Raw genomic sequence first — 57671 nt, 5'->3', positions numbered from 1 at the left:
TCGTGAAGGCCTTGCCGACACTTGACCTGCGTACGGTTGAACATCTCTCCAGCGTAGCCGCAGAGCTTCCGCGACCATGTACACGAACAGTGCGCGCAAGAACTCGATACGCACATTCTGCGCTTCGATTTCCTCATCGCGTTTTTCAATCGAATCCGCGCTCATCGCAAGAATTTTCGCGTATCGGAGCAATAAATCTACATAGAGTCCATAGTCACCTTCAATTTTCGCCAGTATCTCATCGGCCCGTGTACTGGCAAGTAACATGAACCGGGAGAAGTCGATGGGCTTGATACCGAAATCGACATTCTTCAAAACGTCGTCGATGGGAAATGGACGCCCGGTCTTTCGAGTCTCCAGCTGATTTCGAATGATAGACTTGGCTTCTTCAATGTTTCGCGTATGTTCCGCGAGGTCGGCCAGAAACTTTTCCAGATCGGAATTTTCGTTATCTGCCATCGCGTTGATCGCTGTAACGACGCTTTCCGCCAGCGATCCAAGGCCACTTTCCAGTGCTGCCCGTCCCATCGACACAAAATGATCGACGCAGATCTGTAGCCTGTTTGCATCGTTGAGACCTTCGAGATTCATGTGAGGCGCGAGTTGCTTGACCTCGAATCTGTCAAAGAAAACCCGCCACTGTTCGGTCGAACTGGACAGGGTAGCTTCCGGTGCCGGACTGGCCGAACGGGCTGCGTATTGCGTGGCTAGATACTCGCGCACCTGGTCGGGACTGTTTATGGCGGCGAGAAGGCAGACGCGAAGCCGATGGCGGGAATAACCTCTGGCCAACAGCCATTCTTCGTTCCACTCAAGGCACCTGCGCATCAGATAGGTCGAAATGTACAGGAAGCGTCGCTCGGCATTACGCGGCAGGTGCTTGTTGAGTTCTGGCGTGGTCGACACATGAACTCGATCCCGGAAGTCGATGCTTTGCATTCCATGCCAGATCGCTTGTACCAGCCTTCGATGACCGCCGATGGTATTAAGCAGGGCTGTATCTGAATTCCGCAGCCTGTCGGTCCACTGATCCAGAGCTTCTTCGGCCAGAATTTCATGGATGAGATGCCAGAGCTTGCGGTCCTCTCCTAACAATTCAGCGACGATCAGTTCTCGGATCTCTGGATAGCGGATATCGATTGATCGCTCACGTCCGGTCGCCTGCTTTTTTCCCAGTAGATGCTGATCCGAACGCAGGGGCGATTTACCGTGTGACGAGTCCCATAGGGATGCCGACGTCTGGTCCGTGGGCAGTATCTCGTCGTCGCCGATCACAAAGAGCATTGGATACGCAACAGCAAGCTCCGGCAACCGATCGCCCTCACCGTCGGCGTTTGAAGTGTGACCAGTCCTTTTTTGCAGACTGGCGAGTGTGCGCCTCAATGTGGAAATGCGCAGGCCGCCAGGACATAAAGCAACTAGATGACAGATCGGAATGATTGAAGGATCGCTTCGGTTGAGTTCTTTCCAGAGTAGCCGAAACAGCTCGTAACGCGCAGCCGCAGATGGCTTCGCGATCGCTTGCGTGACAATCGAGTCGAGAGGTTCGGTCGACAATATCTTGGGTGCGACCGTTCCCAAGGTATCGAGAAGCGCGATCTCAGTCTCGGCGCAATGCTCCCCGTTCACTACAGCAGATACCGCTCGATGGTTTTTCAGTCCCCGATCAACCAAGATCTTTTTGGCGTCCTTGGGCGAGGGCATGGGTAGTGAACTTCGATACCGAACCAGTCGATCGTACTGATTCCAAGGCGTTCCGCTCAAGAGCAAGATCGATGATGTCTGTCTCGCGGGAACAGTAGAGACCTCCACATCGGGGAATTCTTCCGAGGCCGGAACCAGTAGGTTCTGGATGAGTTCATGAAGTGGATTGTCATTTATCAAATCGAGTACGTCTTCGAAGGCACCCCGATCTGCTTCGATTCCGTCAATGATGAACACCAAGCGATGCTTGGCCATGTCACGACGAATTTGCGCGAGTCCTTCGTAGATTGCGCTGCGGGATTCGATCGGCGTGGCCTTGGAGACCTTTTCGTGCTTCAGCCACGCGAGGATCAATGCAACATAGTAGCCAAGCGATCGATGACAGTCGTCCGGCTCGAACCGGTTGGCGGCAAAATAGAACGCCGAAAGGCCTTGAAGTTCTGGCTCTTTCGTAAAAGCCTTTTTTAGCCGGGTTGCCAGCGCTGTCAAACCGCTCAGTGAGTTTGACGCTTCCACAATCAATAGCGGACGTGTCGAATGGGGACATGCGATGCAATTGATCAAGCCAGAGACAAAACCGTCGCGTGCTTCATTCCGGTAGAATTTTCGCCCTCGAAGCAGCGCAAAATTAGATTGCGGTGGCTTGGTCATGTATTCGTTCCAATGTGCCGATTGAGTATAGGCGCTCCAATCAGGATCAGGAAACGTAAATTGAACGAGTCAACCGGTGATAATTTGCGTGTCTGTCGGGTGGTTTACGGCTTGAAAATTGGTTCCTCGTTCAGGTGCAGACGTTTTCGACACGATGGCGGACAGAAGCTAGTTTCGCCGTTTTAATGCGACATCTTCTATATCGACTGCACCGATCTCGAGCGTACTATTTTGAATGAATTTTAATGTCTTTCAACGCATGTCATCGAAAGAAAGGTGGCTTCCGCCACAGCGCGTTCCCGCAAATGACGATGGAGGTTTGAGCGTGCCCCCGAAAAACGAATCCCTTGCTGAGCGTTTAAACTCAAGCAAGGAGAGTTAAGAAGATGAGCAAGTCGAAATGGGCACGCTACATGCTCGAATTCAAACTGGAAGCGGTTCGGCTGGTCAAAGCCGGTCTGAGCGTTGCGGCGGTGGCCACGAGGCTGGACGTGCCAACGCAGTCAATTTCCAATCGGGTCAAGGCTGAGCAGGAAGGCAAGCCTGGGGGAGCGGGCAGGCCGGTAAGCCCGGTGCAGATAGAGTTGTCGAGACTTCGTGCGGGAGTGGCGCGGGTGAAGATTGAGCGCGACATCAAAAAAAAAATGTACGGTCTGCCCCAGATTTGCAAGTCGCTGGTTTGCAGTTTCGACAGAACAACGTTTGCGTCAACGTATCCGGCCTGTTGTTGCAGTCAGAGACTGCTGGCCGTGATGGAATCCGCGCACACCAGGCCCAATAAAGCTTTCAGTCATTACGGACTGCTTTTTTAGCCGGGCTTTCGGCATGTCGGTCAATGGTTCTGCGTCATCAGCCATTCAGGGCTCGCAAAACAGGGGGGTAGCGCTGGGGGTTGCCCAAGAGACTACGGATGTTTCGACAAATGATCGATAGGGTCGCTGGCTGGTCAACACCTTCCAGCAGATACGGACGATCTTGTTGGCCAGCGCGATTAGGGCAACGTGTGGATGACTACGTCGCTCGACCTCTCGAAGCCATAAGCCCATGCGGGATTGGTCGCGCTTCATGTGGATCATCAAGGCGCGCGCGCCCTGGATCACCATCATTCTCAAATAAGCGTTGCCGCGCTGATGCCACCAAGATTTGACTTGCCGCCAGTTGAGTATTGCTTTGGCACAAGACCTAGCCACGCCGACATATCCCGGGCCCGTTTGAATGCGGTGCCGTTGCCGACAGCAGCAATGTGCGCTGTCGAAACAACCGGTCCGACGCCAGGTACCGTGCTGACACGTCGGCAGAGTTCCGATTCACGCGCGATATGGGTAATTTCGGCTGACGCCGTGTCGATCTCTTCGTCCAAGGCCAGCCATCGCTGACGCAACCGCGCAATGAGCTGGCCCAGTCGTGGCGACAAGCCGTTCTCGGTATCGGCCAATATTGCTGGCAGACGCCGCGCGAAGAGTGCACGCCCAACCGGTACGACGATGCCATGCTCGAGAAGCAGCGCTCTCATCTGATTGACGACGGCTGTTCGCTCGACAATGAATCGCTGGCGTGCTCGATGCAATGCTTGCAGCTCGATTTGATCCATTTGTTTTTAGTGGGACGCAGCGCATGCTTCCGCGGCTAGCCGCTTCCGCAATCGCCTGCGCATCATTGAAATCGTTTTTGTTCGACTTGACGTACGGCTTCACGAACTGAGCCGGAATGATGCGCAATTCATGGCCGGCCTCCTGGAACCGTCGCCCCCAGGATTGAGACCGAGGGCATCCGCTTGAGCCATGCGATGATCGACATCGGCAAGCAATATAACCGGTTCGAATAAGTAAGGATTGATCTTGTTTGCGTCTCCGCGAGAGGCGAAGGCGCGTATCCTAGCTAAGATTGTTTTATCCTGAGAGGTGCTTTCGGTCTCAGGCGACGGAATAACAGCTTCTAACTGACGGGCCACTTCGAGACACACGTTTGTGCCGCATCGACCCAGTCCAATTAAGGCGGCACCAGGCAAAGCTCGGTTATCTACATCGCTCTTATTAATCGAGGCTGCAAATAAAATCAGGCTTCTTTTAGTTAGATCTATCGACTTTGGGACTGCAATCTTCATAAGTTCTTTGAATACGAGATCGGCTACGTAAATCCGAGTGATTGCCATGTTCGCACCTATCGAAATATCTGCATCCTTTAGCCAAAAATTCGTTAGGCACATTTAACCGGTAGCCGCGCACTCTTTTATTTGTTATCTGCAAATTTTACTTGCCTGTGAAGACGATATTTTTTGCGGAATCCGCTCGAGTCCCGCCGTTATTAAGGTTCGCAAATGAGCTTGTCATGCGCGAGCGCTGGCATGCCACGCCGGATCCGCTTACTAGAGGCCTACGGCAGCACGCTCCCTTTTCAAAGATCGCATTGACGACCGCGCCGCTTTTCACCGACCGGTGTGCGTCAGCGATATATTACAGGCGGCACTCGGCGCCGCGACAGTTCCATGGACCTAGTCTGCAGCGCGGTGGCCCCGCGGTGTCCAAGGTCCGTTATTTGCAGCTTTGTCGCCTTTTCTCGCGAGTGGCCGAACGTCGCTTCCGGGGCGCGAGTGCTCGTCCGACTGCAGCGAGAGCTGATATCCGCGGACGCGGCGGTGCGAACGGCAAAAGAGCAACCCTAAGCTGCCTTACCAACTGCGACAGGTGAATGTCAGGTAAGGCCGACGACGAGACTGACATGATCCGCGCGCGAAGGTCCGTTGTCTGGGCGGAGCCGACATCCGAACGTCCGCGTGAAAGCGTGGGCCATCGCCCGTCGTCGGCCGAACCTTGTCGATCGTCCATCAATCGAACGGCACTTGCCATGAGCGGAATTAGGCCGACCCGCTGCCACCGTTCGGACCAACGCCGACGCCCCGTCCGCTTAAAGAAGTAAAGCAGCGCCAAATTTTCGCGGCCCCTCCCATGATGCTGGGCGCACGATTACAGGGTTCGGTCCGATCTGTCAAGATGGGGTCGCCCGATCGAACCGTTTGTGGCGAAAATGCACACCGCATTTTTTGCGCTGAATCCTCCCGCAAACGATTGCTTATACTCTGTGCACCTCTTTCTCCGAGGCGCTTCGTATGCGGCAGGAATGGCTTGAATATCTCCAGCGACTTAGCTGGAACGCTCCGATGACTTTGGCGCTAGCGTCAGCGGCGGTTGGCTCTGTCGTAACGCTAGCGTGGATTTCGGCGCGGGATGCCCGGGAGCGCAGGCGTCAGCGACGCGACACTGCACTGGAGTTGGCGTTATCGCTGGAAAGCTACGCTCGAACCTGTCGGACAATGATGCATAAGGCCGCTTGGGCGGCAGCGGAGCCGGGCGGCCCTATCAGCCGCGAAGCCAGCAAGGGCGTGTCCATCCCTGCTTTTGCTTATCCGGACAAGCTGCAGTGGCACGTCCTGAGCCGCCGAGTTATATCCGAGCTGCGTGAGTACCCGGCTTCAGTGCACGCTGCCCGAGAGTACGTGGAGGCATTTCGGGAGTTCGGCGAGCCGATAGACCTTTGCGGTCAGGTCGAATATGAATGTGCGAAGGCCGCGATGTCAGCACTAGCGCTGGCTAGAACCACGCGCCGCCGGCACGGTGCCGCGACGTGGAAACCGGGTGCCAAAGATTCAGCCATGGAGCGCGAGCTGTCCGACTTCATCTCGACCGCTGAAGAAAAGCGCAAGGCGTCGCTCGAGCGTCGAGCGGAATCCACGCTTGGTCGGCGAGCTGACGCACAGCCGTTCAAACAACCGCTGAGCGCCTGAAACTTAGACGAGACAAAGGGATCAATCTATCAGACGCCTCGCGCCCTCAACACCCTGTGGTACTCACGAGGGGTTATCGGCTGCTCCAGGGTGTCCGTGTCTTTCGGCATGACGACAAGTCGTTGCCCGTTGCCGACATTCAGGTAACGGCATCAGTGAGGTCGCTACAGGTTGCTTTCCTGACATTTGCCCCTTGGCAGCCGTGCGAATGTCAGGTCTCACTGCGCGTGGATGCGTGCTCTCGACCTACTGCGGACGTAGAACCCGGCGCCGCCTGTCTGACCGTTTTCGGCGTGCGATGGCTTTTGTTTCGTCACGTCCGACGACAAGTGATCGGCCATACCACTCACTCAGCTACCTGTGGAACCTCGCGGTCGTAAATGGTCGCCATCCCGCCGCTGAGCGTCAGCGTGTCACACTGCAGCCACTAGCACCAGTGTTTATACTTATTTCGTCTCCTCCATAAAATCGTCCCCGCGAAATATGGATTACGCCCGCCTCCCCAAGCTGGCTTTTTTATGGCGAAGGCAAACATGCGAACAACCGAACAACGACCGCGCCATTGGTGGAGAATACAGATGACTTGGCAGTGGCCGCCTGAGAACGTTGCCGCCCGCCAGCCGGACGCTGCGTCGTCGGAGGTGGCGGACGCGGTCATGTTGGCACCCGCCCGCCGGCCGCGCAACGGTTCTTTACAATTGATAAAGCGGCTATCAAGCAGAATGCGCCCGCACCCGAGGAGTCTCCATGGAATATCGCGTCAGCTACGAGCACAGTCTGGCCAGTGCCCCGGACGCGTTCATCGTCCACGGCCGGGCTAGGTGATCACCGGCGTGCCGGCCACCGTGCCGCTCGCGCTGCTGCCCGAGTTCATCGCCGACCTGATCCGCCAGCGCTCGTCGCGGATCGGCCGGATCCGCAACCTGCGGGTGCTGTAGGCGTCCGCGCGATGTGCGGGGTCGAATGTCGCTGATCGACCCCTGAGAGACATTCGAAATTTGGCTTGCAGCCGTCCTTTCCCGCGCGTGAAGCGGCCGTTCAGGCAATCGGTCCCACGGGCTGTATTTTCTGCGGAGTTCGTTGGCTCCCCCATGTCAGCACATCAGATCACGATCGGCCACCGGCTTGACGTCCTGCAAGGGTGCCTGAATGGCTTCCGACATTTCGCCAGTGCGGACGCGCTCCCATCCCGGCGCGACCGCATGAAGGTTGTCGACTGACTCGCCGCGCTCGTCCCCCGTTTATGCCGCACTTTTGCGGCCTGACGCGGCGGGGACCGGTCGCCCTCAGGGTTCGAGTTGCCAACGCAGTACCGGATGAGTCGCTCCCGCGGGCATCGCCCATACACCGTCCGGACCAAAGTCATATGACACGAACGAACTGGGTTGGGTCATCTGCTCGCTGGTCAGACCGTTCTCAGCCGGAAGACCCCAATTGCCGCCTAGACGGTGTTAGGAAATTCGAAGTACTGGGATTGCATGGACAAGCATAAGCATGGCGAAGACGACAAAATGCAGACCTGCGAGTGTTTCGGGCAAGCGTTCGTAGTCACGTGCGAGGCGTCGAAAGCGGTTGAGCCATCCGAAGCTGCGCTCGACTACCCATCGACGTGGCAACAGCACGAAACCCTTTTTCGCTTCATCGAGCTTGACCACCTGGAGATCAATTCCCTGAGCTCGCGCGGCCTGCGCAGGAGCTTCGCCCGTGTAACCCTGATCGGCAAAGGCCACTTTCACGGTTTCTCCCGTTGCCTGCTGCACCTGGCGCGCCAGCTCTGCCACCTGTGCCCGCTCCTGCTCGTTGGCCGGTGTCACGTGTACGGCGAGCAACTGACCCAGCGTGTCGACCGCCATATGCGCCTTGCTGCCACGCTTGCGCTTGTAGCCGTCATAGCCTCCGCGTGGACCGCTCTCACATGTCGATTGCATCGTACGGCCATCAAGGATCACCGCGCTGGGCTGCCCCTGCCGCCCCTGCGCGACACGGATGATCGAACGAAGATCACTCACCATGCACTCGAAACAGCCGGCCGCCAGCCATCGTTGCGTCTGCTGGTACACGAGTTCCCACGGCGGAAAGTTGGTCGGCAGCATTCGCCACGCAGCCCCAGCGCGAGCCATCCAGCGCAAAGCATTGAACATCTCGCGCAACTCGTATTTACACTGTGGTGCACTCTCATCCATCAACGTCAGATACGCTGCTACGAAGCTCCATTCTTCGTCTGACACGTCTGTCGGGGTAGGCTTTACGTTTCTCTCTTGTCATCCCTCCAGGGTACCAGGTTTTGACCGGAAGTTCCTAATACCGTCTAGTCGATCTTCCGCGATGAGGTGAGACGCCAGTACTGCAGCAACCTGCTAGCCTGCAAGTGCATTCCGAAAAAACGGCCGCCATTGCATGCAGCGTGATCGACGATCCTCGAAAGCCCAGCTCTGCTGGGCTTTTTACTTCAGGACGGCCCGTATCACGTCGCGCACGAGCGTCCAGACCGTAGCGCGCACTGCTGGGCGGGCGGCGAGCTCGCCCATGCCCATTCGCGAGCTTGCGCGGGCAGGTTGCGGTGCCGGCTCGCTCACGATGCCAAGACGCATTTTCTGTGCGGCCGGATTGGCGTGGTGTTCGTTGGCCAGCCTGTCGCGCTCATACTCGACGATCGCGAGATACTTCGCGCCCGCGCCGCGCTCGCCATCCTCGAGCCCCTTAGCATCCCGCACAATCATCTCGTTGAAGCGTTCCGTAAAGGCCAACGCCTTGGCCGGTTCCCGCCGGACAGTCAGGTCAAGGAACGTTATCCAGTAGCTCTCGGTCATGTCGCGCACGCTCTGATGGCTCTTAGCAGCCGCTGCCTGAAGATCCGGGCTCTGTTCGCGCATGGCGCGGATGTCCGCGTCGAGCAGGTCGCCGAGCGCGGTCGCGTAATCGTTGTAGGTTGCCTTCATGATTTGGTCCCCGTTGTAATGTGGTTTTCTTACTCAAATCAGAACGTCAAATTCTTCAATGCCTCCGGCATGCCCTGCGACCTCGCCGCCTGTTCGCGGGCAGCGTGGATTTTCGCATCCCACAGCTCGATATGGCTACCCATGCCGAGCAACATGACCTCTTTTTCCAACGATACCGCCCACCGCCTGGCGCAACTCCGGCGATATCTGCATCCGCTTCCGCCTGCTTGCTCTTGTGCAAGGTCAAAGCCGAGATGCCCTGTCGCGCGGCCGGCTGCCGCTCGGTGAGGCCCAAAGTCTCGCGAATGAGCTTCAGCCAGCCGCGCACCCGATCAAACCTTTACTCTCCTGTACGGTGAGCCGTTCCAGGAGACCATTCGAGATATCAATTGGTGAGCGGCACCCGGGTCCGGTCTTCACTCTCCATACGGTGAGTCGTCTCGGGAGGCCATGCGCGACTGTCAATCGGTGAGCGCGCCGCACCCGATCAAACCTTCCCCCGCCGGTACGGTGAGCCATTCCAGGAGGTCGTTCGCAAGAGGCAGTCGATGACTGCACGGGAATCAGGCGCAGCCGATAGGTATGGTGAGGAGTTCCAGGAGAATCTCTTAGCACAATCTGATAGAGCGAAGAATGCCGGGCTGAGCAATCCCAAGAAATGCTCCTCAGTTGGGAATGGTGAGCTGAACATAAAGCGCGTTTTCTCTCACCCATACGGTGAGAGAATCCAGGAGATGCTCATCATCTGCGAACTGTACGTTGTATCTGACACGGGCCTTCCCTCACACGCACGGTGAGCAATTCCAGGAGGTGCCCGGCAGCTGCGAATGGTGCGCTGGATCTGACACGGGCCTTCACTCACACGCACGGTGAGCACTTCCGGGAGGTGCCCGGCAGCTGCGAATGGTGCGCGGGATCTGACACGGGCCTTCACTCACACGCACGGTGAGCACTTCCGGGAGGTGCCCGGCAGCTGCGAACGGTGCGCGGGATCTGACACGGGCCTTCACTCACACGCACGGTGAGCACTTCCGGGAGGTGCCCGGCAGCTGCGAACGGTGCGCGGGATCTGACACGGGCCTTCACTCACACGCACGGTGAGCACTTCCGGGAGGTGCCCGGCAGCTGCGAACGGTGCGCGGGATCTGACACGGGCCTTCACTCACACGCACGGTGAGCAATTCCAGGAGGTGCCCGGCAGCTGCGAACGGTGCGCTGGATCTGACACGGGCCTTCACTCACACGCACGGTGAGCAATTCCAGGAGGTGCCCGGCAGCTGCGAACGGTGCGCTGGATCTGACACGGGCCTTCACTCACACGCACGGTGAGCAATTCCAGGAGGTGCCCGGCAGCTGCGAACGGTGTGCTGGATCTGACACGGGCCTTCACTCACACGCACGGTGAGCAATTCCAGGAGGCGCCCGGCAGCTCCGAACGGTGCGCTGGATCTGACACGGGCCTTCACTCACACGCACGGTGAGCAATTCCAGGAGGTGCCCGGCAGCTGCGAACGGTGTGCTGGATCTGACACGGGCCTTCACTCACACGCACGGTGAGCAATTCCAGGAGGCGCCCGGCAGCTCCGAACGGTGCGCTGGATCTGACACGGGCCTTCACTTAAATGTACGGTGAGCAATTCCAGGAGGTGCCCGGCAGCTCCGAACGGTGCGCTGGATCTGACACGGGCCTTCACTTACGTGTACGGTGAGCAATTCCAGGAGGTGCCCGGCAGCTCCGAACGGTGCGCTGGATCTGACACGGGCCTTCACTTACGTGTACGGTGAGCAATTCCAGGAGGTGCCCGGCAGCTCCGAACGGTGCGCTGGATCTGACACGGGCCTTCACTTACGTGTACGGTGAGCAATTCCAGAAGGTGCGGACGCCGGAAACTAAACGGAAAAATTAGTTTCAATTGTTTCAACAACGTTGGCCTAAGCCAAATGTTTGGTGGTAATCATGCTCGACTTCGCGCCTATTTGAGATCGCTGCTTTGATTCATAGGAGGCCAAAAATTCCGGCCGAATAAGGGAAGTCGCAACTGTCTTTCGGATAACCAGGTAAATGACGTGCACAAATCCGCTGTTCTTCAACACCACATGCCCGCCCAGCAAGGCAAGTCGCAACTTTATTGCCAAAAATATATGACTTCCCGCAAGTCGCAACTTTTTTGACAACGCTCACCGTCGCTCAGAACTTCAACTTCACCTGAAACCCGATCGTAAACGGCAGATTGTCCGAAGGAATCGGCGGAATTACGATGAAGTTCGCGCCGACGCGTTTGTATTCGACCATCACGATCGGTGCGACCACCGGTCCGATCGTGTGATTGCGGCCCAAGCCCCAATTGCCGTAGTTATAGCCGGAGATGATCCCCGCCATCGCCGCGAGCCGCACAATGCCCCAATGCGCGAACTCCGGCGCCCAGACGCCGCCACCATAGTACGAGGGCCGGCGCAGCGAGTTACGAAAGCCGCCGGCGGTCAGCGCCCATTGATTGTTGAGCCAGCATTCGACGCCGAGGCCCGGATTGAACTGTTCGAAATCGGTATTCGGATCGGGGTTGATGTGATACGAGCCGAGCATGGCGTCGACCCATATGCCGCCCTCGCACCAGTTGCCGGCCTGCGCGGCGGATGCCGCCGCCAGGCTCGCGATGAGCGCCACTGCAGTACGTCGGATGTTCTTCTTGATCTGCCGAAAATGCATGTCCTCTCCGCCACCGGTCGAGCGCCGGTGTCATCTATGTTCTGGCTATGAGTTTGCCGCCCGTCGCGCACTGTACCTCAACCCGCACACGCGATGTTGAGGCTGCGCTCGGACGTGCGGGCACAAGACCTGCCCACAGCCTGGAACCGCAACGATAACGGAGAACCGATGGCAAAGCGGTGAATGCGTGCCCACATCCACCGCCATTCTGGATGGCGGGTCTAGAGCCCGAGGTCCGACAAGCCCGGATGATCGTCAGGACGGCGCCCGAGCGGCCAGCGATACAGACGGTCGGCTTCGCGGATGGGCAGGTCGTTGATGCTGGCATGACGGCGCGCCATCAGTCCATGCTCGTCGAACTCCCAATTCTCGTTGCCGTACGAGCGGAACCAGTTGTTCGAATCGTCGTGCCATTCGTAGGCAAAGCGCACCGCGATACGGTTATCGGTGAATGCCCACAGTTCCTTGATCAGCCGGTAGTCGAGCTCCCTCGCCCATTTGCGGCGCAACAGGCCGACGATCTCCGCGCGGCCATGCGTGAACTCGGCGCGATTGCGCCAGATGCTGTCCGGCGTGTACGCGAGCGATACGCGCTCGGGATCGCGCGTATTCCAGCCGTCTTCCGCAGCGCGCACTTTCTGAATCGCGGTTTCGCGCGTGAACGGTGGCAGCGGCGGGCGGGTTTCGATGGAGTCGGCCATGATGTTTCCTCGGTCAGGTTGCAGCGCGCCGGGATGGCGGTCGCCGGTTCGCGCAAGGGCTTGTGGATTTGCCTGGCGAAGCGCCTGTGACGGTGCCAGTGGACGCGGCGGGTTCACTGGCGGATGGCTTGGCCTCGGCGTCGAGCAAGGTCTGGGCTGCGCTGCGCGCGTCGAGCGCGGCGCCGGCCTCGCCGCTCACCAGCGCCACGGCGATTGCACCATCGAGCAGAAGCAGCCACTGACGCGACAATCGCGCGGCGCGCCGCGCATCCATGTCTGACTCTGCGGCGAATTCATCACATTGGGTCCGCACGAAATCGAGCAGACGTTCCTTGTGTTTGCGCGCGACGACCCGGATCGGATCTTCCGCCGACGCAATCTCACCGGCCGCATTCAGAAACGCGCAGCCATGAAAATCGTCCGACGCAAACCATTCGCGCAGCACCTCGAACATACCGAGCAGACGTTTGCGCGCACTTTTGCCGCGCCGCTGTGTGCCAGCGATAAACCAGTTCATCCAGCGTTCGTCGCGCCGTTCGAGCGCGGCCGCGACGAGTGCATCTTTCGATTCGAAATGCGTGTAGAAGCTTTTGCGCGCCGTTCCGGACTGCTTGACGATCGCGTCCACGCCGGTTGCGTGGATGCCGCCGGCGTAGATCAACGCTTCGGCGGCATCCAGCAAACGCTCGCGCGCACTGCCGGGCACGGCTGCTTCAGTGAGAGTGTCGGTAGCCATGAACGAAGAGTAGAACGATCATTCTCCCTCGTCAAGTTTTTGCCGGTTCCGGCAGGTAGATACGCTAGCTGCTATCGTGATGACGATCGGTTACCCGGAACGAACTTCATGAACCCATCACCTGTCCGCACCATGCTGACGCGTGTGCTGCTGGCCGCCACGCTGTTGACGGCAGTCGCCTGCACGCCGGTGCAGGTCCTCACGCACTCGGTCAGCCAGAACGAGGCGCGCGTGCCGGCCGGCCGCTACGAGATCGACCCGGACCATACCAGCATCACGTTCGACATCGACCACTTCAAATACTCGCGCTTTACGATACGCTTCGATCGCAAGCAGGGGCAGCTCGACTGGAACGAGGGCGGGCTCGAACGGAGCACGGCGTCGGTGACGATCGACGCGGCGAGCATCGATACGAACGTGCCGCTGCTCGACAAGATGGTGAAGGGCCCCGACATGCTCGACGTCGCACGCAATCCGGCGATTCGCTTTGCGAGCACGCACTTCCAGCGCACCGGCGAATCGCGCGGCACACTGAGCGGCGATCTGACGATTCGCGGCGTCACGCAACCGGTCACGCTCGAGGTCACGTTCAACGGTTTTGCGCCCGATCCGTTGACGAAGAAAGACACACTCGGCTTCTCGGCAGAAGGCCGTTTCAGCCGCGCGAAGTTCGGTTTGTCGACGTGGTACCCGGCCGTCGGCGACGATATTCATGTGCGCATTCAGGCGGAGTTCGTGAAAACGCCCGCAGGCGGCTGAGCGCGATGCGGGCGTTGGGTTGGACGTTGTTTTGGCTGTTCGGCGGGTTTATTCGCACCTGGTCATATAGTTAAAGCATCAACTCACGCAGCCGTCCAGTCGAGTATCACCTTGCCGCTCTCGCCGGAAAGCATCGTGGCAAAGGCCTGCTGATAATCGTCCACCTTGAAACGGTGCGTGAGGATCGGCGACAGATCCAGGCCGCTTTGCAGCATCGCGACCATCTTGTACCAGGTCTCGAACATTTCACGCCCGTAAATGCCCTTGATTTCAAGGCCTTTGAAGATCACCTGAGTCCAGTCGATCGCGGTCTGCGCGGGCGGAATGCCGAGCAACGCGATCTTGCCGCCGTGATTCATCGCTTCGAGCATGCTGGTGAACGCGTTCGGCACGCCGGACATTTCCAGGCCGACGTCGAAACCTTCGGTCATATGCAGATCGGCCATCACGTCACGCAGCGATTCGCGCGACACGTTCACCGCGCGCGTCGCGCCCATCTTGCGGGCGAGTTCGAGGCGATAGTCGTTGATGTCGGTGATCACGACATTGCGCGCGCCGACGTGTTTCGCGATCGCCACCGCCATGATGCCGATCGGACCCGCCCCGGTAATCAGCACGTCTTCGCCGACCAGATTGAACGACAGCGCGGTGTGCGTCGCATTGCCGAACGGATCGAAAATCGCCGCGAGATCGTCGGAAATTTCAGGCGGAATCTTGAACGCGTTGAATGCCGGGATGACGAGGTATTCGGCGAACGCGCCTTCACGATTCACGCCGACGCCGACCGTATTGCGACACAAATGCCGACGCCCCGCGCGGCAGTTGCGGCAGAAACCGCATGTGATATGTCCTTCGCCCGACACGCGATCGCCGATCGCAAAGCCGCGCACTTCCTGTCCCATCTCGACGATTTCGCCGACATATTCGTGACCGACGTGCATCGGCACCGGAATGGTTTTTTGCGCCCAGTCGTCCCACTTCCAGATGTGAATATCGGTGCCGCAAATCGCGGTGCGCGTGATGCGGATCATGACGTCGTTGTGGCCGACTTCGGGTTTCTCGACGTCGGTGAGCGTGAGGCCGGGCGCGCGTTCGAGTTTTGCCAATGCTTTCATATGCGCCTCCGTTTCAGATCACACCCAGTTCACGGCCGACGCGCGCGAAGGCATCGACGGCCCGGTCGATCTGCTCGGGCGTGTGAGCGGCGCTCATCTGCGTGCGGATGCGCGCGCGCCCCTTGGGCACCACCGGGAACGAGAAGCCGATCACGTAGACGCCTTCCTTCAACAGCGCGTCGGCCATTTTCGAAGCGAGTTGCGCCTCGCCGAGCATCACGGGAATGATCGGATGTTCGCCCGGCACGAGCGTGAAGCCGAGCGCGCTCATTTTGCCGCGGAAGTGCGCGCCGTTTTCGCGCACACGTGCGCGCAATTGCGCGCCTTCGTCGCTCGCCAGCAGTTCGAGCACTTTCAGCGACGCGGCGGCGATGCTCGGCGTCAGCGTGTTCGAAAACAGATACGGACGCGAGCGCTGCCGCAGCAACTCCACGATTTCCTTGTGCGCGGCGACATAGCCGCCCGATGCGCCGCCCAATGCTTTGCCGAGTGTGCCGGTGATGATGTCGACACGCGAGAGCACGCCACAATGTTCGGGCGTGCCGCGCCCATGTTCGCCGACGAAACCCACCGCATGCGAATCGTCGACCATGACGAGCGCGCCGTAGCGGTCGGCCAGATCGCAGATGCCGGCGAGGTTGGCGATGATACCGTCCATCGAAAACACACCGTCGGTGGCGATCAGTTTGAAGCGCGCGCCGGCGGCGTCCGCCTCTTTGAGCCGGGCTTCGAGATCGGCGAGGTCGTTGTTTTTGTAGCGGAAACGCTTCGCCTTCGAGAGCCGCACGCCGTCGATGATGCTCGCGTGATTCAGCTCGTCGCTGATGATCGCGTCGTTCTCGTCGAGCAGGGTTTCGAACAGACCGCCGTTCGCGTCGAAACAGCTCGAATAGAGAATGCAGTCGTCGGTTTGCAGGAACGCGGCGAGCGCATGTTCCAGTTCCTTGTGCACGGTTTGCGTGCCGCAGATGAAGCGCACCGATGCCATGCCGAAACCGTCCTTGTCCAAACCTTGTTTGGCGGCATCGATCAGCCGGGTGTCGTCGGCGAGGCCGAGGTAGTTGTTCGCGCAGAAATTCAGCACGTCCGTACCGTCGGCAAGACGCACATCGGCCGATTGCGGGCTCGCGATCACGCGCTCGTTCTTGTAAAAGCCATCGGCGCGGATCTGCTCGAGGGTGCCGCGCAAGTGGGCGAGATATTGGTCACGCATGAACCCTTCTCCTGAATGGGATGGTGGCGCCTGCCCGCGTTCGCCTATCCGGCATGGGCGCGGCATGGGCGACGGCGGCGAGACGGCCTGCTATAGTCGGCTGTCAGTTTTATCGGATTTTTTCGTTTTTCCGAACTAAAATCCGGTATATCGAACAACTCTAAACGATGGGTCAGGAAATGGCAAGTTCGGGTAATCGCCGCGCCGCGGCCAGCGCGGCGCCTACGTCAGGCGTGACATCGGTGCCGGCGAGCGCCGCGCCGCCGCGCGTCGGCGAACAGATTCAGCGTCTGCGCGCCGAACGGCGCATGACGCTCGACGATCTGTCGCGCGCGGCCGGCGTGTCGAAATCGATGCTCTCGGAGATCGAGCGCGACAAGGCCAATCCGACGATCGCGGTTGCCTGGCGGCTGACCAATGCGCTCGGCGTCAGTCTCGATTCACTGTTCGCGCCGCCCAAAGCGCCGGAAGCGATCGCGGTCTCCGGTCCGCACGAGATTCCCACGTTGAGCGGGCACGAGGCCAGGTATCAGTTGCGGGTGTGGGGGCCGATCGAGCTGGCCGGCAAGTTCGAATGGTACGAATTGACGCTGCAGCCGGGCGGGGCGTTGGTGTCGAATGCACATGAACCCGGTACGCGCGAGCATTTGACCGTGCTGCACGGCTCGATCGAAATCGAGGCGGCCGGCGCGACGAAACGGCTCAAGGCCGCTGACACCGCGCGCTATGTCGCCGACGAACCGCATGCGATCCGCAATGCCGGCAAGGGCGAAGCGAAAGCATTGCTGGTGGTGATCCACGGCTGATTCAGGCTCACGGTCCGGGCGTCTTGCGGCTAGCAGTTGGCGGATGTGGCCATTCGGCCGAGGTTGCGTCTGACACTGTATATTTGTACAGTACAGGGTATCGACTGGAGCCGATAATGAACAATTTAAGAGCCGACCCTACCGATCAAGCTCTGGCCGCGCTGCGCTACCAAACCGCAGCGCGCGATCTCGAACACATTGTGCGCAATATCGCGGCGCGTTACATCGTCCAGCAGGTGCCGCTCACGTGGCGTTTGCTGCATGCGATCGAAGCCGAGGCGCTGGCCGACCTCGGGTTTGCCAGCCGGCACGACGCGCTCATGCTAGGCCTGTTCCAACGTCCGTCCGACCTGCCTTATCCGGAAACCGATGAGGCCGTGGATTTCGGCACGTCCACCGCGCTACCTGCGGTGTTCGCGTTCGCCGTCAGCGCTTATGAAGAAGCGGCTCGCCACGCAGCGAAGCCGGCGTCGGAAGGGTCCGCGCTGAAACGCTCGCGGCCGTGGGGCGGCTGAAGGCTGCATTTTCGTCGGTTGCCGCCTACAATATGCGCAACTAACGGAAGGATAGCCAATGTCCCCCCCTCATCTGTCCGACCCGGTCCCACGTCCTGCGCCGTCGACTGATCTGTTCGATCAGCAACGCGAAGACTGGCGCCGCGATCCGCAAATCGCCTTCGACGCCTGGCTTGCCAAGCAGCATTTCAGACGTTCCTCCGCAAGTGTCTACCAGGCGCAGTGGGGGCTTTTTCTTGACTGGCTCAGCGCGCGCCAGAAGAGTTTGGTCACGGTCGACACGCCTATGATTGCCGAATTCGTCGCCGGACTCGATGTCCGGAAACCTCAACGAATCCGGTATTTGCGACTGATCGAGCGGGTGCTGGATCACGTGCGCGAAATCGAATCCGCGTCGACCAACCCGGCGCGCTTCATTGCTCAGGATGGCGAGGCAGCGTGGCGAAATGCGCGCGATAACGAGCCGACCGGCTTTCTCACCCATGCCGAACGAACCGCGCTGATCGCGCAATTGTTTGCACCGCTGCCCGATTTATCGACCGCGCAGCGCTGGCGAGAGCGCCGCGATCGCGCGTTGATCGCCGTGTTTCTCGGCGGCGGCTTGAAGACGGGCGAAGCTGCGGTCCTCACGGTTAGTTGCGTGAATATCGGTTCGCCCTGGGTGACCATCGAGTCGGCCAATCCGATGCTCACGCGCCGCACCCGGCTCGCGCCCTTCGCGACCGCGATCCTCGACGCGTGGCTCGCCGAGCGACGTCATACGGAATTGGCCGGCAACCTGGTTTTCCCGGCGGCCCCTTCCGGGCGGCCGATGCATAAGGCCACCATGCTGCGCGCGGTCGACGCGTTGATCGACGGCGCCGGGATCGCCGCGTCGCGGCAGTCGCGCGCCAGTCCGCAAACCTTGCGCAACACTTTTGCGGCAGATCTATTCGAAAGTGGGGTTGAGGCCGAACTGGTCGGCCAATGGCTGGGATTTGTGCAGGCCGTGTCGGCCAACCGGCTGTATCGCGCGTGGCAAACGTGGGTTGACCAGCAGGATTTGCCTGCCGCCGAAGTTCCTGATCCGGCCGCGCCGCCTTTAGCCGCGCCTAGACGTGACGGGCGTTTGACGCGGAAATCGGGAGCCGGCGAGCCCTGAAAATCCTCACCTTTCCGGTCCCGAATTTCCTCACCTTTGGCGTTTTATCCGCTATCGCACCGCGTCGAATCGGCGTGCCGGCGCGGCAGCCGGGTCGCTCGACAAAAAGCGGCTGAGCGCCGCAAGCCTTGATTCGCCGAGTCCCGACGAGTGGTCACATTCCGGGCAAAGCAGCTCGAAGCGGTGATCGACTTGCGATAACTCCGGCTCACCTTCATCGCATTTCGGGCAGCGTTGCGGCAGCATGACATGGCCGTCCGCCGCCGTGCCGATCACGCGCAGCTCGTCGCTGGTGAGCCGGCCCGCTTCGACCAGCGAACAAATCAAGCCACCGATTGCCGCATCGATACCTTGTCGGCCGCGCAACACGGTGACCTCTTTCGTCAAAGCATCGACCTCATCCGATTGCTCGCGCAACTGAGCGTCGAGCCGATCGCCGCGCGCCTTGGCCGCCGCGATTTGCTGAATAAACTCGAATTCCTTGCGACTCGCGTCGCGAACGCCCGATTGATACGTCGCCGCCATGCTGCGGAGCGAATCGAGTTCGACCAGCATCGGCTTGACGCGCCGCTCCGCTTCGGCGACCGCGTCCTTGATCTGTTGCGCATAGTGCTCGGTGCTTTGGCGCAACTCGACATGCAATGCGTCGATCCGGTCACGCAACGTGGCGTTGGTCGCCAGTTCATTATCGAGACGCTGATGGAGCGCTTCGTTTTCCCGCTCGAGTCGACGCACCGTCGACTGCAAGCCTTCCTGGTGAACATTTCCGTGCGTGGTTGCACTGGATAGCTCGGCTTCGAGCGCACGAACACGCTCCCACGCCGCTTCAGCGCGGAGTTCGCTGCGCTTGATCGCCTCGTCCGCTGCATCCCGGCGAATTTCCGCGTCCCGAGCACGTTGCTCGGCGGCCGCGATTTCCGCACGAATTTCTTCGCGTTCGCTGACGAGCGTTGTCTGCGCGTGAGCAATCGCCTCTTCGAACAATGCCCCCAACAGCTCGCCAGCGCGATCTTCCAATGCTTTAGGAATTGCCCCTGCACCGACCTTCACTCGTGACACGTTCCGGATGCGTTCCCAGAAGTGGTCGATGTCCTTCGGGATGTCGCTTGCACTGCCGGTCTGCGTCAGATCGCGAACCGCCGCCATGGATGGGCGTACGCCAAGATCGAAAAAGAGGCGTTTGCATGCATGCAGAGACAAGTCTTGCCGTCGGACGCCTTGAGCACGCATCGTTTCAAGCTCGCCGCGAATAGCTTGTCGTTCCTGGTCCAGATTCATGTCAGCCCTCGATGTCGCTCGAATTGGATGGATCATAACAATTTACGTAACGTTTGCTACCTATTTGTTCAGGGCGTGGGGGTTTTGTTGAATTGACGCGCTTTTGAGCACTACGGAGACCAACTTACTGACGTCTGCTGGTTTTTTCCGTGAAACAAAACGAAGATTAACCAATAAGTCTTTGTATAGAAAGCTTTTTTGCTTACTTTTCGCCGATCGTGCACTGTTTCACGAACCTTTGATGAAGGACGGTGGGGTGAAGGCTTGATCCGGAGGACTCGCGGGTAGAAATTCTAGAGAGTAATAAAAGTAAACACCTTTGAACCCATGTTAAAAACGTTAACGCCACGGCAAAGCCTTAGCTGGCAAGGGTTCCAGCCCGGTAGGGTGAAGCTTTGCGGGAGACGTGGTGAGGTTTTGCGGGAACGTTGGGTGATGGGGTTCGGGGGGCTCGGTGAGCGGGTCCGGGACAGGACGTGAGCGGGTTCGGGAGACCCCGTCAACATGCGGCTGATCAAAGGTGAGATTTTGCAGGACCTGATTGCCGTTGGCAGCCCGATGGCGCTTGAAAAGTCTCTTCCGCGGTGTGTCGGGTCAAAGGTGAGCGCTTTCGGGAGTATCGGCGATGGTGGTTGACGGTCTTATTTGGAGGCCGTCAACCCCATCGGTGAGCGAAGTCAGGAGAAAACGAGAACCGAAGGTGAGACTTTACAGGGCCAAGGGGCATTTTTGCCATAATTTTGTGCATTCCGGGGCGTGAGGTGAGCTTTTGCGGGAGTTCGAAGGCGCTGAGGGCGAAATTTGTTGGCTGCGGCCTCGGGTTGCCGGGTGTTGGAATTGGAGAGGTGAGGAAATTCGGGAGCTAGTGTGCGGCCGGATTTGCTGCTGCCAGAATTGCCTGGTTTTCGCCAAAGGTGAGGCTTTTCGGGAGGAGTCTGAACAGGTTTTTACGGCTGAGGTGAGGAAATACGGGATCAAAATGGCGCCCGCGGCCTGAAAAAGCCCGATGGAAGCCGCGTTCGGCACTGCTGCTTTGCGGCGGTCGAATTTCATTGGTGAGGTTTTTCGGGACCTTTGAGGAGGTGTTTGAAAGGCACTCTTCTGGGCAAGAAATGGTTACAGGTGAGGATATACGGGAGCGCCCATTGGTTTTCTCGCTATTATGTCTAAGCTAAGTCATTGAAATTGTTGAGATATCGGTTGGACCTTTTTAAAGGTGAGGCTTTTCGGGAACATCTCATCGGGATGGGCGAAGCTGCCCGGAAAGCCCAAAGGTGAGGCTTTTCGGGATCATTTTAGAGTGGATTTTGGGCTCGATGCCGCGGGAGCCCGCATCATTCCGAGCGTTCGGGGTGTGCAAAGGTGAGCTTTTTCAGGGGCGCGGCGTGAGCAATGCGTCACGTCCGGACAACGGGCAGTCTTGTCCGTCAATTTCGCCCACCAGTGTTGACGTGATTCGGGTGTCGTCGGCATTGCCGAGAAGCTTTGGCATTTTGATTGGCGCGTCCTCATGGGAAGACAAGGCGATGGTGCGGCACCTCTCGTGCTCGGTGACACGTTGCCGACAGTGCCGCGCGGAAAGCCTGTTGCATTGTCCAACTCGGCTTCAGCGGCGGCAGGCGGTCTGCGAGCGAGATTCACACGGCTTTGTCCTAGGAAACGCTTCAAGCCGCGTCGCAACTCTGCTCGCCGGCTCCACTGAAATCTTCCCGCTGCTTCCCCTCCCCCGCCCACGACATGTTGTGAAGAACCCCGGAGCCTGGTTTCAACATAAGGCCAATTCGAACTGCGAGGCGACGTTGCCCGAAATTCGCGAAATTTTTTATGGTGAGGAGATTCGGGATCGAATGCTCCCCGTTCGTGCACGCTGCGAAAAAAGTGCGAATTTGCGAAGGCCGCGACCCGTAAGGATGGCCCGAACCTGGCGTCAAACGGTTGAGGTGAGGGTTTTCGGGAGCTGCTCGAGGTGAGTTGTGACTCGTAAACTCACTTCACCGGGAACGGTGAGATTCACGCTATAGACGCGCATCACCACAGCCGGTATGCTCTCGCCAAATCCCTCCTCGACCAGACGCATGGCCACGAAGCGCGCGAAGAAGACCGACGTAGTCAGCCCGAGCTCCGCGGAATTGCGCAAAGCCGTCGAGGCGATCGCTATTCAGCCGAAGAGCGGCAAAATCACGCTGCTCACCCGCAAGCTGTTCAACGTGCTCCTCGCCGTGGCTCAGCAAGCCGACGAATCGGGCGACACGTACCGGGCCTTGCTGTCCGACATCGTCGCTAATTCCGCATTCGATTCGAACGACACTGCACTCGTGAAGGAGCACCTGCGGCGCATGGTGTCCGTGCAGGTCGAATGGAGCACGGGCACGTCCAGCCAGAAACCCGGTCGCAAATGGGGCATTTCCACGTTGATCGCCGACGCGGAAATTCTCGAAGACCCCACCACCCGCCGCGTCTGGGTGGAATTCTCTTTCGCGCCGAAGATCAAGAAGAAGCTGCTCGACCCGGTTCAGTATGCGCGTCTAAGTCTGCAATTCCAGAGCCAACTGCGCAGCAGCGCGGGTCTTGCGCTTTATGAGATCTGCGTGCGTTATCTGACCAACCCGAGCCATCTGACGATGCGTGAGACGTGGGAATGGTGGCGCCCTATTCTGTCGGGCACGCCGGACACGGAAGCCGGCGACGAAGCGAAACGCGAATACAAGTACTTCAAGCGCGATTACCTGCGGCCGGCGATTGCTGAAGTCAACGCTGTCACCAATATCTTCGTCGAATTGATCGAGCATCGCGAAGGGCGGCGTGTGGCCGAAATCCAGTTTCGCGTGACCGAGCGCAAGCAGCCAATGCTCGCTCTCGACGAGCATCCGAATGTGTTCGACAGCACGCTGGTCGACCGGATGGTGAAGATCGGCATCCCGCTGAAAGAAGCGCAAACACTGTATGCCGACAGTGAAGAAAACCGTATTCGCGCCGCGTTGCAGATGACCGAGCAACGCATGCGCAGCACGTCGTTGCCGGCTGTGCGCAGCGCGCCCGCGCTGTTCAAGGACGCGTTGAAGAAGGGTTATGCGCCGCCCGTCGAAACATTGCCGTCAGGCAGTGGCGGGAAGGCTGCGGTCGCCGCGCCGGCAGATGATCTCAAAGCGCGATTGCTGGGCGAATATTCGGCGCATCGCCGCAAAGAAGCGTACGAGTTGTACAACGAGCAGGGCGAAGCGGAGCGGGAGATCGCACGGCAGTCGTTTGAGGAAGATGAATTGCCGGGACTCGGGACGCACATGCGTGACGACTGGCGTCGTCGCGGGTTGGATTCGAAGATTGTCGAAACGGCCTTTTTCGATTGGCTCGCACGCAAGACCTGGGGCGAACCGACCGACGGCGACTTGCTCGCCTTTACGCTGAGCCAATCGCGCGCAGCCTGATTCTTTGAAGAGGTAGGCGGCGACGATTGGACGCCGCCCTGCTCTCTTACTTCAGCATCTTTTCAATTTGCCGCAGGATGTCATCACGCTTCTCACGCGTGAGCCCCTTCAGGCGCAGTTCGATTCGATCATCCCCATACGATTTGAGATCGCCCACCGACACGCCCTCGAGTTTGATTTCCAGACGCTGCGCGTAGCGTTGTCGACCTGCCGGTTTGACGCTTTCCTGCGCGCTCACCCTGCCCTTCACGATATCCGCGACTTGCCGCGTGCTCAGGTCGTCGGAGAGGATCTTGTTGATCAACCGCAGTGTTGCGTCGGCACCCCGGGCGGTGTGGTATCGACCCACCTGATACGCCATGTTGGACCCGAAGCGGTCAGGACGCGCGACCATCTCATGCATGACGGGCTCAGGCAACTTGGCGATGGACAATGCGACCGCGACAGTCGATTCGTCCAGGCCGAGATGTTCTGCAAGCTCCTTTTGGCTCTGGAAATGACGATCGTCAAGAAAGCGTTTCCAGACCACTGCATTGTCGAAGACCGTCTGCGAATCGCGTTGGACGTTGAGGTCGTAGCCCAGCTTGTAGCTCTGAATCCCGATTGGCAGATCGATGACGATCGCCTTCACGGATTCCTTGTTCGCCTCTTTCAGTGCGCGCACACGTCGACCGCCATCGCTGACAAAGTAGGTGCCCGGACTGTCGTAATCGGGAATGACGTGAATCGCCTGCTGCTGGCCCTGCTTGGCGAGATTGACAGCAAGGTCCGCAATCGACGACTTAAGGTAGAAGTGCCGGGGATTGAACGGGCTAGGCTTGATGCTTTTCAGCGCAAGCTCGATGACCTGATTGGGTTTGTACCCGTGTTCGATTCTCCACGCCCGGTAGGCGGCCGATTCATTGGCAGTATCGACGGTATCGGTTTCCGGGACGTTTGGCGCCGCCGTGGTGGACACTAGGCGCGCCGCGGCTTCACTGTTCCCGGGGCTATTCTTGACGAGGCCGTCGATCGCATTCAGACGGTCGAGCGCGGTTCGCTTTTCGCTGCTGGTCGTATCAGGACGTGCTTGAAAGCCTTTGGCGAATTGGGAGGGTTTCATTCAGGGTCCTTTATGCGCATAAATTTCACGGGAGCAAGGCGGCGATCTCGTTCGCGCACGCCCGTACTTCCAGGGCGGCAAGCTTGGCGCCCCGGTCGTTCATCTGAAGTACCGTCTGCCCTAACGCCATGGCCTGCTTGTAGGCTTCACGTGTCGGAATCTGGGTCTTGAGCAGAGGAAAGCCGAGTTCTTCCAACGCACGCTTCAGTTCGCGCGTCAGCATCCGTTTCTCTTCGGTCTTGTTGAGTAGAAAGACTGCGCGCAGGTCCTCGTTCATTACCTGGGCTTGCTGGACAAGCTTGACCAATCCGATGCTCGACCAGTAGTCGGCGGGCGATGACGATGTGGGAATGACTGCAACGCTCGCTGCAAGCAGGACGACCCCAGAGACCTTTTCGGTAATGGACGGCGGGCAGTCGACGACGATGATGTCATAGTCAGCCACGAACTTCTTGATCTCACGATGGATCTGGCTACCTGCTTCCGAGAGGTTGACTACCGGGAAAGGGATGCCGGTGTCGCCGTCTGAAGATGCACTGGCCCAGTGAATCAGTGTGTTCTGACCATCTGCGTCTACGACGAGGACGCGTTTGCCTTTCTCGTGAAACGCGGCGCCGAGATGCATCGCGATTGTGCTCTTCCCGACCCCGCCCTTCTGCTGTGTTACCGCGATGATTTCTGCTGCCAAATTTCACCTCCTCTTTTTTTAGACGCAAATGGATTTTACCTGGATGGATTTCCATTTCAATCATTTTTATGAATTCAAGATAGAAATTGGCCATTGGATATAGGTTTATGCGCATAAAGAGCGTGAAGGCGGGAAAGGCTGTGGGTGCGGCGGTCCGCTGGGTAGACGGACGAGGGTTTGGGAGTGCTTGAACGAAAGAGGCGTGGAGCGTCGTCCGTATCGGCTTCTGAGCGGGGGCTTTGATTTGGTATCTCGCTGCACGCCTCGGGTTGGTGTGGGCATTCTCCCGAAGCCCTCATGGAAGAGTAAGCGCTCAGCAAAGGTGCCTCGCGCGTGACCCATGTTCAGTGGATGATGTGACAGGACTTTATGCGCATAAAGTCTACTGGCGCGAGCGGGCTGGAGGGGCCGGCTGGGGTCGTCCCGACAGCGATTGTGAGAGACAGGGGGCCGGCGGTCGCTTTTCGATCGCAGGAGCGTCCCTGCATGCGCGTGTTGACGGAGATAGAAGATGCATGGGCGATGCCGGCGATGTATGTGAATCTATGGACGGTTTTGGGCTTGCCGCCTCGTGTGAATTGACGGATGGCGTCAGTTCATCTCCTCTCGTAACTGAGAATCGCTGGCGTATTAGAAAAGGGGATGTGATTAAGCTCGAAACTGCGGAATAAAGCGTGCTGGCGATTAGACCGAATGTGAACCTGCCGGGAGATTTTTTCGTGGCTGGAACGGAGTTTTGGGCCGCTTCGGCTGCGTATCACTTGTACTAGCCGGCACTGGACCTATCAGACACCGTCAGCCGAGATGTCGTCTTTCCCAACCAGGTTATGACTCTCCGGGGGCGAGGCAAAGCTCAAGCCTGCGCCCATGGCGCACCGCTTCGCGGCTTCGGGCTTGACCTTTTCCTCTTCCCGGAAGGGCTGCTATCAAGTCGGAAATGACGAAATGAACTGACACTGTCTGTCGAGTCAAGTGCTGCGGTCTACATGTCATTGTCGGCGGCAACAGTTTATGCGCATAAACCACCCTCCCCTCTCATACCATCCCAATAGCTCCCATTCTCCGCCCTCCTGCTTGAACCCGAGCACAAAAGCGACATGAGTAAGACAGAAGAAAACAAACAGCCTCGAAACAATTTCACGCGACCCTACCCTTCCACCTCCAACAAGTAGACCGACTTCTGTAACTGCGAAATTCCTCCCCAACCGCGGCCACTCTCACTTCCCGCCAACCGGATAAGAAACAGATAGGAAGGTTGCCAACGCCCCGCCCTACTTCTACCCGCTAAAATCCCGCACACGCCATCCCAGACTACCAAGCCCTTACTCCCATGATCACGATCTACCACAACCCCCGCTGTTCGAAATCGCGCGCTACCTGCGAACTCATCACCAGCATCTACAACAGCACGAACGAAGTAACTGAAGTCATCGAGTATCTAAATCACCCGCTCACCGTCGCTCAGCTCAAACAACTCAACGCACAACTAGGCTGCACGGTCCGCGAGATGATCCGCGACACGGAAGCCCAATACAAAGAACTGCAACTCGCCGAGACCAACCTGACTGACGCTCAGTTATACGAAGCATTGGCGGCGCACCCCATCCTTTTGCAGCGACCGATCGTCGTGCGAAACGGGCGGGCTGTGATCGGTCGCCCGCCGGAAAACGTTGCCGCGCTATTCGCCTGAGCGTCGAAAGAAAGCCGGCTCGCGTGATACAACAGCGTCGAGCGTCACAAGCCGCAGCACATCAGCGCCCAACCCCGAAAGCAAATTAAGCTTTCCCCGGCAACGCTGCATCCTTCGTGACAATCTTCGTCGGAATGAGGCGCAGCTCGCTGAATGTGTCCGCGATGCGTTGCTGTTCCGCCAGCACGCTCGCATCGATGGGCTTGTAGATATGCGCGTAGTGGCGCAAGCCCGCTTCGATCACACTCGCGTCGAGCCCCTGAATCGGCGCGAGTCGAGCGGCGGCCTCTGCGTAGTGATCACGCACCCACGCTCCCTCTTTGGCGACCTCATCCATCATGATTGCGAGCACCGCGCTGTTTTGCTGCGCGAACGGCCGCGCGCTCAAGAAGAACTGATGGTGGCTCACGATACCGTCGGCATCCGCGAGCAGGCGCGCGTTCGTCTGCCGTTTCGCGGCTTCGAGGAATGGGTCCCAGATGGCCCATGCGTCGATGGCGCCACGTTCAAAGGCCGCCCGTGCATCGGCGGGCGCCAGGTAGACGGGCTGAATCTCGCTGTACTTCACGCCGTTCTTCTGCAACGCGGCGACCAGAAACCAGTGCACGTCCGAGCCTTTGTTCAGCGCGATCTTTTTGCCCTTCAAATCGGCCAATGTTTTGATCGGCGCATCCTGATGCACGAGGATGCCTTCGGCGTGTGGCGTCGGAATTTCATATGCGGTGTAGACGAAGTTCGCCCCCGCGGCCTGCGCGAACACCGGCGGCGCCTCACCGACATAGCCGAAGTCGATTGCGCCGACATTCAGCCCTTCGAGCAATTGCGGGCCAGCCGGAAACTCGGTCCATTTGACGGTGACGCCCTGCGGTGCGAGCCGCTTTTCCAGCGTGCCGTGCGACTTCAGCAACACCAGCGTGTTGGCGGCTTTCTGATAGCCGATGCGAAATTCCTTCGTTTGTGTATCGGCGGCGAAAGCGGAACTGCAAACGACTGGTAACGTGGCGGCGGCGAGCGAAGCGCCTGCGCCGGCAAGAAACGCGCGGCGCGTGAGATGCGAATGACCTGACATGGAAAGGCTCATTAAAAAGACGGCCGCAAAACGGGTCGATTGGCACCGACGATAATTCGTCTGCAAGCCTGGACGAACCGATAAATTCGCATAAGCAAATCACGCAAGCGAGCGAGGCACGTCGAGCGTGACCGCCGGCCTCGCTGCACCGGGCCGTCACCGGCCGCTACAATTTGCCACTCGCGCAAAACCGCGGCTGCGTCATCGACTAAAAGGACCATCGTGCATCTGACGGCAACACTTACTCCGTGGGCATCCCACGACACTCAACTCATTTTGGCGTGTGCGCTGGGGCTCGCACTCATCATCGTTTTCATTAGCGTGCTGAAGCTCGCGCCGTTTCTGTCGATTCTGGTTGGCACGTTTGCGGCGGGTTTTGCCGCCGGCTTGCCGCTCGAAGCGGTCGCGAGCGCATTCAGCAAAGGCGCGGGCGCGTTGCTCGGCGACGTCGGCATCATCATTGCGCTGGGAGCGATGCTCGGTGCGCTGATGGCCGAATCAGGCGCCGCCGACCGGCTCGTGTCGACGATTCTCAAACACTCCACCCCGCGCACATTGCCGTGGATGATGGCCGTGGTCGCGCTGATCATCGGCTTGCCGCTCTTCTTCGAAGTCGGCCTCGTGATGATGGTGCCGATTATCTTCGTCATGGCGCGCCGCTCGCAGCAGCCGATCCTGCGCATCGCGATTCCCGCGCTGGCAGGCATGACCACGTTGCATGCACTGCTGCCGCCGCATCCCGGTCCGCTGATCGCCGTGAGCGCGTTGCATGCCGATCTCGGTCTGACGCTCGGCCTTGGCCTGATCGTCGCGATTCCTGCGGTGATTCTCGCGGGGCCGCTCTACGGCATCTTTCTGTCGAGGCGGATGCATGTCGCCGAGCCGGAAGAGATGGGCAAGCTCTTCAGCGCTCAGCCAAACACCGCCGAGCCGCCGAGTTTCGCCATTTCGCTGATCACGATTCTGCTGCCCGTCGTGCTGATGCTCGGCCGCACCATTGCGAAGCTGTTGCTTCTGCCCGAAACGTTCCTCTTCGACACGCTGAATTTTCTGGGTGAACCGCTGATTGCGCTTGGCCTCACCGTGCTGTTCGCGGTGGTGGCGCTCGGTTGGTCGCGTGGGATGGCGCGTGAGCGCGTCGGCGGGATTTTGCGCAAGAGCCTGCCGCCGATCGCCGCGCTGCTGTTGACCATCGGCGCCGGCGGCGGCCTGAAGCAGGCTCTTGTGGCGGCGGGCATCAGCACGACGATCGGGAAGATCGCGGTCGGCGCGCACATGCCGCTGATTCTGCTGGCCTGGTTGATCGCCGTCGCGCTGCGCCAGGCCACCGGCTCGGCGACCGTCGCAACCACCACCACGGCGGGTATCGTCGCGCCGGTCGTCGCCGGATTAAGCGCGACGCACAACTCGCTAATGGCGCTCGCGATCGGCGCGGGCTCGGTGTTCTTCTGCCACGTGAACGACGCGGGTTTCTGGATGGTGCGCGAATACTTCGGCCTGCAATTGAAACAGACGGTGCTGGTCTGGTCAGTATTGCAGACGATCGTCTCGGTCGTCGGCCTCGCGCTGACGCTCGTATTGTGGACCGCGTTGACGTGACAACGGGATCGGGCCGCGCGGGGCAACGTGCCGACGCTGAGGCCCGGCAGCTTTTCGGGGCGGCCTGGGCCGCTTACACTTGCCGGCAAGCGAGGCGCACCCCGTGCCTCGCGCCCTGAAAAGCGGAGCCACTGCCATGCTCGAACTGAGGCCGTCGTGCGAAGGATGCGGCAAGCCGCTGCCCCCAAACGCGTCCGACGCGATGATCTGCACGTACGAATGTACCTTTTGCGAAGTCTGCGCGCTGACCCGGCTGCGCAACGTTTGTCCGAATTGCGGTGGTAATTTCCAGCATCGGCCGATTCGCACGCGCGCACAGTTGGAGAAACATCCGGCGCGTACTGAACCGCATGTCGGTGCGCTCGATGAGGCATCGCATGCGCGGTTTTTCGAGCGTTATAGGGACACGCCTCCTAACGAGCGCTAAGCATGGCGCGGCCGTGTCGCCCGCTGCCAGTATGTCGACGCGATGGATCAATCATCGGTGGCGCGCGCCCTCTTCCTACCTTCCCGCGTTGCCGATGTTTGACTCTGTGATCGCCAGCAAGGCAACCGGCCGAGCCAGGTTGCATCGGTCACCCAGTGAAATCGCCGCAGAGTTAGAAAAACATTATTGCGTGAATTGAAATCAAGCCGGTTTTCCGCACAATTCATGGCACGACCTGAATCGCGGCCTGCCTGCTGTGGCCTGCCTGCTATATGCGCCGTCAAATCACGCGACAACTGCTTTCAAATTATTTCAGAAACTGAAAAAATGTCTTCCTGTCTTCGGTATTTTTAGGCAGCTACTGAATCGCTATCCTTCAGCCACCGATCGCACCAGATCGCGAACCAACGCTGATGAGGAGTAGCACCATGAAACGCATTCTTTCCGCCCTGATCGCTGCCGTTGCTTTGTTTGCAGCCGCTTCGGGCGCCGCTCACGCTGCCGCTCCGGCACAGTGCAACGGCCCGGCATCGTACTGCAACGTGTTTTTCGGCAACTAAGCGGCGGACGGACGCGACGGACTCCATCTGGAACGCGTTCACTGCCGAGCAGGTTTGCGAAGACAAAAAGAGGGCGCCAAATATGGCGCCCTCTTTGCATTCAAGCTCAATTGTGCGGTGTCGCAATGGCGAGGCACTCCCAAGGCAATGGCAATGGCAATGGCAACGCTCACCTCACCTCACCTCACCTCACCTCACCTCACCTCACCTCACCTCACCTCACCTCACCTCACTTCGCGCTTACCAAACCACGCCGCGCCGGTGAGATGCCACACGCTCAAGCGGCCCTTCGCCCGACTGCCTCTCGCCGACGCGCCCGCCCTGCAAACGACGGCTAAATCTTTCCGCCGCCATCCATCCCACTACCCTTACGCCACACTTCCTTGCCGCGCTCGGATAGCTCACCACTGCTATGCACCTTGTCCGCTTGCGTACCGTCGACGGCCATCTCGCCGCCGGGTTGCTCCTGTGCTCGCTGCTTTTCCTTCTTACGAGCCGCAACCGCTTCATCGTGGGACTTGCCTGCGTAATTCAGACTCATGGCTGTTTCCTCCAGAAAATGCATTCCCGCTATAGCTGAAGCAACGCGTATGCGCGCGTGGCTGCCGGGAGTCGACGCGCGACCGCCATCAGATTCACCCGGCGCCGCGTTCCACGCCAACCGGGTTCGCCGGTCATTTTTGCCAAATGCGACACGTCGCGACCGGCCCACAACCCCGCCACCACATCCTGACCACACATCTGCCTCAAATCGTCCAGTACCGAAGGCATGCTTGATTGACAAGGCAAAAATACCAGTTATCCACAAGGTTATTCAGCGTTTCTGTGGATAACTTTGCGGGTCGCGGGGTTATCCACCGCTCACCTTGCGCGCCGCGTATCGGCACCGATGCAACAGCCGCATTCGCAAGCGTCTTCGTCCACAACTGCCCATCTATTGCCTATCATGGACAGTCCGTACCTTTCTGCGCATAAAGCGCCAATCAAGGAAGCGAACCATGGCCCATCACATTGCAGTCGTCGTCGGCAGCCTGCGCCGGGACTCTTTCAACCGGCAACTCGCGCAAGCCGTGATTTCTCTCGCGCCGGCCGATTTCTCCTTCGAGTTCATCGACATTGGCTCGTTGCCGCTCTACAGCCAGGAGTACGACGCCGATTATCCCGAAGCCGGTAAGCAGTTGAAGCAGCGTGTCGAAGCCGCCGACGGGCTGCTGTTCGTCACACCCGAATACAATCGCTCCATCCCCGGCGTGCTGAAGAACGCGATCGATTGGGCCTCGCGCCCGTGGGGCACGAACTCATGGGCTAACAAGCCCGGCGCGGTGATCGGCACGTCGCTCGGTGCCACCGGCACGGCGCTCGCGCAACAACATTTGCGCAACGTGCTCGCGTATCTCGACGTCGCGACCTTGGGTCAGCCCGAGGTGTTTATCAAGCACGACGCGGCGGTCATCAACGAAAAAGGCGAGATCCTGAACGACGGCACGCGCAAATTTCTGCAGACTTTCGTCGACCGTTACGTCGCGTGGGTCAAGCAGCACACGGCGGCCTGACAGATTCTCGCGTGGCGAGCGCCAATGGCTCGCCACTTCCGCCACACCAGACCCAACGTGGGCAAGGCGGCTGCCATCGCCCAACCAGCCGCCGCCGCAACGTTCAGACGTGGTGATGCCCGGTCACCCGTTCCCATCCGTGACGCACCGCCAGCTTGAAACGCTCCCAGGTACTGTCCGGAGATGTCGTTTCCCAATGACGCCGGGCTTCCGGCTCGATGTCGTCCCACGGACGGTCCCGAAACCGCGCGTCGCTGCCGATTTCCGCGCCGTAGCGATACGCCGGCACATAGTCTTCGTATCGCGCATTTTCAGACGCGTATTGCTCGTCATAGTGCGAGCGGAAATCTTCTTCGTATTCCAGATATTCGTTCGGCATCTGCCCGCCCAGACCAGCGGTCGGCTGCCCCGCTTCGGAGACAACCTCCGAGGGCTGCATGACCGCGCCTGAGCCCGGCATGGAGCCGGCTGCGATTGCGCTGCGACCCACGTCACCGACCAAGGGATCGCGAACCGGCTCATTCACCGGATCGACGGTGGGCCGCTCGCTGAGTGGCGGCGGCACGAATGGCTCGGCGCCCGTGCTTCCCGGCGGCGCGGTGTACAGAGGATCGGCGGTAGCGGCCGGCCGCGTGCTCGCGTCGGGCGTGGTCGTCGTGGCCGCAGACGGCGCGCTCGACGTCCGCGGCGTGCCCGGCGTCACGGCGCCAATGCCCAGTTCGTCGAGCACCGAATGCTCGCGTCGGCTTGAAGATTGCGTTTCCCAATCCGGCAGACGTTCGCCGATGTCGGTCGCGCCCAGCCTCGTCAGCGTGCTGCGGGCGAGTTCGGCGTGCGACTCGCTCGTTGCGTTGACGCACACCAGCACGGCGCCGCGACGCACGGCCTCGGCGTAGCGCGCCGCGTCCGGGGCGCGCGAGCCGGTGGAGAACAGGCTCGACAGGAAGCGCTCGATATTGGCCAGCATGCCGGCGCCGGCGACTTCGTCGGTTGCCGAGCCGACCGATGGTTCCGGGTTCGCCTGCAACTCGATGGATTCGCGTGCGAAACCGGTCTGCACGAGCGTGTCGCGAGCGCTTTCCGCTTGCATGTAGGTGTCGAATAAACCAATCACGGTATGTTGCATGGCAGTCTCCCGACGTATTGAGGCGGAGGGGCGGCGCTGGAGCAAACCGCCCGCTTCTCCTGTCTGTCCGCAACGATCATGCCGGGACCAGCCCAGTGCCCCCGCCTACTCCGAGTGCCTGCCCGCGCGCCCGTCGACGCGGGATTCATGCGTAAAGGCACGGCGGGACATCGCCACGCTTTTACAACTGTCGGTAAATGGCGCGCGGGGCCGATCAGGCGACTCGCCTCTACTGCTGCGCGGGGTGCTCCGCCGGATCGGAGCCCGTTTGCGCCAGATCGCGCTGGATCGTTTCCAGCAGCTTTTCCAGCAAGCCGATATCGAATGGCTTGGACAACACCCGCGCGTCCACACGCCGCGCCCGGTCGAGTTCCTCCGCGTAACCGGTGACGAGGATCACCGGCAGTTTGGTGTCGAAGGCCAGAACCGCCTCGGCCAGATCGATGCCGTTCAGCTTGCCAGGCATGTGAATGTCCGACAGCACGAGATCGAACGGCAGCGGCTCGCCGGTGCGCGCGCGCCGCGCATGCGCATCGTCGAACAGACGCAGCGCCGTGTCGGCGTTGAAGACGCACGTGACCTGGTGGCCCATCATCTGCAGCAGCGCTTCAGTGCCGGCGGCCACTTCCTCGTTGTCCTCGACCAGCAGGATGCGCAACCCTTGCGGAGCACTGCTCTCCTCGGCGCCCGCTTCCGCCGGCATCGTGATCTCGGGTTCGGCCGCGGCGCGCGGCAAATAGAGGCGCACCGACGTGCCCGCACCGACCGCGCTGTCGATCGCCGCGAGGCCGCCCGAGCTCTCGCAGAACGCGAAAACCTGTGGCAAGCCGAGGCCGGTACCCATGCCCTTCGGCTTGGTCGTGAAAAGCGGTTCGAACGCGCGGGCGAGCACCTCGGGCGCCATGCCGACGCCGGTATCTTCGAGCGAGAGTTGCACGAAGTCACCGGTCAGCGGAAAACCGTCCTCGTGACGGAACACGATGTTGGTGGCCCGCACGGTGAAGCGCCCACCATTGGGCATGGCGTCGCGCGCGTTCACCGCAATGTTGATCAGCGCCAGTTCGAGCTCCGCCACGTCGACGCGCGTCGGCCAGGTGTCGGCGCCGGGATCGATCACGAGCGACACCTTCGCGCCGAGCGACGCGCGCAGCAACTCGCGGCACGTCGGCAGCCATTGTTCGAGCAACAACGTCTCGGTGCGCAGCGGCTGCTTGCGCGCGACGCCGAGCAATTGCCGGGTCAGCGACTGGCCGCTCTTGAGCGCCCGCTCCATCGCCGACAATTCGCGCTCGAGGCCGTCCACGCCGCGCCGCCGCACGATCTGCACGTTGGACGAGAGGATCATCAGCAGGTTGTTGAAGTCGTGCGCGACGCTGCCGACCAGCGTGCCGAGCGCCTCCATTTTGCGCGACTGGCGATACGCGGATTCGATCGAGCGGCGCATCGACGCTTCGGCCTGCCAGCGCTCCCACGCTTCCTCCTCCGCGCCGAGGCGCCGCAGCGACAGCCAGATCACGCACCACAGCGCGATCGACGGCGTGAACATCGACAGGATCAGGACGCTCAGGTGCCGGTACCACGCGGCCCAGATCGCCGACGTGCGGTAACCGCACAGCACGTACACCGGATACGCGCCGACATGCCGGAACGCGAGGATCAGCGTGTCGCCGTCGAGGTTCGAGCGCATGCGCACGACGCCGGCCCGCCGCCCTTGCGCAACGGCTTCGGCGAACGGCGAATTGGACGCCATGGCCGCGGCTTCGCGCGGCGTGCGCGGAAAATGTGCGAGAACCGCGCCGTCGGTGCGCACGAGAGTCATGATCATCGGTGTGCTGTTGCTGCCCCCGAGCAGTTCGCGGTAGAACGCATCGAAGTAGCTCGGCCGCAGCGCCACCGAGACCACGCCGGCGAACGAACCGTCGGCGGCGCGCCGCTCCACGCCCATGTTGAACACCTGTTCGCCGGCGACGTGCCCCGTCATCACCTTCGACACCTGCTCGCGCGCGTTGCCGTCGCGAATGCCGACGAAGTCGTCGCGCATGCCGATCGACAGCACCGGCGACGGATAGTAACGGCTGCTCGCGAGCAGCGCCCCTTCGCTCCCGAAGATCGACACGGCGGCCACCTGCGGGTAGCCGCCGCCCATCGTGCGGAGCTTCTCGTGAATCTCGGCTTCGCGGGCGCGGATGCCGTCGTCGTCGAGACCTTCGGTCAGATCGATGATGCGCGCGTCGAGCGTCTCGTTCATGTCGAACACTTTCAGCGCGTGCTCTTCGGCGACGCGCACCGTGCGCAGCGTCATGTCGGTGGCGTCGGCCTCGCGCGTGCGCAGATCGCTGAGCGCCATCGCGGCGACGTACGCGCACGGCAGCAGGATCGCCGCGACCAGCAGCGCGATCAACGTGATGCGGCGCACTTGGAAATTCTGTTCCGGCACGGCGGGGAACGATGCGTCCTCCCGCGGCTTCGCGGAATGGGGGGAAAGGCGGCCTGCGCGAGGTGGGTCGAACGGGTCTGGTGTCATTTTTCGATCATGCCAAAGTCGTTCGCGTCCAGGGAGCCTGCACCGTCGGCTTCATAGCAGAAGCATAGACATAGCGCGGCGCCGGACGTTACCGTTGAAGAACGCGGCCGCCGGGTCTTGCGCTTATTTGTCTGCTGGTTAAACAGCGACGAATCCAGAAGCGCAAACGTATCAAAAAGTATAAATATAAAATAAATCGGCATCATCCTATATAAACATTTTTATAAAAAGCACCAGTGAGGAATATCTCATTACAGTATGCGATTTCGGTGAGTTGCCTTTACGCGAATTTGCTCCGAAAATCGCGTCACGATAAATATTCGTCTGCCATGTTCGGACGTATAGGCCGTGAGGGCACCCAGTCCATGCATACCATGCAGGGATCAAGGCGTTCGCGGCGCGACGCGCGGCCAAGGGAGCAGCCTGATCCATCGAGCCGCACAGATTGATCTACGGGGTAGGCTCGAACATGCCGGTCATTGCCGTCGTCCACGGTGCGCGCTCGCATTTATGCAGGCGAACCGGATTCTCCAAACGCGCGTCGCCGCGCACGCTCCCCGCTCGCTCGCAACCTGCGTTTTCGCGGGCTTCACCGCACTTTGCCGTGGGTCGACAGACCTCGCGCTAAAGAAACCGCCTCTACGCGCCGTTATGCGTAAGAGATCATTTCGCTTTTCGACCCGCCCATGCCCTTGTCCATTGTGATCGCCGACGATTCGTTGCTTGCCCGCAAGGTGCTCACCAAGGCATTGCCGCCGGACTGGGATGTCGACGTGTCCTACGCATCGAACGGGCGCGAGGCGCTCGGTCTGTATCGCGAGGGCAAGGCGTCGGTGATGTTCCTCGACCTGACGATGCCGGACATGACCGGCTACCAGGTGCTGGAAGCGTTGCAGCATGAGGATCTGAACACCTTCGTGATCGTCGTCTCCGCCGATGTTCAACCGATGGCCCAGGCGCGCGTGCGTGCGCTCGGCGCCGCCGCGTTCATCGCCAAGCCCGTGACGCCCGAGGCGGTACTGCCCATCCTCAAGGAGTACGGGTTGTATGTCTGAGCCAGTCCTCACCGAAGATCAGCGCGACGCGCTGCAGGAGATCGCCAACCTGGCGATGGGCCAGGCCGCGACGCGGCTCGCGCGGCTGCTCGATTCGTTCATCGAATTGTCCGTGCCGCGCGTGCGAATGGTGGCGCTCAGCGAGGCGGCGGAGGCGCTGCGCGAGATGACCGGGATTGACGACACGGTGAGCGCGGTGCGCCAGGGCTTTCGCTCCGACATCAAGGGCGAGGCGCTGGTGATCTGCCGCAGCGACAGCATCGCGCAGCTATGCTCGCTCGTCAGCGATCCGTATGCGCGTTCGAGCTACGAGGCGGTGAGCCAGAAAGAACTGATCCTCGACGTCGCCAACGTGCTGACGGGCGCATGCGTGTCGTCGATTCTCGACCAGCTCGGCCGCACACCGGTGTTTTCCGCGCCAGGGGTGCTCGGCGAAATGATGACGCTCGACGAGGTCTTTCAGCCCAGCGTGCTGCAGTGGCAGGTCGCGCTGCTCGTCGAAGTGAATTTCGCGCTGGAGGATCAGAGCTTCCGCGCGCACCTGGTCATGCTGATGGCCGAAGAATCGATTCGCCACATGAACGGAGCGCTCGACGCGCTGTTGTCCAGCCTATGAATGTAACCGTGGATTCGTTGAGCGACCTGGTGGTCGAACGTGTCGGCTTTGGCATCTTCGTGCTCGACCGCGAGATGAACGTGCTCATGTGGAACCGCTTCATGCAGGACCACAGTGGTCTGTCGCCCGAACAGGTGGTCGGCAAGTCGTTGTTCACGCACTTTCCGGAGCTGCCGCGCGTGTGGTTGTCGCGCAAGATCGAAAGCGTGTTTCAGCTCGGCAGTTTTGCGTTCAGTTCGTGGGAGCAGCGGCCGTATCTGTTCCGGTTCGACCATGACCGCCCGATCACCGGCGGGGTCGATTTCATGCAGCAGGACTGCACGTTCATGCCGCTCACGCGCGATCGCGAAGTGGTCGCCGTGTGCGTGACGATCTCGGACGTCACGCACGTGAGCATCGTGCAGCGCGAGCGGGAAGAGGCGGTCGCCAAGTTGCAGGAGTACGCGGACCGTGACGGGCTGACGGGCATCGCCAATCGCCGTTTCTTCGAAGCGCGTCTGCTCGATGAATTCACGCGCTGGCAGCGCTATGGCGGCGACATGTCGATGCTGCTGTTCGATCTCGATCACTTCAAGAAGATCAACGATCAGTTCGGTCACGGCGTCGGCGATACGGTGTTGCGCGTGATGGCGCAGCGCGTCGCCGAGGTGGTGCGGGCGCAGGACACCTTCGGGCGTTTCGGCGGCGAGGAGTTTGCATTGCTGCTGCCCTGCACGCCGCTCGACGACGCGATGCGCGTCGCCGACAAGATCCGCTCGGTGATCGCCGACACGCCGGTCGAAGTGCAGGGCACGAGCGTGCCGGTGACCGCGAGCGTCGGCGGCGCGGCGGCGCGCCACGGCGTGCCGGCGTACGACGTGCTGATCAACGAGGCCGATGCGGCGTTGTATAGCGCGAAGCGGCAAGGACGCAACCGCTCGGTCGCGTTCGGCTGAGGGCGCCTCGCGGCCGCTCCACCCTTCCCGCCCTTAATTCGCCGGCAAACTGCGGCCTATCGCAAACGTTGTTATACTTTTCGCCGTTTCCGGCATCCCGGCCGGCTGTTTCGCGCGTGTCCGCGCGCGCGGGCTACCTGCCCTGCGGGCAAGCATAAAACCTCTTTGATCGCCTTTCAGCGGGCGCCTCCTGCGGAGATCGTCTTGGCTGTTTCCAATCTTGTCGTGGACGATACAGAAATCGACGCCGCTGCCGCCACGTCCGGCAGCTCGTTCTATCTCGCCATGCGCATCCTGCCGGCTGCGCAGCGCGATGCGATGTATCAGGTCTACGCCTTCTGCCGCGCTGTCGACGATATCGCCGACAGCGACATGCCGCGCGCCGAACGCGCCGCCGCGCTCGCAGGCTGGCGCGCCGACATCGATGCGTGCTACGCGGGCGCGCCGCGCGCATCGCTGCGCGCGCTGACGCGGCACATTCATACGTTTCACCTGCAGCGCGAAGATTTTCACGCGATGATCGACGGCATGGCGATGGATGCGGCCGCCGACATCTGCGCCCCCGACGAAGCCACGCTCGACCTCTACTGCGACCGCGTCGCCAGCGCGGCGGGCCGTCTATCGGTGAGAATATTCGGGATGCAGGAAGAGCCCGGCCGTTTGCTCGCGCACCATCTGGGCCGGGCGCTGCAACTGACCAACATCCTGCGCGATATCGACGAAGACGCCGGTATCAACCGCTGCTACCTGCCGCATGAACTGCTGGCGCGCGAAGGTATCGCAGTGACGAACCCCATGCTGATCGCGGACGATCCGTCGCTGCCGCGCGTGTGCGCCACGCTCGCCGAGCGCGCGCAGCAACACTTCGCCGCGTCCGACGCCATCATGGATCGCGAGCCGCGCAATCAGGTGAAGGCGCCGCGCATCATGTCGGGTGTCTATCGCCTGCTGCTCGAACGCACGCTGGAACGGGGCTTCGACATTCCGCGTACGAAGGTCAGCAAGCCGAAGCTGCGCATGCTGTGGATCGTCGCGCGTTACGCGCTCTCCTGAACTGATGCCGAAGCTCGTACATGTGGTCGGTGCGGGCCTCGCGGGCCTCGCCGCCGCAGTGCAGTTGCAGCGGCGCGGCGCGCGAGTCGTGCTGCATGAAGCGGCGCCCCAGGCAGGCGGCCGCTGCCGTTCGTACTACGACGCGCGGCTGGGCACGACCATCGACAGCGGCAATCACGTCGTGCTCTCAGGCAATACCGCGACGCTCAACTATCTGCGGGCGATCGGTGCCGCCGACGAACTGGTCGGCCCGTCGCAAGCCGAGTTTCCGTTCATGGATCTCGCTACGCGGGCGCGCTGGACCGTGCGCCTGTCGCCGGGACACGTGCCCTGGTGGATCTTGGACCCGAACGCGCGCGTGCCGAACACCGGTCCGGGCGACTATCTCTCGCTCGTGCCGCTGCTGTTCGCCAAACCGGGCCGCAACCTTGCGCAGACCATGCGCTGCAACGGCCCGCTGTGGGACCGTCTGCTGAGACCGCTGTTTCATGCGATGCTGAATCTGGAGCCGCGCGATTCATCGGCGGAACTGACCGGCGCTATGGTGCGCGAGACCGTGCTGGCCGGCGGCCTCGCATGCCGGCCGCTGATCGCGCGCAACGGTTTGGGCAGCGCGTTCGTCGATCCCGCGTTGCGTTTGCTGCAGCATGGCGGCGCGACCATCAAGCTGGGCTCGCGGCTGACGGACATTGTCTTGAGCGCCAACGGTGCTCGCGTGCAGGCGTTGAATTTCGCCGACGAAAGCGTCGCGCTCGAAGCGAACCACGCGGTGATCCTTGCCCTGCCACCGGAGGTCGCGCCGGGCGTCGTGCCGGGTCTGCGCGCGCCGAGCCGTTTCGCGGCGAGCGTCAACGTGCATTTCGCGGTCGAGCCGCCGTTCGGTTTGCCGCCGATCACCACGCTGCTCAACGCGACGGCCGCATGGTTGTTCGCGTTCGACGGGCGCCTGTCGGTCACGCTCAACGAGGCCGAGCGGCTGCTCGACATGCCGCACGAAGCGCTCGCGAGCACCGTCTGGGCCGACGTGGCGCGGGCCGTCGATCTGCCCGCCACGCCGCTGCCGGCCTGGCAGGTCGTGATGGAAAAACGCGCGACGTTTGCCGCGCTGCCGGAGCAGGAAACGCTGCGTCCGGGCACGCGCACTCGCTGGAACAACCTGACGCTCGCGGGCGACTGGACGGCCACTGGCCTGCCCGCGACGATTGAAGGCGCGATCCGCTCCGGCCAGAAGGCTGCGGATACGTTGCTGAACGAACCGATGGAACGCCGATGAACGATTTATCTCAAGCCCAGCCGCTGGACGACGTCCTGCCCGAACTCGCCGACCCGGCGCTGAATCTGCCGAATGTGCTGGCTGTCGACACGCAAGCGAACGACGCGCCGCTGGCGTCGAGCGCATCGCTCGACGCGGCGATCACGCGCGCGACCGATGCGATCCTCGCCGCGCAACGGCCGGACGGCCACTGGGTCTACGAGCTCGAAGCCGACGCGACGATCCCCGCCGAATACGTGCTGCTGGTTCACTATCTCGGCGAAACGCCGAACCTCGAACTCGAGCAGAAGATCGCGCGCTATCTGCGCCGCATCCAGTTGCCCAATGGCGGCTGGCCGCTGTTCACCGACGGCGCGCTCGACATCAGCGCGAGCGTGAAGGCGTACTTCGCGCTGAAGATGATCGGCGACCCGGCCGACGCCGAACACATGGTCCGCGCGCGCGAAGCGATTCTCGCCCACGGCGGCGCGGAAAACGTCAACGTCTTCACGCGGATTCTGCTCGCGCTGTTCGGCGTGGTGTCGTGGCGCGCGGTGCCGATGATGCCCGTCGAGATCATGCTGTTGCCGATGTGGTTCCCGTTCCATCTGTCGAAGGTGTCGTATTGGGCACGTACGGTCATCGTGCCGCTGCTGGTGCTCAACGCGAAGCGCCCGCTCGCGCGCAATCCGCGTAAGGTGCGCATCGACGAGGTGTTCCGCGGCGCGCCGGTCAACACGGGCATGAACGACCGCGCGCCGCATCAGCATGCCGGCTGGTTCGGCTTTTTCCGCGGCGTGGACGCGCTGCTGCGCACGGTCGACGGCCTGTTCCCGAAGGCCATCCGCGAGCGCGCGGTGCGCGCGGCGGTGGCCTTTGTCGACGAACGGCTGAACGGCGAAGACGGCCTCGGCGCGATTTTCCCCGCGATGGCGAACTCGGTGATGATGTACGACGTGCTGGGCTACCCGGCCGATCACCCGAATCGCACAATCGCTCGTCAGTCGATCGAGAAGCTGCTCGTTATCAAGGATGACGAAGCATATTGCCAGCCGTGTCTGTCGCCTGTGTGGGACACGTCGCTCGTCGCGCACGCGTTGCTCGAAACCGGCGAAGCGCATGCCGAGCAGGCGGCCGAACGCGGGCTCGCGTGGCTGCGTCCTTTGCAGATTCTCGACGTGCGCGGCGACTGGATCTCGCGCCGCCCGAACGTGCGGCCTGGCGGCTGGGCGTTCCAGTACAACAATGCGCACTACCCGGATGTCGACGATACGGCGGTGGTCGTGATGGCGATGCAGCGCTCGGCGGCAATCACGCAGTCCACGGCCGATCGCCAGGCCATTGCGCGCGCACGCGAGTGGGTGGTCGGCATGCAGAGCAGCGACGGCGGCTGGGGCGCGTTCGAGCCGGAGAACACCCAGTACTACCTGAACAACATTCCGTTCTCCGATCACGGCGCATTGCTCGATCCGCCGACTGCTGACGTGTCCGGCCGGTGTCTGTCGATGCTCGCGCAACTCGGTGAATTGCCGCAGAACAGCGAGCCGGCGCAACGCGCGTTCGCTTACATGTTGCAGGAGCAGGAGCCTGACGGCAGCTGGTACGGCCGTTGGGGCCTGAATTACATCTACGGCACCTGGACCGCGCTGTGTTCGCTGAACGCCGCGGGCATGTCGCACGACGATCCGCGCATCAAACGCGCGGCGCAGTGGCTGCTGTCGATCCAGAATCCGGACGGCGGCTGGGGCGAGGGCGGCGAAAGCTACAAGCTCGACTATCGCGGCTATGAGCGCGCGCCGAGCACGGCATCGCAGACCGCGTGGGCGCTGATGGGCCTGATGGCGGCGGGCGAGGTCAATCACGAAGCGGTCGCGCGTGGGGTCGATTACTTGCAGCGCGAACAGCGCGAGCATGGCCTGTGGGACGAAACGCGCTTCACCGCGACGGGCTTTCCGCGCGTGTTCTATTTGCGCTACCACGGCTATCGCAAGTTCTTCCCGCTGTGGGCGTTGGCGCGGTTCCGTCATCTGAAGCGCAACGGGCTCACGCGCGTCGCGGTCGGGATGTAACGGATGCCGCTTTCGGTAACACCGTCAGCCGGTGCCGACCCCAGCAGCTTGCCAGTGATCGTGGTGACGGGCATGGCGTTCGAAGCGCGGATCGCGCGCGGCGAGGGCGTCGAAGTGGTCTACGCGGCGCGCGCCGATCTGCTCGAGCGCGCGCTGAACGCGGCGGTCGCGCGCGGCTGTTCGGGCATCGTCAGTTTCGGGACGGCGGGTGGGCTGGCGCCGGACCTGGAACCGGGCTCGCTGATCGTCGCGAACGCGGTCGAGGGACCGTTTGGGCGGCACGAAACCGACCGGCAATGGGCGGACAGGCTCGCCGCCGCGATGATGGCAGGGCCACTCGCGGGGCGTTTGCAGCGTGGTCTGACGGCAGCGGTCGCCGCGCCGTTGGTATCGGCTGACGACAAACGCGCGCTGCATCGCTCGACCGGTGCGTTGGCGGTGGATATGGAATCGCACATCGCCGGCGCGATGGCCGCTGCGCAAGGGGTGCCGTTTGCCGTGTGCCGCGCGATCGTCGATCCGGCCTGGCGCACGCTGCCTTCCGCCGCGACGGCCGGTCTGCGAGATGACGGCAGCACGGCGCTCGGGCCGATTCTGCGGGAACTGTTGCGGCAGCCGTCGCAGCTAGGCGGCCTGATTCAGGTTGCCGTCGACGCCCGCGCCGCGCGGACTTCGCTGATCCAGGCGCGCCGGGCCATGGGCGAGGCTGGGGCGTTGCGGATCGCCGCTGTCGTTTGAAGACGGTGCACCCCGTTGCGTTGCCGTGCTCCGGAGGGTTCTCCTCGGCAATTAATTCAGTAACTATTGAAAGCGCTCGAATCAGGCAATTGCCCCGGGGCGCGTCCTTTCATCCATTCGGAGTTCGCCGCACCTTTGCCGCGTACGTTTCAGTGGTGCGACGCCTCGGCTTTCCTGAATCATGGGCGTCTGATGGAGAAAGCGTTCAACACGCCGCCCATTCCCGACTTCGACACGGTTCCCGTCATGTACCAGGGCGCCTCGGATGATTTCCTCGGACCCAGTGACGACGTCCTTCTCCCATCCGAAGAGGATGGAATCGATTTTGAGGGAGAGTTCGGCGTCATCCTGGCGGAAACGCCCATGGGCGTCGACACCGTCAGCGCGCTGGAATTCGTTCGTCTTGTCGTCCAAATCAATGACTGGAGCCTGCGGCGGTTCGGGCCCCGGGAGATGGCAACGGGTTTCGGCTTCCTGCAGGCGAAGCCGTCAACCAGCTTTGCTCCAGTTGCAGTGACCCCCGATACCTTGGGGCCCGCCTGGAAAGATGGACGTGTGGCAATGAATCTGCATGTCTCATGGAACGGCGACTGGGTTGGTCACCCGCATGGAAGCGAGATGAACTTCAGCTTCGGCGAACTGATTGCACATGCCGCAAAGACTCGCAAACTTTCGGCGGGAACCATCATTGGGTCGGGCACCGTCTCGAATGCTGCGCGCGCTAACGGCTCTGCGTGCATCGCCGAGCGACGCGTGATTGAGATGATTGACAGTGGAGCCGCCAAAACCCATTTCATGAATTTTGATGACCGCGTGTTGATGGAAGCCCGCTTTCGGGAAGACACCCCCGGACCTTTCGGCGTCATCGACCAACAGGTCTGGCGCGCTCGTTCGAACCAGCGAGTGACGCGGAACAAATAGACTATGCACATTCTTATAACTGGAGCCGGCGGCTTTGTAGGCAGCGCACTGTCCGAAAAATTGTTGTCCGATGCGACGCTAGCTCATGCGCGCATTACTCTGCTCGACATGTCAGTCGAGGCGACCTCTCATCCGAACGTTCGAGTTATCAACGGGTCGCTTTCGGACGAGGCCGTTCTACGTGAATCGTTCAAAGATTCCGTGGATACGGTATATCACCTCGCCAGCGTCCCGGGCGGCACGGCGGAGCGAGACCCCGCATTGGGGAGCAGCGTCAACCTTTACGGGACGCTGAAACTCATCGACAAGAGCGCCGCGCAAGCTAATCCCCCGAGGTTTGTGTATGCAAGCAGCATCGCGTTTTACGGCGAGACACTTCCGTCGCCGATGAACGAAGATGTCTCGGCACAACCCGCGACATCCTACGGAACGCACAAACTCATCACCGAAATCGCACTTGCTGACGCTATTCGCAGGGGAACGCTAACCGGATGCTCGTTGCGCTTGCCTGGCGTCGTCGCTCGTCCGCCGGGCCCATCTGGACTCGTGTCCGCCTTTATGAGCGACGTATTCTGGGCACTCCGCGACGGTCGGCGTATCACCATTCCGGTATCCAGAGAGGCAACTGGCTGGTGGATTTCGCGAGAGCGGTGCGTAGACAACCTGATTCACGCCGGCACAGCAGACACTTCCACCCTGCGTGCCTCCACGTATCAGATGCCCGTTCTGCAGCTGTCTATCAAGCAGGTTCTGGACGCGCTTTCGACGCATTTCAATGCCGACTGGTCCGATTTGGTGACGTTCGAACCAAATCCGCGAGTCGAGGCGCTCTTTGGCTCCTACCCGGCGCTCGGCACTCCGGAGGCAGAATCTGCGGGTTTTCGGAACGACGGAACGGTTCAGCAGCTTCTGGCGAGAATTGTCGGACAACGTGACTGTCAGTGACATCGACGCACTACAAGGGTGCCGCGCGACCGCTCCTCGAACCCCGACCGTCTAAAGGCGTAGCTTGATGCGGTGGATACGGCACGCTTTCCGTATGCCGGAAATGCCAAGCGCATTTTCTTAAGTCAAACGAGGTTGTTGCCGATATATATGGTGGCGTATTCAATGGACCACGAGCATGGCAATTTCAAGCAAACAACCCCGTATCCGAGTTCATCATGTGCTGATGTCCCGTGTCAAATATCGGTTGCTGCGCGACGATGTCGTTGCTCGCATGAGAACACTGTCCGCGACGCTTACCTCGAAGCGGGAGAGGACGTCGGCGGCGACATTTTGCCCGAGCACCTATGGCAGCAGGCCATAGGCGCGTCGCGACATGGTTGCCAACGGTGAACTGCTTTCAGAAACCGACTTCCGACAACGCCTCGGCCTAACTCAGCGGCGCCTTAGCGCACTGCTCGCAGACGGCGGCATCTTTACGATGGCGGTCGACAACGTGGAGCATTACCCCGCACTGCTCGCAGCCCCAGCACTTGAACGCACCCGACTGCAGGCAATCTGCCGCATCCTTGGTCCCGCTCCGCCGGGTCGCGCCTAAATTTCCTGTCGTCGAAGCGAGGAAGCTTGAGTGACCGAAGTCCTGTCGACCTGCTCGATGCTCACGATGATTTCAAACGGCTGCGACAAGCGGCTGCAGCATGGGCGAGCGAGTGGTCGCGTACCACAGTAAAAGGCTACGAAGGCACACACGAAACCGAGCCCGCCGGTGTCACGTCGCTGTACACCGCTATCGTTGAAATCGACCCGCGCCGGCCGTTAGCTATGCGCGTTTGCTGGAAAAAATGCCGCTAGCCATCCGGATTCTTCCTATGAACCTTGAAGGCTACGGCGCGGTATCGATGTACTGGCATGCTCCGGGTGTGGCGCGTCCGGCAGTCCAAATGGCCATTCAAAGCTTACGAGAGTCGGCTACGCCGACTGTTGGAGGATGGACGGTCTCATAGCCATCGTACTCAAGCACCTAGGTGCGACCGCCTACGCCATATCCTGTGCAAGTTCCACCCATTGCGATTTGATAGGCGCCTTCAAGGTCATTGGGTGGGCTTGACCAAACTTCGAGCGTCGAAGGAACACGAGCAGTCCCTGCCAGTGTGAGTATATGAGCGCCGCACGAACCCAACTTTCCTCCACGGTCAGCTTTGGATTGATTTGTCCGACGAGGTCGCTGAAGAGAGAGTGATAACTCTCGCTTACCTTCTCCATGATTTGTCGCATCCATTCGTGCTGTTCGGCTAGCGACCAGCACTCAAGAGCGAATGGACTGACCAGGGTCTCAGGGTCAGTGAACGTCTCAAAAGTATGGTCGACCAGCGCTTCCAGACGGCCTGTCGGTGTCAAACTCGAGTCGGAGACGAGTGCATGGGAAAACGCCAGGTACCGTCGCGAGCTTTCCTCTATGGTCGCCTTCAACAGCGTGTCGCGGCTGTCGAAATAGTGCTGGAGTGTGCCCAACTGGATACCAGCCTCTGAGGCAATGCGCCGTTGGGTGAACCCGTTGTCGCCGCTCTTGGCAAAGACACGTATCGCCACATCCAGAATTTCGGGAATTCGGGTCGTTCGATTGCCTCGGCGCTTCACCGCCTCGGTCCGAGTTCGTGGTTGACTGCGAACAGAAGGTGTAAGAGTAGTCATCTAGCGTAATTCTCAAAAAAAACCAGTCACGCGAACAATTATACTAGGTGGACAGGGACCCTGTTTTTTTACGTAAAAACAATGAATTAGGAGGGGCTAACGAGGACATACGAGTTTTCACCTACCGGATTTTCGTTGCAAACCAGTCAGATGACTTGTTAGTATTGGTCACGTGACTGGTTGTGGGCAAAGCATAGACGCTCCTACGTCCGGCCACAGCAATGTTCTTTTCCTATGGATATCGCAACGTGGACAAAAGACCTGAAGACCGAATCGCCGTTGTCACTGGCGCGGCGCGCTCGCTGGGCTACGGAATCGCAACCCAGCTTCACAGCGATGGCTTCACTATCGTGATGCTGGACCGTGACTCGAGCGTCATAGACGTTGCAGCCGAGTTGGGGCGCGACGGGGCGAAGGTAAAGGGGCTGGTCGCCGACCTTGCAGACGAGCAACAGGTCACTGATTTAGTTAACTCGGTTGAGGGAGAGTTCGGTGGATGCGATGTGTTGGTGAACAACGCAGGCATTAACCTGGATAAGCCCGATGGCTCAAAGTTCTTCATTGAAGAAGTCGCTGATGAGAGCTGGGAGCTCATGATGCGCGTGAACTTGCGTGCGCCGTTTCTGCTTTGCAGAGGATTTATCCCTGGAATGAAGCAGCGCAGATGGGGGCGCATTGTGAACGTGACGTCGCGAGCAGGGCGCACCTATGTCGCAGCGAGCAACGTTCACTATTCCGCGGCCAAGGCGGGTCTGATTGGCATGACGCGGATGCTGGCGGGTGAGTGCGGGACCTATGGGATTACCGCGAACTGCATTGCTCCGGGTCGCATTGAGTCGGCCATCTCTTCCCGCCAATCCGCAGAAATAATCGCCGATTCTATGAAGGGGATTCCTGTTGGGCGCATTGGGACGCCAGCAGAAGTCGGCTCAACGGTTAGCTTCCTTGCATCGGATGGCGCTGCATTTATAACGGGCGCCACGGTTGATGTCAACGGTGGCGCCTTCATGGGCTAGCTAGGATTGAGACAATCTGATTGCCGGGTATGGCTGCAAGCAAAGGCGGTTATCCCTGATGCAACCGCGCAATGATGCCATTCTAGAAATGTAACGTAGTACAACTAAATTTCCCCCGTCTTCTCTTTCATGGAATACGAGAACAGGGCTTTTTCAGATGCCTAACGCAAAAAGCTGGGCGGCGCTGAATTGTATGAAGGGCGCCTGGCTTCCGTCCTGACCATAGAAAGCACAGATTTCGAAGCCGCCTGTATCAGTCGCAGGATGTCACGTTTTGTTTGGAATTGGAGAAACCACCGTGCCGGTCGACAACCAGTGGGACAAGGAAGTGGATGTCTTGGTTTTGGGCGGAGGGGCGGGCGGATTAGCAGCCGCCCTCGTTTCCTCTATCGAAGGCCTTGAATCCATGGTCGTTGAAAAGACCGACATGCTGGGCGGGACGGCATCAACCTCCGCAGGCTCTATCTGGATTCCGGGAAACAAACAAAGTCGCGACGCGGGGCACAAAGACGACACGAAAGATGCTGAGAAATATATGCGGCTCCTGGCCGGGCGCGACGAAAGCAATCCGATAAGAGACGCGTATCTCGCAACTGGTCCTCAGATGCTCGACTATCTGCGCGAACGTTCCGATGTTCGGTTCGTCCCCTGTGGGAAGCATCCCGATTATCGTGACCTTCCAGGAGCTGCGGTATGCGGCCGAGCGCTCGTGCCGGAGATGTTTGATGGCCGGTTGCTGGGAAAGGACTTTGAAAAGGTGAGGCCGCCCATCCCCGAGTTTCTGGTTCTTGGCGGGATGATGGTTGGAAAAGCTGACTTGCCGCCGCTGATTGGGCGCTTTCAGTCCTTCAAAAGTTTCGTCTATTCAGGCCAACTGGTATCGCGGTATCTTCTGGACCGGCTCCGATTTAGTCGCGGAACGCGACTTGTAATGGGCAATGCTCTTGTCGCTCGCCTTTTTTATAGCCTTCGTAAGCGGAACGTCCCCGTTTTGCTCAATTCGCATGTTTCGCAATTGGTGAAAGATGGGAACGTAGTCCTTGGCGCTGTCGTGCAGACAGGAAAAGCGAGTCAGAGGATTCGAGCCCGAAGGGGGGTCGTGATTGCGACCGGTGGGTTTGGACACAGCCGCGCGCTGCGGGACGAGTTTATGCCGACCAACGCTGCGGATTATTCGCTCGCCGGTCCGGGCAATACCGGCGATGGAATTGAACTTGCGCGCCGGTCTGGCGCGGCCGTCGATGTGAAGGAGCACGGACGTGGCGGGTTCTGGACGCCGATGTCGGTGGTCAAGCGTGCCGACGGCACATCTGGCCTCTTTCCCCATCTTCTGCTTGACCGTGCCAAGCCGGGTTTGATTGCTGTGAACGAAAGAGCCGAACGGTTTGTGAACGAAGGCTGCTCGTATCACGACTTTGTCGAGGCGATGCTTTCAGACAAAGGGCCTGCGCAAGGAACACCCGCACACCTACTATGTGAGGCGAGTTTCGTCGCGAAATACGGATTGGGCGTGATTTACCCCGGAACTCAGGACCTCAAGCCTTTTGAGCGCTCCGGGTATATCCAGATGGCGAACACCATTAGTGAGCTCGCAGCCAAACTCCACATGAATCCATCTGCCCTTTCGAAGACTGTTGACCGATTTAACGCGTTTGCCGAGCAAGGGAGCGATGTCGACTTCGGGAAGGGAAACACCGAACTAAATCGGTTCAATGGCGACCCTGAGGTAAAGCCGAACCCCTGCCTAGCTGCAATCAAAAAGGGCCCATTCGTGGCCCTTGCGGTGTGGCCGGGTGACATCGCTACGAGTGCTGGTCTTCGTACCAATGGTGACGCCCAAGTTCTCGATGAGAACGGGATTGCTATAAGCGGCCTATATGCATGCGGGAATGACATGGCTTCCGTCATGCTCGGAACGTACCCCGGGCCTGGTACGACACTCGGCCCCGCGCTTACTTTCGCCTACCGCGCGGCGATGCATGCAGCAGGAAAGTCAGACCTCGCGGCCTTGACTGCAATCAAACGCATCACAAATCCGAACATCAAGCAGCCGACCGCTGGCTAATGCTAATCGATGACGAGCCTTCTGCGCTCTAACAACAGGAAGACAGGTATGTTCAATCCGATGCCGATGATGTTTCACCCGACTCTGCTCGTCGATAGCCTCGACGAGACGTCGAACTGGTTTGCTCGAGTATTCAATCGGCCGGCCGTTCGCTGGGAGGAAAAGTGGCACGTCGAGTGGCTCAATCCGACATATCCGCTGAATTACTCCTACTTCTACGTTATCGCGGACGTTTGTCTCGATGCACTATGCCCGTCGCTGCTCAAACTGCCAGACGGCAAAAAGGCCGTTTACCCGGAAGTGAGGCAGTTGGTTGACATCGCCTGGTACACCGACGACATCAAGGCGGTATCGATTCAACTTGAAAAGAACGGTTTCCGGACACGAAATCAGGAAGGTGCCGTTATCAAAGACGGCGACGTACCTCCGTCCAATCTGGTGGCAGATTGTCCAATGATTTGGTCAATTCCTGAGGATACTGGGCTTACCTACGAGTTCTTCGAGATGGGTCGCAGGCACTGGGACTACTACTCGGAGAAGGGAGACCCGCGTCTCAGCGCTACTTGGGAGGACGGTCGCATAGAAAGAAGCGACCCACTCGGCATCGTCAAGTCGGCCTATCACGACGTCCACACTCATGACCGTGCTCGCGCTCAGCGTCTCTACGTGGAAGTGCTTGGTGGGACAGTCATCGCGGAAGGCTACGACGAGGCCATCGACTCGGACTACGTGACCATCGCGTATGCGAAGTCAAACCTTCGCTTCGCGACCCCGCGTAACGGTCGCATCGTTGATGCTAACGGTGTCGAAACGCAAAGTGACCGGTACGTCGGTATCACGTTTGAGGTGAAGGATTTGGCTGTCGCTGAACAACATCTTGAGTCGCAAAGTGTGCCATTTGCGCAGGGAAAGGACGGCCTGTTCACAGACGCAGCGAAGAGCCTCGGCGTTCGTTGGGGATTCTGCCAGGCAAAACCTTAGAAAAATGGATTCCGGAGGAGACTGTTCATGGAAACTACTTCAAGCGCTGCTGTCGCGCTCGGACAGACGGGGAAACTCGGCCCTTGGCTATATGTTCTGACAGGCTTCATCGCGCTGATTTTCGGCGTCAACATGATGAATGTTCTCTTTAACGTGCTCTCACCGTCACTTGTATCGACCTTCGGATGGAATCGCCTCCAGATTTCGTCCGGTCTTTCTATCTTCACGATTTGTGACGGAATTGGCTTGCTGGCGCTGGGTTTCCTCGTCGACCGTTACGGCATTCGCATTGCGACGCCCATGGCGATTTTGTTTGGCGTTGGCATCATGGCGTTGTCGCTCCTACCGCCCAGCTTGATGATGCTTTACGTCATCTGTGCGTTTATCGGGCTTGGTGCTGGGGCAGTGACGCCGACAGTCTACTCAATCGTTGTCACCGCGTGGTTTGAGCGAAACCGCGGACTCGCCCTCGGCGCGTTGAACGTCGGACTCGGTCTCTGCGGGACGGCTACTCCCTTCATCGTTTCCTTAATCCTGAAGGAGTACGGCTGGCGTGCGGTATTTGTGGCCATGGGAGCAGTGGGCGGTCTTCTGCACGCTCTCGCTTACATCTTTGTAGTGCGGATGCCGAAGGCCTGGGAACGGGAGCGACTCGCGGCGAAGAGCAAGGGCCGTTCTGCAGGTATGCCGATGCGTGAAGTGCTCAGTCATCGTGTGTTTTGGCTCATCTGCTTCGCAGTTTTCTTCGTGTCGGCATCGACCTACGGAATGATGTCGCAGATGGTGTCCATGACGATTGATAGAGGATTTCCAGCGACGACTGCTATTGCTGTCTTGTCAGCCGTCAGTCTTAGCTCGATTGCGTCCCGGTTTGTGGTCGGCGCACTTCTCGACCGTATGTTCGCGCCGCTGCTGACAGCCATAATTTTTGCAGTCTGTACAGCAGGGGTCGTCCTTCTCTACACGACCAACTCATTGGACACGCTTTACGTTGGTGCTGTTTGTATTGGGTTTGGCTTGGGCGCCGAAGGCGACATTGTGGCGTACATCATTAGTCGTTATATACCGAAGCAACTGTATGCGCGAGTTCTGGGCGTTGCGATGTTTCTGTTTGCACAAGGTGGCGCATTCGGGATATTCGCACTCAGCTCCTCTTACACGCTGACCGGGTCGTACAAGCTGGCCATTGTTGGAATTGCTGTCTCCGTAGTCACCGCTGGCATTCTCGTTCTCTGTCTGGGGCCCTATAAGTACGAAACGGACGGAAGCAAGACCGCAACGGCATAGTTTCCGGGCCAATTCGGCAGCTGGCCACCTGAAGAGACTTCAGTGGCCGCGCCTCAAACCGACCTCCAAAGCCTGTACCAAGGTTACCTATGCCCAGTCATTCGCCAGCTCAGGAACTCCCTCTCGCGTTACAGACGTTGCAAGCTCAACCCTTGTTTTGTCCTGCAACTCGCATAAAGCGCATCATCGTAGTCGGTGAGACGCTCGGACCGAACCGCCGCATAGGCGTCGTCGCGTCCGGGTCTGTCAACGGTGCGTGTATCTCGGCAGAAGTCCTTGATGGCTCGACCGACATGCTCGCCTCGCGTGGCGATGGCAGTTACGACGCTCGAACCACGGCTAATTCTGAGAACGGACGACGGTGTCCATATATCTATGTCTTACCAAAGTATTCGACACATGTCGAGCGAGGTAAAGCACCTTATGGATGAGGGCCGTGAAGTAGACCCTGCGACTTACTACTTCCGAATTGCACCAACGTTCGAAGTGGCCGCGTGGAAAGTGTGAGTGGCTCAACAATATCCTGGCAGTCGGAATGGGACATCGGAGGAGCACTGGCCCTGTTTACAACGTAGTTAAGATTTTTGCAATTGGAGAGGCAGGAGCGGCGTACTTTTGGAAGCCATCCTTCTCGAGGAGACAACGATGAAACTAACGGGACAAGTAGCCGTAGTGACGGGTGGTGCAAGAGGCTTGGGTCGGTCATATGCGTTGCGGCTCGCCGAGCTTGGTGCTGATGTAGTGGTAGTTGATATCAACCTTGCCGCTGCAGCGGAATTCGGCGAGAAGTTGAGCGCCGCGACGGTGAGCTGTGAAGTCCAAGCGCTCGGGAGGAATAGTATCGGTGTCGAGGCCGATTTGACCGACCGGCAGCAGGTGCAGGCGATGGTTGAAAAGGTGCTTGTTGAGTACGGCCGAATTGACATTCTCGTCAATAACGCGGGAGGCGCGTTGACGCCTGCGGACCGGAGCGCGGCTAGCGAATCCCCTGAGGAGGACACGCGTTTTCTGATGGACCTCAACTATATGAATGCGGTTTTTTGCTGCCAGGCCGTTGCGCCCGTTATGAAGAAGCAAGAGTCGGGAATCATCGTGAACACGTCTGCGCAAAGCGCGATTACCACTTACAAAGGTGGAAAACTCTCTGCGTATGGCGCTAGCAAGGCTGCTGTCACGACATTCACGCGGTATCTCGCCGCGGAACTGGGTCCCTTTGGAATTCGGGCCAACTGCATCTCGCCGGGCGTGATGATGACCTCCCGAGTCGCTGCAAAGGCGGCCGAACGGAGTGTGGGAACGGCAGAAGAAATGGAAAAGATTCCTCTGCGGAGATTCGGTGTCGCCGAAGACTGCACGAATGTTCTCGAATTTCTCGTGACAGACCTTTCGAGATACGTGACGGGTCAGGTCATTTCGGTGTGCGGCGGCGCTGTTTTGACGCCGCACTAACTCCATCACATAGCTCTTTGGTCGGCGGACCATCGGGCCATGCCTCTGCTGTTGGCCGGGTGCAGCACTGCGGCCCGACTACTCGGAAACGGCTCGCAGCAGTAAATCCAGAACAGGCGAGGCGTATCAATAATGGTGGCATTCAGACGCTCAATACTCGAGTAGCAAGACTAGCGAGCGGGATAACGGAACTTGTGCAGATGGCAAACATAGGGGACCGCGAGGCATGGCTTTTTTCGGTTAAAACGTACGGCGCCGCTTTGCTTGCCTTGTACGTCGCGCTCGCATCGGGACTGGACCGGCCCGGGTGGGCGGTCACGACTGTGTATGTCGTATCTCAGCCGTTTGCGGCCGCGACCGCGTCGAAGTCACTGTACCGCTTGGTGGGCACTATTCTTGGTGCAGTCGCATCAGTCGTCTTGGTGCCAGCCTTGGTCCAAGCGCCCGAACTCCTTTGCGTGGCGCTAGCGCTCTGGGTGGCCGGCTGCCTGTACATATCCCTCCAGGACCGGTCGCCCCGGAGCTACGTCTTCATGCTTGCTGGATACAGCGTCGCGTTCATCGCATTTCCCGGAGTCGACAGCCCTGAAAATATTTTCAACACGGCGGTGGCACGTGTTGAGGAAATTGCGCTTGCAGTAGTTTGCAGCGCGCTTGTTCATAGCCTTGTTGCCCCAAAGAACGTTGTCGACGCAATTCGAGCGCGCGTCGATGCTTGGATGCATGACAGTAAGCGGTGGGCAGCGACTGTGCTTCATCAGTCCGTTCGGGAAAACTCGCAATCTCCGTCGAATGCGACGTCGATGTCAAAGCACCCGATTGACCTAGAAACGCTCCTTTTGCATCTTGCGTTCGAGAGCTCGGAGTTGCGTACCGAGCTGACTTCGCTCCGTTCGCTTCAGTGGAATCTGGAAAAACTTCTGCCGATTCTTTCCTCGATTGAAGACCGTCTCGCATCCTTTCGTGCTCAGAACGCCGAATTGCCTTCGCAGCTTACGCAGTTCATCGCTCTACTCAACGCGAACTTGGACGAACAAGACGCAGCGCCTTCGCTCGAGGACCTCTATCGAGAAAGCTTGCAGCTTCGCAGTGTTTATGTCGGGGGTGGCGAACAAAATCACTTGTTGTGGCTAGGCTTGTTAGAGCGGTTTCGAGAGTTGCTTGAGGTCATGCGCGCATGTGCTCAGTATAAACAGCGCGTTGATGCGCCAGGGCTTTTGCGCAACTTCCCAAGGAAGCAACGGAGCTTCCGATTCAAGCGACACATTGACCGAAAGCTGGTCGCTCTATCCTGCGCGACTGCCATGATATCAATCCTGGCCGGATGCAGTATTTGGATTTTCACTGGTTGGACCGACGGGGCCTCTGTCCCGATGATTGCGGCCGTTGCATGTTCGTTTTTTGCGACGCAGGATAGTCCGCTACCATCCATGAAGAAGTTTGGCAAGTTCGCTTTCGTCGCAATCGTCATTAGCCTCATCTATTCCGCAGTTATACTTCCGGCGGCGACGACTTTCGAAATGGCTGCACTTTTCATGGCGCCCGCGTTCCTGGTGCTGGGTCTTCTCATTGCGAGGCCTCAAACCAACTTCGTAGGCATGGTCATCTCGACAAATGTATCCACCCTCGTTGGATTGAATAACCGGTATGTTCCTGATTTCACGTCGTCTTTGAATTCGGGACTGGCATTGATGATTGGCATTTTTCTCACAATGCTGGTTATGGCCATCATGCGAGCGAGAAGCGCGCGCTGGAGTGCTATCCGGATTGCTCAAGCCGCGCGCCGAGACTTGATGCAAGCACTCCGTGCGGGTGACAGAACGTCGTACTCCAGGAAGGCCCGTGTAGAGTTCATTCGACGAATGCTCGACCGTTTTTACCTTTTGTCGTCAAGACTGAAAAGCATTGAAGACGGGCTAGAGCACCGGTTGGACGAGACATTGCTTCGGGAACTCCGGGTCGGCGCCAATGCAATCGACCTCCGTCGTCTTGGTCGGAAGCTACCACCTTCTCATGCGGAGAAGTTAAGAAAGCTGCTGATGAATGTTGAGCAGGCGTTCGCAAGTCGACCCGGGAGGGCGGACCGTCTCCCACAAGCACTCCGCAACGAGCTCGACGATGTGCTCCACGATATTTTGACTCTGTCGGGGGGGCGTGTAAGCCCGCTTGCAATTGCCCTTTCCGGTATGCGGCTGGCGATGTTTCCTAATGACCAGCTGGAGAGTCGCAAAGTAACCAAATAGCGATTCTGCTGGCGTAATGCGCAGAGTCCCACCTTGCGGTAGGACTCCAACGGGAGTCGCATCATGTGCGAAATCGATGTGAGATTACTGTCTGTCTTCGCGGAGACTTACAAGCGGAACAGCGTTACACAAGCGGCTGAAGAACTCGGGCTGTCTCAGTCGACCATTTCTTTCAACCTTTCGAAATTGAGAGAGCATTTCCGGGACCCGCTGTTTGTGCGTACGCCCCGAGGGATGGAGGCGACTCCGTTCGCGATTGACCTGTACGAGCACGTGGTGGACGTACTCGCATCGTTTCGAAAGCTTACATCGTTTCAGACTACATTCGACCCCATGAGTGAGGCCAGAACATTTCGCATTGCGATGACCGACATCAGTCAAATGGTGATGCTTCCAACGCTACTGAACAAGCTTCGAACCACAGCACCCAATGCCCGGGTTCAGATTTCCCACATCTCAGCTGAAACACCCCAACTTTTAGCGAAAGGAGAACTGGAACTTGCTGTCGGATTCATGCCTCAACTGGAGGCGGGGTTCTATCAGCAGAAGTTCTTCGCACAGCGTTATGTTGTCTTGGCGTCATCGAATCGTGGACGGCGAGGCGCAGGGATGACTCTGAAATCGTACCTTGATGCTGAGCATATCGCGGTCACGGCATCTGGCACTGGTCATTCCATTGTAGACAGGGTACTCCGAGAGAGGCAATTGGGTCGACGCATTGTATTGGAGCTGCCGAACTACCTTGGCTTGGCAGGGCTCGTCGCGCAGACTGACTTACTCGCCACCGTTCCTGAAAAATTGGGAGACCTACTAAGCCCTAGTCTCCCAGTAGTTCGTTTCCCGGCTCCGTTTGATGCGCCGAATTTCGATGTAAAGCAGCACTGGCATGAGAGAACTCATCACGATGCCGCGCATCGCTGGTTGCGCAATCTCCTGGCGGAACTCTTCCTGGACCGAGGCGAAACCAACCCATCAATCGGTGCCTCCTCCGCAGCCGTAGTAAGCTCTTGTTGAATCGACCAAGACTGAGAAGATTGGCGCGCTTGAGGTCAGGTGGTTGCCAGAATCGCCGCGTAGTATCTGTCCGACCGACACACTGCTCATATAAGTCCGAGCGGTGTGTCTGTCGACTTTCAATTACCACTTATGCCGAATCCCAATCCGAACCAGCATCTGCTTGTTACTGGAGGAATCACCTTGGTTATCGATGTTCGCAACGGCGCGCTAGCAGAGCGAGGAAGTGCCAGGCGCTCGTTGCCAACCAGCACCGCCGTAGATAACTGTTGATAACTTCTTCGATTGGGTCGATTCCACAATCCAGCTTTCCAAACCGCCCACCCGTCGGTGCGCCGAGATTTGACGTCAAGCAGCATTGGCATGCGCGGAACCATCATGGCCCGGCGCATCGCTGGACGCGGGTACTTCTCGCCAAGCTTTTCCTCGACGGCGCCAGCAGGTGACGCTCTCTTGGGCGATATCGGAGCCATGTGCCTTACTAGCTGCTATTACAGCCTGACCGCATGAGCAGCGGTACATTGCACTCTC

Annotated in this window: 45 protein-coding genes and 2 pseudogenes (1 of these 47 running past the window's edge); 28 read left to right on the top strand and 19 right to left on the bottom strand. The window is 59.7% G+C overall.

Annotated features, from left to right (window positions below; genetic code table 11):
* A protein-coding gene (locus B0G69_RS18220) for a hypothetical protein (RefSeq protein ID WP_147440738.1) crosses the window boundary here: on the bottom strand, window positions 1-2355 show its 5' portion. The gene continues 651 nt to the left of window position 1, outside the view; the window shows 2355 of its 3006 coding nt (coding positions 1-2355); its start codon is at window positions 2353-2355; its stop codon lies off the left edge, out of view.
* A gap of 386 nt (window positions 2356-2741) precedes the next feature.
* Between B0G69_RS18220 and B0G69_RS41860 the strand changes: the two are divergent.
* A pseudogene (locus B0G69_RS41860) lies at window positions 2742-3011 on the top strand (transposase); the annotation flags it as partial.
* Window positions 3012-3463: 452 nt separating this feature from the next.
* On the opposite strand, the gene B0G69_RS18205 reads toward B0G69_RS41860, so the two are convergent.
* Entirely contained in the window at window positions 3464-3946 is a 483-nt protein-coding gene (locus B0G69_RS18205; protein ID WP_121319801.1) for an IS110 family transposase, read from the bottom strand.
* A 99-nt stretch (window positions 3947-4045) separates the two neighbouring features.
* Window positions 4046-4507, bottom strand: a complete 462-nt coding sequence (locus B0G69_RS40685; RefSeq protein WP_147440737.1) for a hypothetical protein — start codon at window positions 4505-4507, stop codon at window positions 4046-4048.
* A gap of 1158 nt (window positions 4508-5665) precedes the next feature.
* On the opposite strand from B0G69_RS40685, the gene B0G69_RS18200 reads away from it, so the two are divergent.
* Entirely contained in the window at window positions 5666-6136 is a 471-nt protein-coding gene (locus tag B0G69_RS18200) for a hypothetical protein (protein ID WP_241991385.1), read from the top strand.
* Window positions 6137-7587: 1451 nt separating this feature from the next.
* On the opposite strand, the gene B0G69_RS18190 is transcribed toward B0G69_RS18200, so the two are convergent.
* The 6 genes and pseudogenes from B0G69_RS18190 to B0G69_RS18160 form a co-directional block, all read right to left on the bottom strand.
* Complete coding sequence (locus B0G69_RS18190; protein ID WP_121319797.1) at window positions 7588-8364, bottom strand: IS5 family transposase; 777 nt, start codon at window positions 8362-8364, stop codon at window positions 7588-7590.
* 216 nt (window positions 8365-8580) lie between these two features.
* The gene (locus B0G69_RS18185) at window positions 8581-9075 is read right to left on the bottom strand and encodes a hypothetical protein (protein ID WP_121319795.1); all 495 of its coding nucleotides are present in this window, start codon (window positions 9073-9075) and stop codon (window positions 8581-8583) included.
* A 38-nt stretch (window positions 9076-9113) separates the two neighbouring features.
* Window positions 9114-9245: pseudogene (locus B0G69_RS18180) on the bottom strand (cell division/cell wall cluster transcriptional repressor MraZ); the annotation flags it as partial.
* Between the two features lie 2018 nt (window positions 9246-11263).
* Window positions 11264-11782: a hypothetical protein gene (locus tag B0G69_RS18170; protein ID WP_121319793.1), complete on the bottom strand. Its 519-nt coding sequence runs from the start codon at window positions 11780-11782 to the stop codon at window positions 11264-11266.
* Window positions 11783-12003: 221 nt separating this feature from the next.
* Complete coding sequence (locus B0G69_RS18165) at window positions 12004-12483, bottom strand: nuclear transport factor 2 family protein (RefSeq protein ID WP_121319791.1); 480 nt, start codon at window positions 12481-12483, stop codon at window positions 12004-12006.
* Window positions 12484-12496: 13 nt separating this feature from the next.
* Window positions 12497-13219, bottom strand: a complete 723-nt coding sequence (locus B0G69_RS18160; RefSeq protein ID WP_121319789.1) for a TetR/AcrR family transcriptional regulator — start codon at window positions 13217-13219, stop codon at window positions 12497-12499.
* A 108-nt stretch (window positions 13220-13327) separates the two neighbouring features.
* On the opposite strand from B0G69_RS18160, the gene B0G69_RS18155 reads away from it, so the two are divergent.
* Window positions 13328-13978: a YceI family protein gene (locus B0G69_RS18155; protein ID WP_121319787.1), complete on the top strand. Its 651-nt coding sequence runs from the start codon at window positions 13328-13330 to the stop codon at window positions 13976-13978.
* A gap of 83 nt (window positions 13979-14061) precedes the next feature.
* Here B0G69_RS18155 and tdh read toward each other — a convergent pair whose 3' ends face one another.
* Both tdh and B0G69_RS18145 read right to left on the bottom strand, forming a co-directional pair.
* On the bottom strand, window positions 14062-15093 hold the full coding sequence (gene tdh, locus B0G69_RS18150) for an L-threonine 3-dehydrogenase (protein ID WP_121319785.1): 1032 nt from the start codon (window positions 15091-15093) through the stop codon (window positions 14062-14064).
* A gap of 13 nt (window positions 15094-15106) precedes the next feature.
* Entirely contained in the window at window positions 15107-16306 is a 1200-nt protein-coding gene (locus B0G69_RS18145) for a glycine C-acetyltransferase (protein WP_121319784.1), read from the bottom strand.
* Between the two features lie 167 nt (window positions 16307-16473).
* Here B0G69_RS18145 and B0G69_RS18140 point away from each other — a divergent pair, with 167 nt between their 5' ends.
* The 3 genes from B0G69_RS18140 (at window position 16474) to B0G69_RS18130 (ending at window position 18768) form a co-directional block, all read left to right on the top strand.
* A complete protein-coding gene (locus B0G69_RS18140) occupies window positions 16474-17112 on the top strand; it encodes an XRE family transcriptional regulator (protein WP_121319783.1) in 639 nt (212 codons plus the stop codon).
* 116 nt (window positions 17113-17228) lie between these two features.
* Entirely contained in the window at window positions 17229-17627 is a 399-nt protein-coding gene (locus B0G69_RS18135; RefSeq protein ID WP_121319781.1) for a DUF2471 family protein, read from the top strand.
* Between the two features lie 58 nt (window positions 17628-17685).
* Window positions 17686-18768 (top strand): tyrosine-type recombinase/integrase, encoded by a 1083-nt coding sequence (locus B0G69_RS18130; protein WP_121319779.1) that lies wholly within the window; start codon window positions 17686-17688, stop codon window positions 18766-18768.
* Window positions 18769-18819: 51 nt separating this feature from the next.
* Here the strand turns inward: B0G69_RS18130 and B0G69_RS18125 are convergent, their stop codons facing one another.
* Entirely contained in the window at window positions 18820-20046 is a 1227-nt protein-coding gene (locus tag B0G69_RS18125; RefSeq protein ID WP_121319777.1) for a DNA-binding protein, read from the bottom strand.
* Window positions 20047-22121: 2075 nt separating this feature from the next.
* Between B0G69_RS18125 and B0G69_RS18120 the strand changes: the two genes are divergently transcribed.
* Window positions 22122-23471 carry a replication initiation protein gene (locus B0G69_RS18120; RefSeq protein ID WP_121319775.1) on the top strand — a complete coding sequence of 450 codons (1350 nt, stop codon included), beginning with the start codon at window positions 22122-22124 and terminating at the stop codon, window positions 23469-23471.
* A gap of 46 nt (window positions 23472-23517) precedes the next feature.
* On the opposite strand, the gene B0G69_RS18115 is transcribed toward B0G69_RS18120, so the two are convergent.
* Both B0G69_RS18115 and parA read right to left on the bottom strand, forming a co-directional pair.
* A complete protein-coding gene (locus B0G69_RS18115) occupies window positions 23518-24573 on the bottom strand; it encodes a ParB/RepB/Spo0J family partition protein (RefSeq protein WP_121319772.1) in 1056 nt (351 codons plus the stop codon).
* Window positions 24574-24598: 25 nt separating this feature from the next.
* The gene (gene parA, locus B0G69_RS18110; protein WP_121319770.1) at window positions 24599-25261 is read right to left on the bottom strand and encodes a ParA family partition ATPase; all 663 of its coding nucleotides are present in this window, start codon (window positions 25259-25261) and stop codon (window positions 24599-24601) included.
* 1330 nt (window positions 25262-26591) lie between these two features.
* Between parA and arsC the strand changes: the two genes are divergently transcribed.
* Entirely contained in the window at window positions 26592-26951 is a 360-nt protein-coding gene (gene arsC / locus B0G69_RS18105; RefSeq protein WP_121319768.1) for an arsenate reductase (glutaredoxin), read from the top strand.
* An 85-nt stretch (window positions 26952-27036) separates the two neighbouring features.
* Here the strand turns inward: arsC and B0G69_RS18100 are convergent, their stop codons facing one another.
* Entirely contained in the window at window positions 27037-28020 is a 984-nt protein-coding gene (locus tag B0G69_RS18100; protein WP_121319766.1) for a sulfonate ABC transporter substrate-binding protein, read from the bottom strand.
* Window positions 28021-28242: 222 nt separating this feature from the next.
* On the opposite strand from B0G69_RS18100, the gene B0G69_RS18095 reads away from it, so the two are divergent.
* The 3 genes from B0G69_RS18095 to B0G69_RS42750 all read left to right on the top strand — a co-directional run bounded on the left by B0G69_RS18095 (window position 28243) and on the right by B0G69_RS42750 (window position 30606).
* Window positions 28243-29619, top strand: a complete 1377-nt coding sequence (locus B0G69_RS18095) for a gluconate:H+ symporter (protein WP_121319764.1) — start codon at window positions 28243-28245, stop codon at window positions 29617-29619.
* Between the two features lie 136 nt (window positions 29620-29755).
* Window positions 29756-30046 (top strand): DUF1272 domain-containing protein, encoded by a 291-nt coding sequence (locus B0G69_RS18090; protein ID WP_121319762.1) that lies wholly within the window; start codon window positions 29756-29758, stop codon window positions 30044-30046.
* A gap of 428 nt (window positions 30047-30474) precedes the next feature.
* Window positions 30475-30606 carry a hypothetical protein gene (locus B0G69_RS42750; RefSeq protein WP_277873549.1) on the top strand — a complete coding sequence of 44 codons (132 nt, stop codon included), beginning with the start codon at window positions 30475-30477 and terminating at the stop codon, window positions 30604-30606.
* 334 nt (window positions 30607-30940) lie between these two features.
* On the opposite strand, the gene B0G69_RS18085 is transcribed toward B0G69_RS42750, so the two are convergent.
* A complete protein-coding gene (locus B0G69_RS18085; protein ID WP_121319760.1) occupies window positions 30941-31147 on the bottom strand; it encodes a hypothetical protein in 207 nt (68 codons plus the stop codon).
* A gap of 457 nt (window positions 31148-31604) precedes the next feature.
* Here B0G69_RS18085 and B0G69_RS18080 point away from each other — a divergent pair, with 457 nt between their 5' ends.
* The gene (locus B0G69_RS18080; protein WP_121319758.1) at window positions 31605-32159 is read left to right on the top strand and encodes an NAD(P)H-dependent oxidoreductase; all 555 of its coding nucleotides are present in this window, start codon (window positions 31605-31607) and stop codon (window positions 32157-32159) included.
* A gap of 103 nt (window positions 32160-32262) precedes the next feature.
* Here the strand turns inward: B0G69_RS18080 and B0G69_RS18075 are convergent, their stop codons facing one another.
* Together B0G69_RS18075 and B0G69_RS18070 are read right to left on the bottom strand one after the other, a co-directional pair.
* A complete protein-coding gene (locus B0G69_RS18075; RefSeq protein WP_121319756.1) occupies window positions 32263-33285 on the bottom strand; it encodes a hypothetical protein in 1023 nt (340 codons plus the stop codon).
* 229 nt (window positions 33286-33514) lie between these two features.
* On the bottom strand, window positions 33515-35809 hold the full coding sequence (locus B0G69_RS18070; protein ID WP_121319754.1) for a hybrid sensor histidine kinase/response regulator: 2295 nt from the start codon (window positions 35807-35809) through the stop codon (window positions 33515-33517).
* A gap of 686 nt (window positions 35810-36495) precedes the next feature.
* On the opposite strand from B0G69_RS18070, the gene B0G69_RS18065 reads away from it, so the two are divergent.
* The 9 genes from B0G69_RS18065 (at window position 36496) to B0G69_RS18025 (ending at window position 45393) form a co-directional block, all read left to right on the top strand.
* Entirely contained in the window at window positions 36496-36864 is a 369-nt protein-coding gene (locus B0G69_RS18065) for a response regulator (protein WP_121319752.1), read from the top strand.
* On the top strand, window positions 36857-37480 hold the full coding sequence (locus B0G69_RS18060) for a chemotaxis protein CheC (RefSeq protein WP_121319750.1): 624 nt from the start codon (window positions 36857-36859) through the stop codon (window positions 37478-37480). Before B0G69_RS18065 ends, B0G69_RS18060 begins: the two co-directional genes overlap by 8 nt.
* On the top strand, window positions 37477-38415 hold the full coding sequence (locus B0G69_RS18055; protein WP_121319749.1) for a diguanylate cyclase: 939 nt from the start codon (window positions 37477-37479) through the stop codon (window positions 38413-38415). The genes B0G69_RS18060 and B0G69_RS18055 overlap by 4 nt, the downstream gene beginning before the upstream one ends.
* Window positions 38416-38619: 204 nt before the next feature.
* Entirely contained in the window at window positions 38620-39468 is an 849-nt protein-coding gene (gene hpnD / locus B0G69_RS18050) for a presqualene diphosphate synthase HpnD (protein ID WP_121319747.1), read from the top strand.
* A gap of 4 nt (window positions 39469-39472) precedes the next feature.
* Window positions 39473-40741, top strand: a complete 1269-nt coding sequence (gene hpnE / locus B0G69_RS18045; protein ID WP_121319745.1) for a hydroxysqualene dehydroxylase HpnE — start codon at window positions 39473-39475, stop codon at window positions 40739-40741.
* On the top strand, window positions 40738-42789 hold the full coding sequence (shc, locus tag B0G69_RS18040) for a squalene--hopene cyclase (RefSeq protein WP_121319743.1): 2052 nt from the start codon (window positions 40738-40740) through the stop codon (window positions 42787-42789). Before hpnE ends, shc begins: the two co-directional genes overlap by 4 nt.
* Window positions 42790-42792: 3 nt before the next feature.
* Complete coding sequence (locus tag B0G69_RS18035; RefSeq protein WP_121319741.1) at window positions 42793-43527, top strand: phosphorylase; 735 nt, start codon at window positions 42793-42795, stop codon at window positions 43525-43527.
* A gap of 66 nt (window positions 43528-43593) precedes the next feature.
* Window positions 43594-44448 carry a fumarylacetoacetate hydrolase family protein gene (locus B0G69_RS18030; protein ID WP_121319739.1) on the top strand — a complete coding sequence of 285 codons (855 nt, stop codon included), beginning with the start codon at window positions 43594-43596 and terminating at the stop codon, window positions 44446-44448.
* Window positions 44449-44451: 3 nt separating this feature from the next.
* The gene (locus B0G69_RS18025) at window positions 44452-45393 is read left to right on the top strand and encodes an NAD-dependent epimerase/dehydratase family protein (RefSeq protein WP_121319737.1); all 942 of its coding nucleotides are present in this window, start codon (window positions 44452-44454) and stop codon (window positions 45391-45393) included.
* Window positions 45394-46428: 1035 nt separating this feature from the next.
* Here the strand turns inward: B0G69_RS18025 and B0G69_RS18015 are convergent.
* Window positions 46429-47085, bottom strand: a complete 657-nt coding sequence (locus tag B0G69_RS18015; protein WP_121319733.1) for a TetR/AcrR family transcriptional regulator — start codon at window positions 47083-47085, stop codon at window positions 46429-46431.
* Window positions 47086-47306: 221 nt separating this feature from the next.
* Here B0G69_RS18015 and B0G69_RS18010 point away from each other — a divergent pair, with 221 nt between their 5' ends.
* The 7 genes from B0G69_RS18010 to B0G69_RS17975 all read left to right on the top strand — a co-directional run bounded on the left by B0G69_RS18010 (window position 47307) and on the right by B0G69_RS17975 (window position 57140).
* Window positions 47307-48101, top strand: coding sequence for an SDR family NAD(P)-dependent oxidoreductase (locus tag B0G69_RS18010; RefSeq protein WP_121319731.1), 795 nt, complete (start codon window positions 47307-47309; stop codon window positions 48099-48101).
* Window positions 48102-48399: 298 nt separating this feature from the next.
* Window positions 48400-50166, top strand: coding sequence for an FAD-binding protein (locus B0G69_RS18005; protein WP_121319729.1), 1767 nt, complete (start codon window positions 48400-48402; stop codon window positions 50164-50166).
* Between the two features lie 48 nt (window positions 50167-50214).
* Window positions 50215-51147 (top strand): hypothetical protein, encoded by a 933-nt coding sequence (locus B0G69_RS18000; protein ID WP_121319726.1) that lies wholly within the window; start codon window positions 50215-50217, stop codon window positions 51145-51147.
* A 27-nt stretch (window positions 51148-51174) separates the two neighbouring features.
* Entirely contained in the window at window positions 51175-52434 is a 1260-nt protein-coding gene (locus B0G69_RS17995; RefSeq protein ID WP_121319724.1) for an MFS transporter, read from the top strand.
* Between the two features lie 615 nt (window positions 52435-53049).
* Window positions 53050-53883 (top strand): SDR family oxidoreductase, encoded by an 834-nt coding sequence (locus B0G69_RS17985; RefSeq protein WP_121319720.1) that lies wholly within the window; start codon window positions 53050-53052, stop codon window positions 53881-53883.
* Between the two features lie 200 nt (window positions 53884-54083).
* Window positions 54084-56126: an FUSC family protein gene (locus B0G69_RS17980; RefSeq protein ID WP_121319718.1), complete on the top strand. Its 2043-nt coding sequence runs from the start codon at window positions 54084-54086 to the stop codon at window positions 56124-56126.
* Between the two features lie 63 nt (window positions 56127-56189).
* Window positions 56190-57140, top strand: a complete 951-nt coding sequence (locus B0G69_RS17975; protein WP_121319716.1) for a LysR family transcriptional regulator — start codon at window positions 56190-56192, stop codon at window positions 57138-57140.
* Window positions 57141-57671 lie beyond the last annotated feature (531 nt).

Source organism: Paraburkholderia sp. RAU2J, from assembly GCF_003634845.1.
GTDB lineage: Bacteria > Pseudomonadota > Gammaproteobacteria > Burkholderiales > Burkholderiaceae > Paraburkholderia > Paraburkholderia fynbosensis.
Note: the sequence above shows the minus strand (reverse complement) of the source record. Positions and strands in the feature narration are given on the sequence as shown.

Bases quoted from the DNA above. Each gene is read 5' to 3' on its own strand.
- B0G69_RS18090 (WP_121319762.1), top strand. From the start codon at position 29,756: ATGCTCGAACTGAGGCCGTCGTGCGAAGGATGCGGCAAGCCGCTGCCC.
- B0G69_RS18170 (WP_121319793.1), bottom strand. From the start codon at position 11,782: ATGCATTTTCGGCAGATCAAGAAGAACATCCGACGTACTGCAGTGGCG.
- B0G69_RS18025 (WP_121319737.1), top strand. From the start codon at position 44,452: ATGCACATTCTTATAACTGGAGCCGGCGGCTTTGTAGGCAGCGCACTG.
- B0G69_RS18065 (WP_121319752.1), top strand. From the start codon at position 36,496: ATGCCCTTGTCCATTGTGATCGCCGACGATTCGTTGCTTGCCCGCAAG.
- B0G69_RS18115 (WP_121319772.1), bottom strand. From the start codon at position 24,573: ATGAAACCCTCCCAATTCGCCAAAGGCTTTCAAGCACGTCCTGATACG.
- tdh (WP_121319785.1), bottom strand. From the start codon at position 15,093: ATGAAAGCATTGGCAAAACTCGAACGCGCGCCCGGCCTCACGCTCACC.
- B0G69_RS18015 (WP_121319733.1), bottom strand. From the start codon at position 47,085: ATGACTACTCTTACACCTTCTGTTCGCAGTCAACCACGAACTCGGACC.
- B0G69_RS18055 (WP_121319749.1), top strand. From the start codon at position 37,477: ATGAATGTAACCGTGGATTCGTTGAGCGACCTGGTGGTCGAACGTGTC.
- hpnE (WP_121319745.1), top strand. From the start codon at position 39,473: ATGCCGAAGCTCGTACATGTGGTCGGTGCGGGCCTCGCGGGCCTCGCC.
- B0G69_RS18145 (WP_121319784.1), bottom strand. From the start codon at position 16,306: ATGCGTGACCAATATCTCGCCCACTTGCGCGGCACCCTCGAGCAGATC.
- B0G69_RS40685 (WP_147440737.1), bottom strand. From the start codon at position 4,507: ATGGCAATCACTCGGATTTACGTAGCCGATCTCGTATTCAAAGAACTT.
- B0G69_RS17995 (WP_121319724.1), top strand. From the start codon at position 51,175: ATGGAAACTACTTCAAGCGCTGCTGTCGCGCTCGGACAGACGGGGAAA.
- B0G69_RS18035 (WP_121319741.1), top strand. From the start codon at position 42,793: ATGCCGCTTTCGGTAACACCGTCAGCCGGTGCCGACCCCAGCAGCTTG.
- B0G69_RS18130 (WP_121319779.1), top strand. From the start codon at position 17,686: ATGTCCCCCCCTCATCTGTCCGACCCGGTCCCACGTCCTGCGCCGTCG.
- B0G69_RS18155 (WP_121319787.1), top strand. From the start codon at position 13,328: ATGAACCCATCACCTGTCCGCACCATGCTGACGCGTGTGCTGCTGGCC.
- B0G69_RS18070 (WP_121319754.1), bottom strand. From the start codon at position 35,809: ATGACACCAGACCCGTTCGACCCACCTCGCGCAGGCCGCCTTTCCCCC.
- B0G69_RS18205 (WP_121319801.1), bottom strand. From the start codon at position 3,946: ATGGATCAAATCGAGCTGCAAGCATTGCATCGAGCACGCCAGCGATTC.
- B0G69_RS18010 (WP_121319731.1), top strand. From the start codon at position 47,307: ATGTTCTTTTCCTATGGATATCGCAACGTGGACAAAAGACCTGAAGAC.
- B0G69_RS18085 (WP_121319760.1), bottom strand. From the start codon at position 31,147: ATGAGTCTGAATTACGCAGGCAAGTCCCACGATGAAGCGGTTGCGGCT.
- B0G69_RS18060 (WP_121319750.1), top strand. From the start codon at position 36,857: ATGTCTGAGCCAGTCCTCACCGAAGATCAGCGCGACGCGCTGCAGGAG.
- arsC (WP_121319768.1), top strand. From the start codon at position 26,592: ATGATCACGATCTACCACAACCCCCGCTGTTCGAAATCGCGCGCTACC.
- B0G69_RS18140 (WP_121319783.1), top strand. From the start codon at position 16,474: ATGGGTCAGGAAATGGCAAGTTCGGGTAATCGCCGCGCCGCGGCCAGC.
- B0G69_RS18080 (WP_121319758.1), top strand. From the start codon at position 31,605: ATGGCCCATCACATTGCAGTCGTCGTCGGCAGCCTGCGCCGGGACTCT.
- B0G69_RS18120 (WP_121319775.1), top strand. From the start codon at position 22,122: ATGGCCACGAAGCGCGCGAAGAAGACCGACGTAGTCAGCCCGAGCTCC.
- B0G69_RS18135 (WP_121319781.1), top strand. From the start codon at position 17,229: ATGAACAATTTAAGAGCCGACCCTACCGATCAAGCTCTGGCCGCGCTG.
- B0G69_RS18185 (WP_121319795.1), bottom strand. From the start codon at position 9,075: ATGAAGGCAACCTACAACGATTACGCGACCGCGCTCGGCGACCTGCTC.
- B0G69_RS17980 (WP_121319718.1), top strand. From the start codon at position 54,084: ATGGCAAACATAGGGGACCGCGAGGCATGGCTTTTTTCGGTTAAAACG.
- B0G69_RS18100 (WP_121319766.1), bottom strand. From the start codon at position 28,020: ATGTCAGGTCATTCGCATCTCACGCGCCGCGCGTTTCTTGCCGGCGCA.
- B0G69_RS18000 (WP_121319726.1), top strand. From the start codon at position 50,215: ATGTTCAATCCGATGCCGATGATGTTTCACCCGACTCTGCTCGTCGAT.
- B0G69_RS42750 (WP_277873549.1), top strand. From the start codon at position 30,475: ATGAAACGCATTCTTTCCGCCCTGATCGCTGCCGTTGCTTTGTTTGCA.
- B0G69_RS18160 (WP_121319789.1), bottom strand. From the start codon at position 13,219: ATGGCTACCGACACTCTCACTGAAGCAGCCGTGCCCGGCAGTGCGCGC.
- B0G69_RS18165 (WP_121319791.1), bottom strand. From the start codon at position 12,483: ATGGCCGACTCCATCGAAACCCGCCCGCCGCTGCCACCGTTCACGCGC.
- B0G69_RS18200 (WP_241991385.1), top strand. From the start codon at position 5,666: ATGATGCATAAGGCCGCTTGGGCGGCAGCGGAGCCGGGCGGCCCTATC.
- shc (WP_121319743.1), top strand. From the start codon at position 40,738: ATGAACGATTTATCTCAAGCCCAGCCGCTGGACGACGTCCTGCCCGAA.
- B0G69_RS17975 (WP_121319716.1), top strand. From the start codon at position 56,190: ATGTGCGAAATCGATGTGAGATTACTGTCTGTCTTCGCGGAGACTTAC.
- B0G69_RS18125 (WP_121319777.1), bottom strand. From the start codon at position 20,046: ATGAATCTGGACCAGGAACGACAAGCTATTCGCGGCGAGCTTGAAACG.
- B0G69_RS18075 (WP_121319756.1), bottom strand. From the start codon at position 33,285: ATGCAACATACCGTGATTGGTTTATTCGACACCTACATGCAAGCGGAA.